This is a genomic window from Pseudohalocynthiibacter aestuariivivens (genome assembly GCF_018457175.1).
In the GTDB taxonomy this organism is placed as follows: domain Bacteria; phylum Pseudomonadota; class Alphaproteobacteria; order Rhodobacterales; family Rhodobacteraceae; genus Pseudohalocynthiibacter; species Pseudohalocynthiibacter aestuariivivens.
This window is the reverse complement of record NZ_JAGFNU010000010.1, coordinates 55,697-111,963: the sequence shown is the minus strand read 5'-3', so window position 1 is coordinate 111,963 and position 56,267 is coordinate 55,697. Positions and strand designations below refer to the sequence as shown.

The window sequence follows — 56,267 nt, the reverse complement described above, 5'->3', positions numbered from 1 at the left end:
AAAGCCGAACAGGACCGATCCGTGCGCCACCTCGCACAGTCTAAGCCAGCTTAACGCGTGGCTTTTCGCTTAACTGTGCTTAGCCGTCTTGCCACTTCCGGCGGCGGTTGGTGCATTCCTAGACTGGATTTCTAGAGAGGTTGGACAAATGTCGAAACCCCAATTCATGCGCCTTGGCGCGACCGCCATTCTGCTGTCTTCGCTTTCCACCACGGCTTTGGCCCAAGCGGCCGACTTACCGGAAGCCGAATTAATACTGCAACTCGATCCGATCATTGTTCAGAACACGACAGCTCCCTCCGGACCTTCGCGACTTGTATTCAACCACCGCGATAGAACCTTAAATCTGGCTGCTGACGGGGGTGAACTGCTGCGTTCCGTACCCGGCATCACCTCTGGGCGCATGGGTGGCCACGGATTGGAACCGGTGATCCGGGGCCAGCAGCAAAACCAGCTAAATATTATTGACGCGGGCGCCTTCACATTCGGGGCTTGCCCTAACCGAATGGATCCGCCAGCGACTACCGCCGCCTTTAATCGTGCGGACCGCGTGATCATCGAACGCGGCTATCATACCGTCACCAATGGGCCCGGCGGTTCGGGCGGTGCCATCGTGCTTGAACGCGAGGCACCTGTTTTTGATCCCGGCAAACCCTGGACCCTGTCAACCCAAGCCGGTGCAGCGTCAAACTCTGATCTGCGCGAAGGAGCGTTGTCCGGTGCGCTGGATTTGGGTTCAGGTTTCTACCTCGAAGGTTTTACCGAACATCATGAGGCCGACAACTACGTGGATGGCGATGGCGCCACGGTACGCAGTGCGTACCAGCAGCAAACCGCTGGCGTTACCCTTGGTTATGTAGGTGAAAGGCTATCGCTCGCCTTTGACATTGAAAGAGACGAAGCCGAGGATGTCTTGTTTCCGGGTGCTAGTATGGACAGCCCGTCGTCAGAAACGACAGTAATGCGTCTACGCGGTGGTCTGGAGATGAACCAAGACGTGTTGCAGCGGGTAGAGGTGAACGCCTACCTCGGCACCGTTGACCACGTGATGGACAATTTCTCGCTAAGGCCAGTGGGTATGATGGCAGCCCGCACGCCTTCAACCTCGGACACCTATGGTGGTAAACTAGAGGCTCATCTTGATTTCGGGCGTACCACGGCAAAAATTGGGGCGGACCTCCAATCCAACAACAGAATGGCGACATTCTATTCCGCGCCAGCCGCCATGCAGGCACAAGTGGCGGCTGAAAACCCAGCGCTGGCGCGTTTTCTGATGTGGCCTGATGTGACCATTGCCCAATATGGTCTCTATGGTGAAACCGAGACAATGCTCACATCTAAAACCACGCTGACACTCGGCGGCAGGTATGACTATGTCAGCGCGTCTGCAGATGCCGCCAACATCGTACCGGGCGGATCAGCCCTTTCACCCAACGATTTCTATACTGCGCAATACGGCACGACCTTCGACAACAACCGCGAGGAACATAATTTTGGCGCCCTCGCCCGGGTTGAACAAAAGCTTAACGACAATGCGACGCTCTTTGTCGGCGTGTCTCGTTCAGTCCGCACATCCGACGCCACGGAACGGGCAATGGCGCGCAACAATTGGGTTGGCAACCCTGACATCGCGCCTGAAAAACACCACCAGTTTGACGTCGGCGTCGAGGTCACCCGCGCAAATTGGCAGGTCGGGGCAGCGGCCTATCTCGATCAGGTCGATGACTACATTCTGCGAGATGCTTTCAGCGTGCCCGGCGTGACCACTTATCGCAACATTGGTGCTCGGCTTGTCGGGCTCGAACTTGATGGAAGTTGGCAACGAGGGGGCTTGGAACTCTCGGGTGACATGGCATGGACATATGGTATAAATCTGATCGATGATCGACCGCTTGCACAGATCCCTCCGCTTAGCGGTTCGGTGTCTCTTTCCTATGGTGAGACGGACTGGCGTGCAGGGGCACGGGTGAACTGGGCAGATAGTCAGTCACGGATTGACCCGTCGCGTGACGCAAACGCGACGACGGGTTATGCAACTCTGGATGTTTTCGCCAGATACACGCTGAGCGACAATGCGATCCTTCATGCAGGGGTCACAAACCTGACCGATCAGACCTATGCAAATCACCTGAACCGCCCGAACGTCTTTGACCCGACAATGGTACAGGTGAATGAGCCAGGGCGCAGTGTTTACCTGAGTGTGTCAGCCGAATTCTGAATGGTGCCGCTCCTCCCTATCGAGTGAACTGTATAGGTAGTGAGAACACATAACTGGGCCGTGTCAGGCCCCTTGGCGCGGCGGGAAACCGGCGCGCCGACCGCACAGCTTCCAAGGCAGCCTGATCAAGCAAGCTATTACCTGACGAGCGGGCAACTGAAACACCCTGCAACCGGCCATTCCGACCCATTGAAAGTCTGACCGTGACCGTACCTGACACCCCGCGCGCGCCTGCGGGATAGCGCTTGCGACGTTCGATAGTGGCGCGTAATTCTCCCCCCCAACTGGCCAGCAGGCTACGCTCTTGGTTTTGGCTTAGGGTGGCGGAACTATCGGATGCGCTTGTGCCTGCTGCGGCCCCACCACCCTGACCAGCAGCGCGTTGCGCAGTGCTGGCCGGAGCTTGCACCTGCACCTGTTGTGCTCGCGTATCGACAGGTTGGGTGTTGGGACGCGCGACGGGAGCAGTATCTGAAGGCGTCGCAGCCTGTGGCGCCTGTGGTTCGGGCGGCTGCGGCGATGTGGTGACAACCTGATAAGCAGTGTTCTCAGTGGGCATTGGCAAAACCTGAGACATACTAGGTAGCATCGGCTGTGCCGGGTTGCTGGTTTGCCTGTTCGACATAGTAGGCGGCACGTTTGGTGTCGCGAATTGTTGAGGAGAGACCTCGGGTGGCATCACAATCTCAGTAGGCTGCTCCCATTTCGCCACCATATTCGCAACCGAAGAACTTGAGGCTTGCAACGAGACCAGCGCCGTTCCGTCCTCACCTGACGAGCTTGCACCACCGGCCTTCTCACTTGTGGCAAAAGCCGCCATGTGCACCGCCACCGCTATGGTGAGGAAAATAGTGAATTCAACAGCGCGACTCATGGAGCAATCGTGATCAGCTGAAGTTGTGCAATCCCTGCCGCTTTGAAATGCGGCAAGAGTGATGCCAAACGCTCGGCAGGCATCGTTGCATCTGCCCTCAAGATAACTGGCGGTGGCCCATCCGGACATGGGGTCTTCTCGCAGTAAGTGGCGTGGTCCGCGCGCAAAGCAGCGAGCGCGTTTTGTAACCCGCTCGCATCGCGGTATGCCAACTGCTCATCGGCCCCAAGATAAAGTGTAAAGCTGCTTTCGGCAGGGTCTTGTGCGTCTACCTGCGGAGGGGTCACCTCAAAAGGTTCAGGCGGGGCGATTTGGGCTGTCATCAGAAAAAAGATTAGTAACAGAAACACCACGTTGATCATCGGAACGATGCTTTCACGTGGCGCGGCGAGGGAGGGGGCGGGAAATTTCATCGCGCTATTCCACCAGCACGAGCGCGGTATGGCCCGCCTCACGCAGTAGCTGCATCACCTCGACCAACCGTTGCAGTGAAGCCCCATCACGGCTGCGCAGAATGATCGTGTCTTCTTCTGCTTGGGTCAGACTTGCCATGCCTTCCAGCAGCGCATCAGCGGAGACCGGGTTTCCGTTCAGATGCAGCTTGTCTGGCAGAATATCAACGAGACGAGGCGGCCCTTGATAGGCCGTCTCTGCGTCGCCACCAGCCAATGTGAGCGGAAGTTGCATATCATTGCCGAAACGAGCAGCCAACATGAAGAAAACCAACAGTAGAAAGACCACGTCAATCATCGGTGTCAGGCTTGGTCGGCGTCTTTTGCTGGCTACATCGAAGGAAAACATCACTCGGCGGCCAATACTTTAGTGCCCGCCTTCGTTGACAAGGGGCGTAAAAAAATACGCGTGGCAGCATCTTCCATGTCATGGCGCAACCGGTCGACCACGCTGTCAAACCAAGTCAGAGCGACGGAGGCGGGAATTGCCACTGCCATGCCTGCTGCTGTTGTCAGAAGCGCCTCCCAGATGCCGCCGGCCAAGGCTGCCGGGTCGGCGCGGCTGCCAGCCTCCTGAAGGGCCTGAAACGCCGCGATCATGCCCAGTACTGTCCCCAACAAGCCCAGCAGCGGCGCAATCGTCGCGATCAGTTCGAGCGGACGCAAACCACTGCGCGCCTGCATCAGGAGGCTTTGAGCAACACGACCTGTTTCCGCTTGAGCGGAACTGTCGTCAAGCGACGGATCACAACGGGCGAGCATGGCAGCACGTGCCAGTCGCGCGCGGATCGTGCACCGCCCTTTCAGCAACTCCAGCGCATCATCCTGATGACCTTCGGCCCAGAGAGTCACGGCTCGTCGAAAACACGGCCCACCGTTCCACGCACCCAGAACGGCCAGCCGCCAAGTCTTCCAGAGGATCAACGCAAGTGCCACAACTGACAGTAGTGCAATTGCAGCGATAGCCGGGCCACCAAGCCCCAATAATTCATAAATACGGGCAAGCGGATCGGCTGTGCTGGGCACTGTTACAATTTCGATAGCATCCATCGGAACACCCTTTTCCAGCAGTTTGGCTTAAATTTTCCCAAAGAAATTTTCTGAGTATTTATAATGTGCTGGTAGGTTTGGAAGAGTGTCCAAGGGTCGCACCCCCTCCCCGTGTTTCCGGGACTATGCCTGATAGGCCCTATCGAGGATGGCGAGGACCTCGGTTCCGCCACGCACAGCCTGGGTGTAATGTCCAAGGGACATAACCTTTTCCACCAGAACCAGACCGCTTCATGGCTGATATTAATCCCTTATTCGTGCAGCATGTCCACGACTTTCTGAAGCGAATATGGAAAGCGAACGTAGAGCATGACTGCTAGGCGGATAATCTCGGGGCGCGTCTTGGAATAGCGAAAAGGGCTGGTTTTTGTCATTCAGCCAAGTTAGGCACCGCCCTGCCCACCTCAAGCCAGTTTTTTCTGACAGAGCCCTCTTGACGGCTGTGTCAGACAAATTCGAACCAGTCTCAGCATGCTGCCAAATACCAGAACCTATGCTGAACAAAGTTGGCGCCACTCGGCGAGAGCGGCGGTTCGGTTAATCTTGAAATTGCCGCGTGAGTAGAGATGGCGCTCTAGGTTGAAATGGTTGTGAACGGAAGCATGCACAGCGGCGAGTTTCTGTAACCTGGACAGACATCCGGAACACGTAAGAGCCACGGCGACAAAGTCGTTAAAGACATCCATCGTGCCACACGCAAACAGTATTCAGCCGAAGAGAAGATCAGGATCGTGCTGGACGGCCTTAAAGGCGAGGACAGCATTGCTGAGCTTTGCCGCCGTGAGGGGATTGCGCTGCATTTTTTGAGGAAGGCGCGGGTGCAAAACGGGGCTTCACTGTTATTTTATGCTGCGCCTCGAAGGACTGAACCCGGATTCTCTGCGTCGTTTGGCGCAGAACAGATCTCGACCAAGCACATTGCTCGCCCTTGCCGGGAAGACAAAGTGAAACGAAGTGGCCTCGAATATTTGATGCAAGATCTGGAACAGCCTCACCGACCATGATGCATCATATCCATGGGCCGGTGCGAATGCGCTTGTGGATTCTGATCAATGGTTGGCGGCCGGGTAGCTTTTCCAGAGCCAGCGAGGGATTTGTCCAGTTGGTTGGATCGAAAACACGCTACAAGCTGCCGGCACAGTTCATGACATCCGGCAACTCGCGGCGCAGAAACGCGGCAAGGGCGTCGACCTGTGGCGGGTGTCCTCTCCGCCCGTGCATCAGAAGGCTGATCTCCGGCAACCCGGCAGTCCATTCCGGCAAGAGGCGGCTCAGCCGCCCTGCGGCGACATCCTCGGTGCAGGTGTAGACCGGCAGGGCCACCACACCGAGCCCGGCCGCAGCCGCCTGTTTCAAGGTGACCATGTCATCGCTGCGCATGCGCGTTGCAAAGGGAACCGACGCATTGGCCCCGTCGGACCCTTGCAACGACCAACTGTTACCGCCGGGCCGCCAGCCAAGCGTAAGTCCGGGCAGACCGTCGAGATCAGCAGGTGAAGCCGATGGACCGATTTGGTGCGCAATGCCGGGAGAGCCGAACAGGTGCCAGGGAACCTCGGTAAGCCGCCGCTGGATCAGCCCGGAGTCGGGTAGCAACTTGAAATGCCCCCGAATGGCCAGATCAATGCCATCGCTGATCAGGTCGGAAAAGTCGTTGGACGCCTGGATTTGCAGAACGATACGAGGGTTCTCAGCCAAGAAACGTGGCAGAATCCGGCCAAGCGCGAACTGCGCAACCCCGACCGAACAGGACAGTGTGACGGTGCCCTCCAGCGTGTCCTTGTCCCTGCGCACCGCCGTTTCGGCCGCGACCATGCATTCAAGCGCCATCTTGGCGTGACGATAGTAGGCCTCTCCGGCCTCCGTCAAAGACATTCGTCTTGAATCCCGGTTCAGGAGCCGCGTGCCCAGAGCCTCTTCGAGGTTTTTCACCTGCCGGCTGATCCGTGATTTTGGAATGCCCAGCGTCCGCGCTGCTGCCGAGAACCCCTGTTTCTCAACTACATGCACCAGGTAATAGGCTTGATTGAGGTCCATAGTCTCTGCCTTCTCAATATAGTTGTCGTTCCAAATACAGAACAAAGGGTTCCGAAATCAACGGATTTTCCGAACAACGTCTCGACTGTAGGTCCATATTCAGCACAGGAGGCGAATATGACCGTTCAACACACAGAACCAACCTACACGTCCCAAGCCGCGATCATCAGGTCCCAGCAAGGCGAGAAAATAACCCGGGGCGACGACTTTGAAGCGATCAGCTTCATCCACCGCCAGCTTGACGGGTTGATGGACCCGCTGATCATGGTTGATCACTTCACCATGACAGCACCGACCTTCGGACCCCATGCCCATGCCGGTCTCTCGGCGGTGAGCGTACTCTTTGAGGACAGCACCGGAAGCTTCCGCAACAAGGATTCGCTGGGCAACGACATCGAACTGGCACCGGGCGATCTCTACTGGCTGAAGGCCGCCCGCGGCGCGGTGCATGACGAGGCGCCCACCCCCGGTTCGCGCACCCATGCGCTGCAGATCTTTGTCAACCAGCCGGCAGCACAGAAACAGGACGAACCCAGTGCGCGGCATGTGCCCGCTGATGAGATGCCGGTGATCAAAGGTCCGGGCCATCGGGTGCGGGTGATGACCGGCAAAAGCAATGGTGTTGTCGGCGTAATCCCGCCCGCGATGCCCTTCACCATCCTCGATATTGCCCTGCAGGCAAACGGCAGCTTCACCCATCGCCCCGATCCCGGCGACGCCACGTGGCTGCACCTCATCCGTGGTGAGATCGGGGTCGACCTCGACGGAACCCGCCATCGGCTCAGCAGCGACACAGCGCTGGCCGCCCACGGCGCCGACGAGATTCGGTTGCTGAGCAGTGAGGGCGGACAGGCCGTGCTCCTCGGCGGTGCCCCCTTGCGCGAACCTTTTGTGCAAAAGGGTCCCTTCGCGATGCGTGACGTCCACCAACTGGCCGCGGTGATTGCCGCCCAGGAGGCCGGCGAATTTGGCACCATCGACTGAGCCGTCCGCGTCTCTTTTTGGTCCGAAATGCCAACCAAGCCGGTTCGGGCAGGGAAACAAGACGTGGCCTGTATCAATCCCGAAGCGATGCCGATGCGGCCCAGGGCCGGTGAAATTTACGAAAACCTGTGAAACGGAAACTGGAGAATACCCATGAAAATCCTGACTTTCGGTGCAAGCAACACCAAGAACTCCATCAACAAAGCGCTGGCGCGGTTTACCGCGACGCTGGTCCCGGGGGCCGAGATTGAGGTCCTGGACCTGAGTGACTACGACCTGCCGATCTTTAGCGAAGATCTTGAGAAAGAGATCGGTCAACCTCCGGCGGCAAAGACGTTCTTCGAGAAGATCGGCTCCGCCGATGGGGTGATCGTATCCTTCGCGGAACACAATGGATCCTATACCGCCGCCTACAAGAACCTCTTCGACTGGGCGAGCCGGATCGATCAGAAAGTGTTCCAGGACAAGCCAACGGTCTACCTTTCGACCTCTCCGGGGCCCGGGGGCGCGGGGAGCGTGCTGGCTTCAGCGAAGGGCTCGGCCCAGTTTTTCGGGGTGGACCTAAAGGCGGCTGTTTCCGTTCCCAACTTTTACGATGCCTTTGATGCGGAGACCGCGCGCATCAATGAGCCGAACGCCTTGGCTGACCTGATCGCTGCGGCCGAGACTTTGGCCCTGCGAGAGATCGCTTGATATGACACATCGTGGGCGCCTACAGCGGCTCTCAGGATCATTGGTCATGTCGTCTTTCATGTCCATGGCTCTATCAGGGGTGTTCAGCCTCTTGGAGTTCGGAATCTCGTGGACGTGGCTGCAAGCCTGGGGGCAAAGCATTCTGATCGCACTGCCGATCGCGTTCTCGCTGGATATGATTTTCGGAGACAAACTCCGCTTTCTGTCAGGCAAACTGGCAGACAAGGCCGCAAGCGTTTGGCCATGAAAACTGAAGCTCGGGAGGGCGAGAAAGCTTTCCCGAACTTGGCGAAATGAATGCTTAGGACCAATGTCCCCCAACATTTCAATGCACGAAGGGTAAACCCATGAAACGCATTTTCTCCCTGACTACAGCAGCCTTCTTCGCACTGCCGGTTGGCGCGCTTGCTGAAGAAGGCTCCTTCCTCTCTGACGGCGTTGCCCTGCATTACACCGACGAGGGCACCAGCCCGGCAGTAGTGATGCTGCACGCCTTCGCCGGCACCTCGGCGCTGTGGAACTCGAACGGGCTGATACCTCTGGACGGTTTCCGCACGCTTGCCTTCGATGCCCGTGGCCACGGGCAAAGCGACAAATCGGCCGATCCAAGTGCCTATGGCGAGCATTTGGTCGGCGACGTGATCCGGATGATGGTTGCGCGCGGTATCGAAGAGGTACACATCGTCGGCTATTCGATGGGCGCTGAAACCGCGCTCAAGCTTGCCACTGACCATCCCGATCGTATCCTGTCGCTGGTTGTTGCCGGGTCTGGCTGGTCCGGCGAGAAGGAAGCACAAGTCTACAGCTTCGTCTCCGACGCGCTTGGCTCAAGCGACGCGTTCGGTGATTTCATGGCCGCGATGCCTGCCGACAAGATGACCGAAGACGAACAGATGGCCGCTTTCGCCATGCTGATATCGCACGGCACCACTCCCGATCAGGCAGCGGCCCTGCTGTCCGGAGCGTCGGCGACGATGAATGAGGTGATTCACCTTACCGCAAAGGAGCTTGCTGCGATCACGGTCCCCGTGCTGGGCATTGCGGGTGAAGCGGATGAGGAGCGCGCCAATGTCTAACGCCTGTCCGACGCGATCCGGATTTCACTTGCGTGATGACCCCCAAGGCCGATCACCTCGCCACCCCTCTTTTGCCGCTTTTCTCCGAAGCCGTCACCGGGTTCCTGCACAACTGACCAAATCCATGAGACGCCACCTTTCTCAATCCGAGCTTTCAATCGCGCGTTTCGCCGGGCTGCTCTATCTTGCCATCATCGTCTTCGGCATCAGTTCCGAAGTCGCCCTGCGCGGCCCGTTGATCGACCTGACGAACGCAGAAAGCACCGCAAAGGCAATCCTTACCGCTCTCGGCAGATTCCGCCTGTCCATCGCCTTCGACTTGATCATGGCGTTGGCCGATACCGGGCTCGCAGTGCTGCTCTTCATATTGTTCAGGCCGGTCGCACCCACGCTGGCCCTGGCTGCAATGATCTTTCGCCTCGTGCAATCGGTCATCATTGCCTCCAACCTGATGAACCTGCAGTCAGCGGTCCTGTTGATCTCCGCCGGGCAGGACATCACCGTGCTGGCCCCTGGGCAAGCCGAGGCAATGGCGACGCTGTTTCTTAACCTGCATGGGCATGGCTATGACTTGGGATTGGTGTTCTTCGGGCTCAACAGTCTGATGACCGGCGCCCTGATCTGGCGCTCTGGTTTTGTGCCGAAGGTCCTTGGTGCGGGAATTGCCGCGGCCGGGATCGTCTACCTGATCGGTTCTGCCTTACGTTTTTTTGTGCCCGAATTCTCTGTGGTGTTCGCGCCGGCCTATGGCGTGCCGGCAATCACCGAGACGGCTTTCTGCCTGTGGCTGCTGGCGGCAGGTTGGGCATCGCGGCGACCGCACCTCGCATCGGCCTGAACCCGCAACCGCGGTGGCAGAACCTGACCAAGGGGACGCCACCGCGGCAACTTTCACCTATTGAAGAAAGGAAACGGGCCATGAAAGTCCTTGTCCTTGGCGCAACCGGCATGATCGGAACCGCCGTTACCAAAGAACTGCTGCGGGCCGGGCACAAGGTCACAGGATTGTGCCAATCAGATCGCTCGGCGAGGCAGCTCGAACGCATTGGGGCAACGCCGCTTCCCGGCGATCTGCAAAACCCGGGGGCCTGGGCAGGTGTGGTGCCGGTTACTGACGGTATCATCCAGGCCGCCGCGACCTTCAAGGACGATATGGGCGCGGTGGACAGATGCGTTCTGACGTCGGTGGCACAGGCAGCGGAAACCGCAGGAACCCGACCGAGGTTCATCTACACCGGTGGTTGCTGGCTATACGGTGAAACCGGTGATGAGATCGCAACGGAAGAAAGCCCGTTCAACCCGTTACCTGCCTTCTCCTGGATGGTGAAAAACGGCGCGCGGCTGGCGGCCTCTTCTGTCTTTTCGACGGCGATCATCCATCCGGCGATGGTCTACCATGCCAGCGGTGGCGCGTTTGCCCAATTCATGTCGAATGCGCGCAGGAACGAACCGATTGAGATTTGGCGTGACGCCGGGATCCGCTGGCCGCTTGTCCATCGCGACGACCTGGCCCGCGCCTATCGGCTGCTGCTGGAGCGCCCGGACCTCACCGGCCATTTCAATGCCTCAGCGCAGGCCGGGGTGAAAGTTGGTGACATTGCCACCTGGTTTGCCGGCGCATCAGGTATCGTCGTGAAGAGCGCGGAAATGGCAGTTGCAGATCATGGCAGGCTGGCAGACGGGCCGATGCTCGATCAACAAATGTCAGCGACGAAATTGCAGAATATTTGCAACTGGATACCGCAACACGTAGATTTCCGGGCATCCGGTATCTCCAGGCCTTAACGTTAAAGAAAGCGAGGAGACGTATGTCTGAGCGAAATTTCAAAGCCCGCGCCATTGGCGAGATCGCCATCAGGTGCATTGATCTTGACGCTATGGTTGCATTCTATCGTGACGTGATCGGGCTTGAGCCACTCAATGATCCGGACAATGGCCGTATCGTGTTTCTCCGTATTGCCGAAGGTTTTGCCGGGCATACCGCCATACTGGCCCTGTTTAACCATGACGTCGAGGGAGCGGGCCGGACCCGCGCAAGCGTGACGCCGCCGAAAACTGGTCCATCCTCATCGCTTCACCATTTTGCACTCAGCCTGCCCTGGGACGAACAGGACGCGGTAATTGCCTGGTACGAAAAGCTGGGGCGCGACTATAATGTCGAGTATTTTGACTGGGTCGGCTGGCGCGGTGTTTTTACTTTCGATCCTGACGGCAACACCGTTGAACTTGTCGCCAAAGACCCAGATTGGGTCGGCCCTTCAGATACTTCGTCCGAGACATCAGATTAGTGCGCCTGTTATGAAAGCGGCCTTTGATTGAGAACTCTGCAGTGTCTGCTTCGTCTCGCTGAGCCGCCATTCGCAGCAACTTATGTCGATGACTGCTTTGCGGGGCGGTTTCAACGGATCGACGCAACACATGCATTGAAACGCTCGGCAGGTGTTTCGTAGTTGAGCGTCTTACGAGGTCGTTCGTTGAGCTGCCTTGCGACAGCGCTCAGCTTTGCTGGACAATTTATCGTCAAATCCGTGCCCTTTGGAAAGTACTGTCGCAGCAGGCGGTTGGTGTTTTCGTTTGTACCGCGTTGCCACGGCGAATGTGGTTCGCACAAGAAGACGTAGATATCCGTCGCCAAGGTGAAGGTCTTATGTCCTGCCATCTCTGTCCCGCGATCCCAAGTCAGAAAGCGATACAGCTCTTTCGGCAACTTGCGTGACTGTTTGATCAATGCCTGAATGACGCTGTTGCTGTCTTTGTTGCCAACCCTTGCCAGCATCACAAAACGGCTGTGGCGTTCGACCAATGTCGCAATAAAGCTGTTGCCAGTGCCTGCAATCAAGTCGCCTTCCCAATGTCCTGGCACTGCCCGATCTTCGATCTCTGCAGGCCTGTTACGGATCGATATTGCATCATTGAACTCACCCAATCCGCTGCGCTTCAAGGTAGCGTGACGAGACCGTTGAATGGATCGCGTGGCTCGCAGATGCGCCAGCAACTCCTTTTTAAGTACACCGCGTGCTTGGATAAACAGGCTTCGATAGATCGTCTCGTGTGAAACGCGCTTGTTCGCATCACCTGGATGTTCGCGCATCAGCCAGCCTGCGATTTGTTGCGGGGACCACTTGCGGATCAGTTTGGTTGATATTGCGCGGCAGAGATAGGCATTACCATTCAGTTTGCAGAGCTTTGGGCGGTGGGCACGGTCCCACGCGGCTGCATCTGACGGTGCTGCTCGGTATTGTTTAGCGCCACCATTGCGCCTGACTTCACGGCTGATGGTCGATGCAGGTCGCTTCAAATTGCGGGCAATGGATCGTAAAGACTGAGAGGCAATAAGACCGCGTGATATCTCTTCGCGATCTGCAAGTGTTAAAGCTAAACGCGGTCTGGTGGACGAATGCCGCCAGTACAGGCAAGGAGCGGATAAATCGATGAGGACGCGCGATCAAACCCACGTCCAATCGAACTCATCGACTCTCCGCCTTGCCAGCGATCCCAAATCTCTGACTTCTGCTTGTCCGTGTAAAATGTACGTTGACGATACTTCATCCTGCTCACTCCATCTTTCCTAAAAGATTAAAGTGTTGCATTGACCAGTTGAAACCGCAGCTCGAAAAAAAACGACGCGAACACTTCGAACGGAGGATGACCGAGAGCAACGAGGGCTGAGTGTGCGAACGAACTCAAGTGTGGGTTTTAGGCGAAGACCTGAGCCGCTGGGTGGTGTGTGGTGGTGAGGTGTGGGTGGTGAGCGGAGAGAAACCGAAGGCAGCCCATTGCAGCGGCGCATTTATTTCTTTTTGGACTTGCGGTCTTTCTTGTCTTTCTTCCGCGCCTTGCCCTTCTTGACCGCGGCCTTCTTTGACTTTTTGGCGGCTGCTTTCTTGGCCGCAGCGGCTTTTTCCTTGGACTTCTTTTTCGAGGCCTGTTTTTTCTCCTTCGACTTGTTTTTGGCTTTCGCCTTCTTCGAGGCTTTTCCTTTGTCCGCTTTCTTCTTGTTGGTTTTTTTAGCGGCTTTCTTCGGTACGGCTGGCGTCATGGCCTCGTCGGCGATGGCGGTGTCTTCGGCCTTGGCACGGGCATCCCCCGACACCTTGGACGCCGCAGCCCGCACAGAGGCTTTGTGCGATTTTGGATATACTTTCGGAGCATCGGTGATGACCTGCCGCGCCGCTTTAAGGAGGATTTCAACGCGGCGCGCGCCGATGCCCGGAACCTCAAGCAAAGCTGTGGGCGATATCGCCGCAAATTCTTCCGCTGTTGAAATGCCTTTTTCGGTCAACTTCGAAGCTAGGTGTGGTCCGATTCCCGGTACGTCAAGGATGAATGTCATTGAAAAATTCCTTATTACCCAAAGTGACGGGATGTAAAAGGGACCGGCCCGGTGGCCGATCCTGTCGATTGATTTGCGCTGTTCAGGATACTTTCTTCAGCGCCTTTTTTGCGGATTTCAGCTTTTTGCTCTGACGCGCGACTTTGGATTTGCGCGCTTTGACTTCTTTCTTAAGTGCTTTGATCTTGGCTTTCTTGGCCATTGGGGTTTCTCCTATGTTAAAAGGGTTATTGCCTTTAGGACTGATCCTCATGTTCCTTGAGAAAATCGCGGATAAAGCGGCGGATCTCGCGCGCGGCACTCGTGTCGAGTGAATCGCACAACGAAACGAACCGGTCCCTGTCCGACGCTTTGATTCTGATGATCAACTGACTGTCTTTCAGGTGCTTTTTCCTCGGTTTTTTCTTTTCGGGCATCGTCCAGTTCCATATTAGCTTATAGTTTGCTATTCTATTGTAGATCGTTTGTATATACTTTTTTTAGTTTCCACTTTGAAATGGTTTGCCCCATGTGAACGTAATCGGATGGTCAAAGATCACCATCAAGCAACCGGAGTCAGAGGCGATTGTCGCGAAGTTACGACAGGTTGCAGTTCTGGTGGCGGTGTCAGACTATTTCGAACCAGTCTCAGTTTGCCGCCAAATGCCAGAACCTATGCGGAACAAAGCTGGCGCCATTCGGATAGGGCGGCGCTTCAGATTATCTTGAAATTATCTCTGCTGCAGAGCGCGCGTTCCTGATTGAAGTGGTTATGGACGGAGGAGTGAACGGCGACGAATTTCTGCAAACTCCGCATCTGCCGGAAGCGCTGCATGGCACGATCCTGATCTTCTCTTCGGCTGAATACTGTTTGCGTGTGGCACGACGGATGTCTTTAACGACTTTGTCGCCGTGGCTCTTACGTGTTCCGGATGTCTGTCTCATCTCCACTCCTTGGTGGTTACGATGAGCCAGAAATCCTCTCTTATCAAATCGTCCTAATCTGTCCCATAAGCCCTGAAGTCAGACATGCCCGTAGACGCCGCAAGAATTCTTATGCCAAATCGCTTTCGTTTTTGGGTGCAGATTCATATGCCCTTGATGATGCGCACATGCATTGCCGCTTCGCTGCTGATGTTTGTACTGGCGCTGGGAGAGCTCCCAGCATCACTGCTAACCATTCCACCGGGAACCGGCACGATAACGATCCGTATTTACAATTACATGCACTACGGTGCCACCGAAACGGTTGCAGGCCTGTGCCTTGTTATTCCGCTGCTAACGATAATTTATGCAATTTTTCTGTTTGGAGTGGCCGGAAGCTGGCGCTTTTTTCTACCAAAAGTACCAGGGAAAAAGACATGATTTCGCTTAATTGCATCACCAAATCCTTGGCAAGAAAAACCATATTCGATGACGTATCCCTGACAATCGAAACTGGGACCCACGTCGCCATAACAGGGCCTTCCGGCTGCGGGAAAACCACCTTTCTGCGTCTGATTGCTGGTCTTGATACGCCTGATCGCGGCGACATCCGCATTGAAAGCAAACTGACAAGTCAATCTGGCCGGACCCTTGTTCCACCGCATCAGCGGCAAGTTGGTTTTGTGTTTCAGGCCTCGGCTCTTTGGCCACACATGAATGTTGTGCAAAACATTTTGTTTGGGCTTCAGCAGTTGCCAAAATCTGACGCTGCTGAGCACCTGAACCGAATTTTATCCGAAACCGGAACAACGCATCTGGCTAAACGCATGCCCGGCACGCTGTCTGGTGGTGAACAGCGGCGCGTCGCAGTCGCGCGCACGCTCGCACCAGAGCCAAGAATTCTACTGATGGATGAACCACTCACCGATCTTGACAGTGTTGCAAAAACTGAGTTGGCGGAGTTGATAAAGAGCATCGTGCAGAACAGCAAAATGACGCTGATCTTTGTTACGCACGACTTGAAGGAAGTTAGCCATTTTTGTGACAGAAATTACGTGATCAAAGGCGCTAAAGTGATTGCATTAAATGGGTAATATTTGGGGAAATAAAAAACTCCACAACACACTCAGATCGGGCCTCCAGTTTTTCATTGGTGCAGTGGTGGTCTTGGTTGGTGTTGCTTTGATTGTCTCGCTTATTGACCTCAGGAAAATCAATTCGCTTCCCCCTGGTTGGGTGGTTTTACGAGAACCTGGAGAAGTCTCAGCCCTGCTTACGGTTGGCGACGAAGTTTGGGCGGGAGGACGTGACGGTTTGACCATTGTTGACAGGGACACATTGACCATTCTGGCTACGCCAACTGAGGTGAAGGGGTTAAGGTACATACGCGCGCTACAGAATTCTGTGGGCGGTAGCCTTTGGGTGGCACACGATGCAGGTGTTTCACAGTTTGACTACGGGCAGTGGCATCACTTTTCATCAGGTGAAATTGGGCTAACGGGCCCAGTGTATATGGTTCTGGCAGAACCTTCGGGAAACATCTGGGTCGGTGGTGAGGGCGGGCTGGTACGCTTTAAGGACGGTACTTTTGAGCCTGTCATGTTGCCTGAAGAAACGAAGATTACAGCCATCAGTACAATTTTTCTGGATAGTTCGAATACCCTTTGGTTGGGTTCAGATTCCAACACAAACGGCGGGCTTCTATCCTTTAGCGAAAGTTCTGGTTGGCAAAGCTACTCTGCTGGACAAGATCTAAATCATAGCTCGGTTACAGACATTATCGAGGATCAGACCGGAGTATTGTGGGTCACAACCGGCTTTGCCGGGCGTGGAGGTGTCAGCCTTTTTTTCGCAAAATAAGTGGGAGAAGCTTGAACGAGAGTCAGAACTTGAAAGCAGAAAGGTGCGGTCTGTCTTTGAGGATTTAGAGGGGCGTATTTGACAGTGGTATGAATATGACGGCCTCAGCATTTTTGATGGGGACCACTGGACCGATATCAGCGCGGCCGACGGCCTCGCCGGAGATGAGGTTAAAGCCGTACTGCAAGACCAAAACGGGTCTTGCTGGATCGCCACACCTGAAGGTCTGTCTGTTATCGAAGAAAACGCCTGGCGATTGCGCATTAGTAACTAGCTTGCTAACAACTAAGTTCTTTCTATCCGTGCGGCTCTATGATGGCGATGCTGCACAAACTCTTGCGGGGCCATCATAATCCAGGGAGTGGCAGCGACATCCGCGTTCTGGACGCTGGATTGGGAGCCGGAACACTTTCGTAAGCCCTGAGCAAGGCGGTTCGTTCCGGTATCAGCCTTTCTGGAATCGACGTTGCGCCTGATATGATCGCGCGTGCGCAAAAGAACTTACAGAAATCAGGATTGAATGTCGCTCCGTCACAAGCAGACATCACTGCGCTACCCTTCCAAAATGAATTGTTCGATATCGTCATGGCTGGACATGTGCTTGAGCATCTACCGCAACCCAGCCTTGCTTTAGAGGAGGTGGTCCGGGTTTCTTAAACCCGGCGGCCTGCTTATTGCCTGTATGCCGCGCTGGTCACTGCTCGGAACCTATGTTCAAATAAAATGGCAAACCCATGAGGTCCCAGTTTATGTTGGGCGAAGATGGCTCCGCGATTACGGTCTAAGCGCCGTGCGCAATTCCATTCGACAAAGGCACGAACTGCAGAAAACTCAGCGTCACCTACACCGGGAAAAGCTGGCCTGAGCAATGCGTTCAAAGCAAGCTTTCGGCCAGCAGATCGAAAACAAGGCGTATTCGGCGACTCGTATGCAATTCACGGTGGGTCACAAGCCAAACAGGGATCGCAATCGGATTGATTTCGGGGAGAACCGGCGTCAGCTCCGACATCGTCGCAGCTATTTCCTTTGACAAAAGGCCGATTCCAAGCCCTTCGCCCACCATTGCCAGATACGCGGGGCCGCTGTTGGTAGACAACTTGAAGTTTCGATCTGTCAGCGACAGTCCCCGAGCCGCCAACGCTGAAAGCAAGTGCTCAGGGTTTTCAAAACCGATGAACTCCGCCCCTGAGACATCGGCGACCGTTTCGGGATATCCATACGATTGAAGATATCGACTGGATGCATAGAGGTGGGCAGACACCTCACCAATCTTTTTGCCAACGAGGTCTGGCTGCTCAGGTCTTGCGTGCCGGATAGAAATATCCGCCTCTCGGCGCATTAAGTCACGCACTTCATTCGATGTGATTACACTAATATTGATACTAGGTGCGACGTCTCTTATCCGCCGCAGAACTTGAGGTAAAAGGTGCGTCGCCAAGACATCGGTGGCTGTAATGGAAACCTTGCCTTCAACGGTCTGAGATTGACCTGATGCAACCAGTGACACGAGATCAGCAGCCGCCCCCATCGTCTTGAAATGCTCTAGTAATTCAACGCCAGGCTCGGTTAACACTAACCTGCGGCCAACGCGCTCAAACAGCATGACACCAAGATCCTGTTCCAAGTTGGCGACCTGCCGGCTTAATGTCGGCTGCCTCTGGCCAAGCAAACGCGCGGCTGCAGAAAGCGAACCCTCCTCGGCAGTTGCAAGGAATGCCCTTGCCTGATTCCAGTCGAATGATTTTGATATTTGAGTCATCGATTCACGTATATAGCAGAGACACAATTTGGCAATATACAAGCATTTTTTTATATGTATTTTGCGGTCAAACACGACGCTTGTCGAAATTTCCGAATGGAGAATACCCAAAATGTGGAACCAGAAACTCAGCAACAACACACTGCTTTCAGCACTATGGATTTTCTACATGCTCAACTTGTTCGCACGCGACATGCATGAATTGGGCCGACCGGGAATGCTTGAACAAGTGATGTCGGGCACGATCAATGGTGTCGAAGTCACCGAAGGGCTGATGTTGTTGGGCGGAATCATGGCCGAATTTCCGATCCTGATGGCACTGCTATCGCTTGTTCTTCGCAAAGGGATCAATCGCGGGTTGAACCTAGTCGCTGCGCCGCTCGCCATTGCCATGACCGTGATGACCAATCTGAATCCGGACCTCGACAACGTGTTCTTTATGATCATTCAGATCGTGGCCCTGCTCGTGGCCGTTCGAATTGCCTGGAAGTGGAAGGAAGAAAGCAGAGCTTTCCGGCTGCGCCAAGCCGAATCCACCATAGCGGTTAGCCTGACATGATCCGACGATAATCTAACCAAGGATCCCATGCCCTATTTCAATGTACTCGTTCCCGCTTTGTTGATGGCGCTCGCTGCAGTTCCAAGTCTTTGGAAAGTATTTCGTTTGACACAAATGTCTGGAGCGTCGATCAACTTTTTGCCCGATAGCGATCACAACTTGGCAGCGCATCCACGAACTTGTTCTCCTCATCGTCAGCGCCGGATTTTATTGCATCGTGGTCATCATGCGAAAGCTGTCGAAACCGTAAACGCACTGGTCAAGGCAGGCCTTTTCTGGGTCGGAAAAAGCCCTTACGCATGACGGACACTCTGGGCTCGTTCGAAAATATGGAAATGGACTGCGTTTTATCATGCAAAAAAGCTAGAAGGCCGCACTGCCCGCTTCAAGCCGGTTTTCTCTGACAAGACCCTTTTGGGGCTCTGGCGTGTAGTGATAGTAGATGTAGCGCTGGGTTTTTCCGATTTCTCTATAATTTTTAATAGTCTCGGACCACTCGGGGTCCTGCGCCATGAAAGTTTCCCACGAGAAGCCGGGCTCATCGAAGTAACCTGCGTTCAGATCGAAGACCAGCAAATCAGGGTGGGAGGTGGCGATATCGGCCAGGTTGTCTGCGCGGTTCCTTTCGGCAATAGCTTCAAGGTGGGCGCAGGTTGTGGGCTCGTTCGCGCAGTTCGTTTTTTCCAGGCGATTCAGCGCACCGGGCACCAGCCAGTTTGCAGGATAGCGACTGACCCATCTGGCACCGCTTGCAATCGCTGCGGATGGCCCGGCATCGACATGTGAACTCAGCACCATCAGGCTGTCCACCCTGCCCAAATCTTGCGCCACATGAGCAATTTGCTGTGCAGAGTAATTATGGTAGAAACCACGCTCGATGTTGATCGCCATCAGGATCGCGGCAGCTATACTGGTGGTGATCAACACACTTTTGGGCTGAGAACTTCGGATAATCACGAAGAAAAAGGCTATGAGCGCAAAAACGCGAAATGGGATCGCGTGATACGCAAACCCTGTTCCCTGCAAGAAATAGGAACCAAGTCCAGCAAGAGCCATAGCTGCGAACAGGTCAACATCGGGATACCGCGGACACCGGGACAAAACCACAGGTGCGAGGACCAGCGCCAGCAGGATCTCTATTGCGATTCTGTTAAACATGATTTCAACCGACGAACCATAGGCTCCATAGACCTCTCGTGCCATTGGAACGATCTGTGAAAGATAGGCGGGATGGACGACCAAAACATAGCCGATATAGCCTAGCCCGACCGCCAAAAAAGTGAGATTCGCGACCGAAAAGAACGGTCTTGGTGACCTTTGGCGCAGGACCTGAAGCATCGTCAAGGCCAATGGAAACAGAACGAAATATGGCTTTAGGCAGATGCCCAGCGCTGCGACAGCGGCGCGCGTCATCTGTCGTCTGAGAGGAGCCGGGGTCGATGCCAGTTCGCCCAGCAACCACGGCATCGCCAGGATCACCATGACTTGTTCACGCTGGCCGAAGTTTTGGAGCGCTGGCAGCACCAACGCCACAGCAATCCCACCCAGCATAAATGCGTGACGATTGTTGGAGAAGCCAAGCTCCTCGCGGGTGATCGTGCTGCACCAGCACAGGATCAGGAAAAACAGAAGTGCCAGTGTCAAATACGCGCCATTGGTGTCGCTGAACCCGAACAGATCAGCGAGCCCGATTGCAGGCAATGTAAAATAAAAATTGAGAGGCGGATTAACCTCAATGAGATCGACATAAAGCGCCGCCCCGTCCAGCCATTCCCGGGTTGCGATCAGATACCAGGCGGTATCATGATTGACCGTTCGTCCCCAGAACAGCGCCAGAACCGCCAGTGCAAGCGCACCCGACAGACCCAACCCGAGCCAGTCCGTATCCTCCCTCGGGGAGGTGGTTTCGAAAACCCAGAAGCGCAGCGCGAGGTACGTTGCTGTTGGCACCAAAACGGCGACGGCCAGCATCGCGATTCCGAAATCCAGACCCAGCCCCACATCAAGAAGCAAGACTGCGCCACTGCTGATCACCAATCCAACCAGCGCAACAAAGAGAAAACGCAGAAATTGGGCCTCTCGGCTCAGGCCTTTCCCAAAAGTCCAGTACGCATGACCGAGATATGAAAACAGAAGCGCGCTGGCAAAGCCTGTGAAATTGGCCTGCAGCGGGGAGAACCCAAAGGTCCCTCGCATCATCATCGCGACGATGACATGAACAAGCGTGGCCATACCTCCAACGCCACCGAATCGGATGAGTTGCCCAACCATGGCGGAATCAGGCCTTTTCGAGAACGGCGGCGAGCGAGAGGCCGAATGGCAGGTGCATACGCCCAAGCAGGTACCGTTCGACACCGAAGACGCGGGTGAGTACCCCATTGATCCATGCCGGAGGCAGTTGATCATCAGGCGTCTCGCTACCCATCAGTTTCTTGATCGCGCGCGATGCCACGGCGAACGGGAAGAGGAACGTGTTGAAATAGCTGCTGTGGCTGACTTTCAAACCAGCCTTTTCTGCCACCTCGGCAAGGCTTGCGCGGGTATAGCGGCGGAAATGGTGGTGAGTTTCATCATGTTTCGACCACAAGAAGGGGAAGGCCGGAACTGTAACGAGTATCTTGCCACGTTCAGAAAGGCGCTCGGCCAGTATGGCAAGCGACGACTCGTCGGCCTCGACATGTTCGAGCACATCGAAAAGACCGATCAGATCATAGCGATTGTCTTCGAAGGGTACCTCGTCAGGCAATGCACCAAAACGGATGTCGAGCCCCGATTTCTCCTCGGCCGCCTGGAGAGCGACGCTGTCGAATTCAAAAGCATCAACCTTGCCAAAATGACGCAGCATCGACAGATTTCCACCGCTGCCACAACCGGCTTCGAGGATCGCCGCATCGGGATTTTCCTTCAGAAGCGGTTGGATCAACGAGGCGATAATCTCGCGACGTGCGGAAAACCACCAATGCCGGGCTTCGAGTTCATCCATGCGCTCATAGACACAGCGTTCCATGTCAGTCTTCCTTGTCGGAGCAGCGGTGATGAGAACGGATTATATAGACTGGCCTTTGACGCACTTCTGTATAGATGCGGCCGACATATTCGCCGATGATGCCCAATGCGAACATATTCATGCCGCCGAAAACGAGGATCAGTATCAACGTGGAGGCATAGCCCGGGACATCGACACCAAAAAACAGGACTCTGGCAAACATAAATGCGGAATAGGCCAAAGACGCCAGTGCCAGTACCATGCCGATATAAGTCCATATCCGCAAAGGCACGGTGGAGGACGCGAATATACCGTCGAGTGCCAGTTTCCAGAGCTTCCAGTACGACCAGCAGGTTTCGCCGGCAGCCCGGGCCGGACGTTTAAAGGTGACCTCCTCGGCCTCGAACCCAACCCAGGAGAACAGCGCTTTGTTGAAACGCGACCGTTCACCAAGTTGGCAAATCGCACTCACCACCTCGCGGTCGAACAGGCGAAAATCACCCACGTCGCGCGGGATTGGCTGTTCTGCCATCGCGTTAAAGACGCGGTAGAAGGCGTTGGCGGTAAGGTTCTTGAAACGGCTGTCGCCATCGCGGCGAGCCCGGCGTGCATTCACAACCTTGGCTCCTGCAAGCCAGCGTGCGATCATCTCCGAGATCACTTCGGGGGGATCTTGCAAATCGACATCAAGCGGGATCACCGCCGCGCCCTCAGCATGGCACAGGCCAGCAAACAACGCCGCCTCCTTGCCGAAATTGCGTGATAGATTGAGCAATCCGATATCGCCGCGCTCGGCGGCGGCGGACATGATCAGCCGTTCAGTGGCATCACGGCTACCGTCATTGACGAAAAGGATTTCGAAACGGACCTGCGACCTGATGCCTTCAAGGACCGGGGTTACCGTGTCGAGGAAGGCCTGAATGCTCCCTTCTTCGTTATAAACAGGAACAATCAAGGTGACAGACCGGGCACCGGTTTTATCCGGGGCGGGTTTGTTGTCTTTTCGAAACGGGACAATGCTGATGGCGTTCATTGAAGCGTGCATTCTCATTTGGATCGGATTTGCCGGATCGGGCTCACACGCACCATTGAAGGTTTCAGCAATGGCAAAAGTATGGCGAAGGCGAGACAAAATTCAGCTGAATTCGGTTCTAAACCTGCCTCCTCCTGATCCCGCCGCTGAAGTGGTTCGCCCCAATTGTCAGGAAACGGACGATCAAAGTTGGGAATCCGGCGACACAAAGAGGAAGCGGATTTGTCGCGCAAGATCGTCGATTTAACGTGTCAATGCCCTGACAATGCCGGTTAGGGTTATGGCTGGAGCGTCATTGAGCGAAGTGGTGCTGCCGCATATGTCTGAAGTCGGAAACAGAACCCTGAAGATTTGATTTTCAATAGCTTGACACGCAACTGCCTATCCGGAAGACTGGCCAATAATTGCAAAAAAGCCGGGGGGCAAATTCGTAATTCGGCTCTTGGGTTAATGCTTTTTTGCAGCGTCTCTTTTTGTTTCATTGGATGAAGCTCGAGCGGGGCGGAATGCCTCTATCTTGATAGAATAGATGGCTTGGAGACAGCGACTCTGGAATATTACGAAAAGCGGTTTCAGCGCTACAAGCCAATTGGGTTGTTTTTTCCGTATCAAGTAATGATAGGCTTAAAAGAAGCGGGATGCGCAGACAATGGCAAATATCGAAGATTATTCATTCCCTTCTGGCCTGCACCTTTGGATGCGATGGCAGTCGGATGACGCGCAGGCAAAACAGGAAATAACCGATTTTTCGATGCTGCCATTGCCGGGGTTTTTGACGAAGACTTCACGATTCCAGTCCCCGCCAACGAGGTGCACGCAACCACCTCGGTACATATGCTGACGCTTGCGCTTTTGAATGATCTCTACGGCATTGAATCTTGGGATTATTACAACACTGACCCATACCGATATGTCCGGGCCAATCTTGCCGTCAGCCGCCTGTTGGGGTTTAGGAAATTCTATATGACATGGGCCCTCTATGCTTTTACCTGTGAGCCTCTTGGCCAGAAGACGATGTACCCTGATAGGTTCCCAGCGGGGGCCGATCCAGATGAAACATTAATCAACAAAGCCAACTTGCACGAACTTGGCACACCCGATTTCACAACCAACGTGCCTGCAGTAATCGATGCCATTATGCGCGTGACGCAAGAGCCGACGGGTGTTGCTCCAACCCTGCAAATCTCGACCCCTTACAGCCTTGCGGCGGATATCAATGGGCAGGAACCCTTGCTGGCAGATGTCGTGAATGACCCCGAGACTGTTAACGCTTTGCTTGACCACCTTGGTGACGCCGTTCTGGCCCCGTGGATGGACCATTTTTTTGAACAATTCCCTGATGGTTGGACTGAGCTTTCGGATGCTTCTGGATCGCCTTTTTTCATTGGGCCCGAAAACTGCCAGAACATGTCCATTCGCTCGATCCGTCATATGCTCCGGGACAAGCTTTACGCCGACCGTGTGTTCGACAATAACTACCGCGGCGATTTCGTGACCGAAGTCCAGAAAAAGGTTCGCGCCTCACGCCCCCGTGGCGCAGTAGTTGCTGAAGATGCCCCCGGAGGCAAAAGCAAGCTGCTGAAGTTGACGGACGCCAAGGTCAGTGTGAACCCGATCTTCATTATGCGGCTGGAATCCGACAAGGTGGATATCTCGTTCTACGAGGAACAGGTGATCCAGCGGAATATGCCCCTGACGGTCGGCATCGGATCACCTGAGATTGATCGCAATAGTATCGAAGATTTGGCGGCGACCAAGGCCGAAACGGCTGAGAAGACCCGCGGATACGTGGCCGCCATCAAGCGCGTATGCGAAACGGTCAATTTGCCCGAAGATAACCATGTGGGTCAATCCTGGCCCAGCCATATCTATTTCGAAGACATCAACGGGCAATCACAGTTCGAACTGGTCGAAAACATCCTGAACGAAATCCGTAAATGCGCGCCATTTGTACGGCGGGTGTGACAAACGATCAGCCGCTAAAGTTACCGGCTAAAACCGGTTCACCCACTGCAGTTGGAAGCGTTCTGGCAGTATTTTCGGGGATAGATACAGGGCATCGCGATCAACCAGATACGTCGGACCATCTTCGGTTTGATGATGAATCAAAAATCCTCCTGATGCTAATTTCTCAAATCTGCCCCACGACTGCTGATTTCAGACAGAGTATTTATGGACAACAAAGACCTTGATCAATTTTCGAAAATGACGCTACCTGACGAGCCTGTTTTTCTAGGCTATATGAGGTTTCGATGCTCAAACTTATAAAAAACGCGAATGTTTTCAACCCTGATCCTCTAGGGCTATGTCATATTTTACTGGCAGGCGAAAAAATTGTTTATATTGGCTCAGATCTGCCGGATTTGGATTCTCGTCTAGGCGTCGAAATTCTCGACGTTACCGGTGAATCTGTAATTCCCGGTTTGATAGATGCGCACGCCCATATTACTGGCGGAGGAGGCGAAACAGGCCCCGCAAGCCGGGTGCCGCCTGTATTTTTGTCAGAGTTTACTTTAGCTGGTGTGACAAGCGTCGTTGGAGTTCTTGGAACCGATGATCTGACCCGCAACACCCAAACGCTTGTCACGCAGGCTTATGGTTTGCGCGAAGAGGGTCTTTCTGCTTGGTGCCACACAGGAGGGTACCATCTTCCTTTGACCACACTCACAGGCAGCACACGCGGAGACATCGTGTTTATCGACCCCATCATTGGTGTCGGTGAGCTTGCTGTAAGCGACCACCGCTCGAGCCAGCCCACGCTTGATGAATTTTTGCGCGTGGCAAGCGACGCTTATGTTGCCGGTCTCATGACGGGTAAGGCCGGTATCGTGCATTGTCATATGGGTGATGGCGAACGGGGATTAACCTTGCTAAGGGCTGCACTAGACAAGTCTGAAATCCCAGCACGGGTCTTCAATCCAACACATGTGAACCGCAACTTACCGCTCTTCTGCGAAGCCAAAGATCTGACCCGCAGGGGCTGTTACATTGATTTGACAGCTTTCCCGGAGGGCCATTCTGAGCCCGGCATCTCGGCGGCAGACGCTTTTCTGGAATATCGTGCAGGAGGATTTCCAGCAGATCGCCTGACAATCAGCTCAGACGGCGGCGGTTGCCTGCCCGCGTTTGACGCCGAGGGGCGCTTGACCCGGTTCGGCGTAGGATTATCGGGAACATTGCCAGACACATTGAAAGAACTTGTCCACCAAAATATCACTTTGGACGAAGCGCTGCCGCCGCTAACGTCAAATGTTGCCAATTTGCTTAAACTCAAGCACAAAGGGCGACTTAAAGTGGGGATGGACGCAGATCTTGTCGTGCTCGACGCAGAAACCAAAGTGCGGGATGTTATGGCCCGCGGGCTTTGGCATGTACGCGATGGAACGGCGGTCGTATTAGGAACCTACGAAAGCAACTGAGCCGCATTGGTTGCCTAACTGTGAAGTAGCAAGAAAGAATAAATCTGAAATGTGTCCAGCACCAGTTGTTCCCACGGCGGATCGTGGATTTATCATTCCCATTGGTGGAGGCGAAGACCGTGTCAAGGAAATGCAGATCCACCGCAGGTTTGTTGAATTGGCCGGTGGCGAAAACGCCGATATAGTGGTTATTCCCACGGCCTCTCAGCTCGAAGAAACCGGACCGGATTACTATCGAATTTTTTCGGATCTTGGAGCGGGGAATGTGGAGTTTCTGCCCATATCCCGGCGCGTTGATTGCGAAAACCCAGAGTTTTCTGAAATGCTCGACCGCGCCACAGGCATATTTATGACGGGCGGCAACCAGTTGCGCCTGTCGACAATTCTTGGCGGCACATTGGTCGCTCAGAAAATTCGTCGGCAGAATGCGATAGGCGTACCAGTTGCAGGCACCTCTGCCGGAGCGTCGATCATGTCCGAGCACATGGTCGCAGGAGGCGACAGCAACAGCGCACCTGCTGTCGGGAATGTCAGCCTTGCCCCTGGGATGGGATTGACCAATGCGGTTATCATTGATCAACATTTTACCCAGCGCAATCGACTGGGGCGTTTGCTGACGGGTACGTCTTACAACCCATTTCTGATCGGACTTGGCATTGACGAAGATACTGCCGCGTTTATTGGCCCGGATAATGTTTTCGAAGTTGTTGGCAGCGGCACCGTTACAACCGTTGACGCGAGCCACCTTACCCATTCATCAATGTGGGACGCGCGTGAGGGCGAGGCAATCAGCCTTCTGGGATTGCGCATTGACGTTATGGGTGAAGGATGCCGTTATGATCTGACCAACCGTCAGGCATACGCACCGGACGATCACGCCAGTTTTTGCAGCCTCGCTGCAGCGGAAATCAAGGTAGACTGACAAAACAAAAAACCAACCGGAGAATGCATCAATGAAAATAGTCTCGACCAATGTTTTTGTGGGGCCCAATGTCTGGGCCAGTTTTCCGGTCATTCGTCACGTTGTCGATCTGGGTGTTCTTGAAGAATGGCCATCCGTAAAGTTAGGTACAGAGTTTATTGATGGTCTGATAAATGCACTGCCGGGGCTTGAAGAACATGGCTGTTCTTATCGTGAACCCGGTGGTTTCATTCGGCGCCTGCGCGAAGACGAAGGCACTTGGATGGGCCATATTATGGAACATTGCGCTCTGGAGATTCAGGGTGTCGCGGGCACCGACGTTTCTTTTGGACGCACCCGTGGCACTGGTGACCCCGGACAGTACAATATGGTCTATGCTTATGGGCAGCGCGATGTTGGGCTTGCTGCAGGTCAATTGGCGATGCGCCTATTGATGCATTTGCTGCCTGCGCCTGTGAAATCGCAGGTCGACTATGAATTTGACGATGCATTTGATTGGGAAGATGAACTGCGCTCGTATGTTCTTAGCGCGCAACGCCGCGAATTTGGCCCTTCGACCGGCTCATTGGTCAAGGCCGCCGAAGAACGTGATATTCCCTGGATCAGGCTAAACAACTATTCTCTGGTTCAGTTTGGCCACGGAAAGTACCAACAGCGTATTCAGGCGACGATCACCTCGGAAACACGTCACATCGCGGTTGAACTGTCTTGCGACAAAGAAGACACCCACAACCTTCTGAACGATTTGGGCTTACCTGTACCGCACCAGCGTATGGTTTATAGCGCGCAGGAAGCAGTGAGAGCTGCAAAAAGCATTGGGCACCCGGTCGTTGTCAAACCGCTGGATGCCAACCACGGGCGTGGCGTCTCGATCGATCTCAACACTGACGAAGAAGTAAGTACCGCTTTTGATGAGGCGAAAGCGCATAGCAAAAGCCGCTCGATTCTGGTTGAAAGCTTCGTAACTGGGTTTGATCACCGAATGTTGGTTGTAAACAATGAACTTGTTGCCGTAGCCAAACGGGTCCCCGGTCATGTGATAGGCGATGGCAAGCAGACAATTGCCGAGTTGGTCGAAGAGGTTAACACCGACCCGCGTCGTGGTATTGGCCACGAAAAGGTCCTGACCAATCTTGAACTCGACAATCAGGCGATGCGCCTTATGGCAGATGCCGGCGTCACAAGCGAGACTGTGTTGCCAAAGGACGAACAACTGTTTCTGCGGGACACCGCCAATCTTTCAACCGGTGGTACAGCGATTGACATGACAGATGTCGTACACCCCGACAACCGAGATATGGCCGAACGCGCAATTAAGGCGTTGGGTCTGGATGTGGGAGGGGTCGATTTCCTTATTGACGATATCACCCAATCATACAAAGACATTGGTGGCGCTATTGTCGAGGTCAACGCAGCCCCCGGTTTCCGTATGCATGTCGCCCCAAGTGAAGGCACTCCACGCGATGTGTCTGGAAAAGTAATCGACATGCTGTTCCCTATAGGAACAGAGGCGCGCATTCCGATCGCAGCAATCACTGGAACCAACGGTAAAACAACAACCTCACGCATGCTTGCGCATATTATGAAAACCAGTGGTAAACATGTCGGCATGACGTCGACCGATGGCGTCTACGTAGATGGAAAACTAAGCGTCAAGGGGGACATGACTGGCCCCAAATCAGCACAGATCGTTTTGCGTGACCCTTCCGTTGACTTTGCGGTCATGGAAACCGCACGAGGAGGTTTGGTACGAAGCGGCCTCGGGTATCAACGATCAAATGTGGCTGCCTGTTTGAATGTAACAGCAGATCACCTTGGACTGCGCGGCATCAACACTGTTGAAGAACTTGCTGTGGTAAAACGTGTCGTGGTCGAAACAGCAACCGAAACAGCGGTTCTGAATGCTGACGACATCAACTGCCTGCGCATGGCCGATTTTTGCCAAGCAAAATCAATTTGTTATATCACGATGAATTCCGAACACGCTCTGGTCAAGGAACATATCCGTTCCGGTGGTATGGCAGTCGCCTTGGAAAAAGGCATGAACGGCGATATGATCACAATATACCACCACGGGCTGCACATGCCTGTGTTGTGGTCTCATCTGATCCCCGCTGCGATGGAAGGCAAGGCGTTGTTTAACGTGCAAAATGCCATGTTTGCAGCAGCTATGGCGTATTGTTTTGGCGTTGATTTGGACAACATTCGCCATGGTCTGCGAACGTTTGACACCAGTTTCTTTCAAGCGCCCGGCCGCACCAATGTTTTTGAAGAACACCCCTTCAAAGTTATTCTGGACTATGCCCACAACCCCGCCGCCGTGAACGCGATAACCGATCTAGCATCTCGCATGGATGTCGCAGGACGCCGGCTGTTGGTCGTGGCGGTTCCGGGAGATCGGCGTGACGAAGATGTTGCTGAAATCGCACGCACTATCGCTGGCAAATTTGATCACTTTGTCTGTCGTGCAGATGACAACCGTCGTGGGCGCGGCGACGATGAAATACCGCAAATGCTGCGTCAGAACCTCTTGGATAACGGTGTGCCAGATGACGCTATCACTGTTATCCCCGGCGAGACACAAGCAGTGGACCACGCGCTGAATATGGCGGCGGAAGGTGACTTGTTGATTATTTTGGGCGACGACAGCGCGCGCTGCTGGAAACAAATCATATATTTCCACAATGACGCAAAGCCAGAGCAGACAGTTTCGGCTCGTGTTGAAGAACCTGAAGCCTTTGAGCTGAGCGCCGTTATGGGCGAAGGAGAAACATTGATCCGCGACGAACGCGGTGTGCGCCTCGCGAGAAACACTGACGAAGACGGTGATTGAGGGGCTGCATAATGGATTCGATTGAAGACATCGAAGATGCCCTGTCGATCACGATTCCGACCTCAGATAGTCTGCAAGTCGAAGACTGTCGGCGCCTGACGGGACCTGGATTTCTCTGGGATCATCCGGGTGCTGTGGTGCAGCTTGAACTCCGGAATGTTAGTGCAGAAAAGGTCGTAGACCTATGGAAAAAGAATGCGCGCCGGGTGATGGATGTCATCGCATGGCATGACCAGCAGATTACAGCGCGCGCCTACGATGGCGGCGTTAACTTGGCGATATCTGCGCCCATCGATCAGCTGTATTCAGCGGTCTTTGTAGCGCAAACCGCATTGCATTTTTCTTCCGCTGAGTTGCTGGGAAAAGCTTCTGGTGATTTTGACAGTATGATCAAAGATCTTCAGAATGTTATGCAGCGCGAGGCAAATCCGGTGTTGATAGCGCTTGTGAACGCTGCTGAAGACCGCGGCATTGATGCCCTGAGCGATGATGAAACACTGTCATTGGGACATGGTGCCGGCGCAAAAATTTGGCCCATGACATCCCTGCCTAGCCCAGAAAACGTCGATTGGAAAAAGTTGCATAATGTTCCATTGGCGATGATTACAGGCACCAATGGCAAAACGACAACCACTCGCCTCTGCGCTGCAATAGCCAGGGCGGCAGGCAAAGTGTCGGGCCTCACGTCTACAGATTTTGTCCGTGTCGGCGACATAGTTCTGGACCGGGGCGACTACTCCGGACCCGGTGGGGCACGTCTTTTGTTGCGTGACAAACGATTGGAACTTGGCTTTCTCGAAGTCGCGCGCGGCGGTATTCTTCGTCGTGGATTGCCAACTCGCAAAGTGCGTGCCGCTGTCGTGACAAATGTTGCTGCCGATCATTTAGGCCAATACGGCGTTAACACTGTTCCTGAATTGGCGCGCGCCAAGTTTGCGGTGCATCGCGCGTTAACAGAGGATGGAGTTTTGGTTCTGAACGCTGATGACGCCTATATCGTCGATGAAGCAAATCAGACTGACGCCAATATCTGGTGGTTTTCACTCAACCCTGCTTCACCGCAGCTGAAAAAAGCGATTTCGGCATCGACTCCCTGCGCGTGGCTTGATGCAGAACAGATCGTTTTCTTTGACGGACAAAGAACAAAGCCCGTTGTCAACGTTCATGACATCCCAATCACAATGCGTGGGGCCGCGAGGTACAACATCCAAAATGCTCTGGCTGCAACATGCATTTCTCGCGCACTCGGACTAAGCGATGATGCCATTTCTGACGGCTTGACACGTTTTGGAAACGACCCAAAAGACAACCCTGGGCGGTTAAATGAATTCGAAAGCAATGGCGCTCGAATATTCGTTGATTTTGCTCACAATCCACATTCGATCGCTGCGGTATCTGAAACGGTTTCAAAAATTCCTGCTAACAGACGTTTTGTTATGTTGAGCCACGCGGGTGATCGGTCTGACCAAGATATCAGAGATGTCACTGAAACGGCGTTAAAAATGAATCCCGATTTTGTGGTCGCCGTTGAGCTTGCTGACTATCTGCGAGGGCGAACACTCGGTGAAGTTACACAGCTGATAAAAGAAACATGCAAGAAGCATGGATTACAACCGGACCAGATCATTTCTGCGGAATCTCCCAATGCTGGTGCCGAAGAAATTCTGCAGAATCTTCAGCCTGGGGATCTTGCTTTGTTATTGGTTCTTTCCGAGCGAGACCAAGTTTTAGAGCTTCTTTCTAACTAAAAAACTGGGCCACTGTGGGTTGTCTTCCGGCGAGGTTACGCAACCGCTCAGGCGGGCTCAAGCTAGGTTACTCTGACAAAACAATCTGGCGTTTTTTCGGGGTAATTAATATCTAGCTATACTTAACCAATGCTTCGCTCTACCGCGTTAAGTCATTGGACCTGCAGTGGATAATCTTTGCGTAATTGCCAAAAGTTCCCGTCAATTCTTGTCAGGGGGCGCTCCGAAGACCCCGGCAATGCCCCCGTCCGTAAGGCAAGCGCAATGTCAGACAGCACCGCAGGGTTCTCGCGAAAATAGGCGTGTCCGGACTGTCCCCGAACCTGCTCAACCTCAATAAAATTTACGTTCTGGATTCTTTTAAAAATCACGCGTTCGCTTTCCCCGAGATTTTCGGAGGAAATCCGGCCGAATCTCAACCCTGCCATTAAGGTTTGCGACAAGCCCAGTGCCCCATCTTTCGAGTTCATATATACAATAATCTGGCCAAAAGCCGGGCCAAACTGCTCTGCGATCAGTCGCTGACGCACTACACCAAAATCAAGGTCGGGGGCTGCTAGAATCAAGGTGTCGAGCTTCAGGGAACGGCGCGGATCGCGCCCGGCTGCACGCTCAGCAATCACCAGTTCCCTCAGCGCGCTGGTCGCGACATCCGTACCACGGCTATGCGCAATCAGATGAATTCTTTCAAGTTCCGTAACCGAAGACAGCGCCCGCAAAAACTCTTTAAGGTGAAAGATCGAAAACTCCCCCGACTCCCGGTCGGTAAAATAACCAAATAGACCTGAACTATCCGCTGGCCAGGAATATACAATCGGTACACCGATCCGGCCCGTGGAATGCCAAATATTGGCTAACGTTGTTACCCCATCATCAAACCCATTATTGAACCCGTGTATGAAAATCACAACGTCGCGCCGGTTAGCCCGCTTCAGTTCAGCCGAAACGCGCCGTTGAAACGCCCTTTTTTGTTCTTGATAAGGCGCCAAAGCACTTGGCAAAGGTCTTGCCACCCCGTTTTTCAATTCAAAGGGCAGCGGAGTGGGTGAAAACTGAACCAGCGTTTCAGCGTCGCCTGTCACAATCGCTGGCATTCTGTTCCGATTTGCCGACTGCTCTTGCAACAAATCTGACCAACTCCATCCGGGGGCAAGATTAACTTCTATTCGCCCAAATGCCATTGCCGGGGACCGTTCGTGTGAAAAGTTCATTTTTCCTTCGCGCGTTGTGACTGCGCGTCGATCTGTTACAAACAGTATATCAGGCGAGACTGTACGAAGGTACTCTGGCACCTCGCTTTCGGGATAGCTCCCTTTTTCCACATAGATTGTAGGTGCCTGAGCAAGTCGATTTACCTTTTCGCAGGCCCCCAGAAGCAGCAAAGTGAAGACCACTGCTAACATCGGCAAAAGGCTGCTCCAACATATTGGAACAATTACCGAAAACACCTTTGAAATCTGGTTCATCGTTTTCCGTGCAGCCTAGATGTCTTCCGCACCTCCAGCCTACAGGGTTGAGGGTCTATTGCAATCGCGCTGTGTTCACAGTTTCGGGTTTGAAACTTTCATTTTACAAGCGCCGCAAATGCAGTTTTTGTTAGCAATTCCGTCAACGCGCCTTCGCAGAGTTTCGGCGGTGAATATCAGTCAAATCTGTTCCACCAGAGCCAGGCTAATTCATGGCTGATACCAATGCCGCGCTCGTGCGGCAGATTCTCAACATTGCAAAGCGAAAAACGGAAGCAAACATACATCATCATTCATGAACACCATCGGAGTATTCCGCCGCCGACGAAGTACCAAATCACGCCGCAGCCGAGTCAAGCGCCCGGCGACACAAACCTTTAAGTCTTTCGACACCCACTGGCTCGACTGCCTGAATTGGTACAACCGCGTAGCGTTTTGACAACGTGTCTCGCACTTTTGCGATCTGCTCATGTTCCGACTGGGCGCGTTTGCGCAACAACGGCTGGCTTGTTTCGGCAGCGGCAAGGCTGGAATTGATGATCCAGCCCCACGGCTCGATCCCGGCGCGGCGCAGGTCGTTCTGCAGATGGGCCGCCTCCAGAACCGGTGTGGTTTCCGGTAAGGTCACGATCATGATTTTCGTCTGTTGCGGGTCCTGCAGGCGCATCATCGGGGTGACCAGACGGGCGCGGCTTACCTTGTCCTGATGGCGTAGAATATCCTTGTGATAAGACCCCGTCGCATCAAGCAACAACAACGTATGCCCGGTCGGAGCTGTGTCCATGATGACGAATTTCCGGCCGCTTTCACGGATCACCCGGGAAAACGCTTGAAACACAGCGATTTCTTCGGTGCAAGGTGAACGTAGGTCCTCTTCCAGCATCGCGCGGGCCTGATCGTCTAGGTCCTTGCCTTTAGTCGCCATCACATGGGCATGGTAGTTCGCGGTTTCCACGGCTGGGTCAATACGGCTGACCGTCAGGCCGGGCTGATCACCTGCCAGTGTTTCAGAAATATGGGCCGCCGGATCAGTGGTGGTCAACAAGACCTCGTGGCCCCGGGCCGACAATTCGCTGGCCACAGCTGCCGCCATGGTCGTTTTCCCAACACCGCCTTTACCCATGAACATGATCAAACCCTTGCCTGGGCCTTCGATATCATCGACCAGCTTTCCAAGCGTGGGGAAACCCGACTTCTCGTTCGTGGTGGATTGCGAGTCGACAACGACATCCTCCTCGCCGGCTGCAAATCGTTTCAACGCCGCAAGGCCGACGAGGTTTTCTGAACGCAACGCGAAAACCGTACGCGGCAGGGCCGCAACCTCCGGCGTCATCCCCGCCAATGCATCCTGATCTCGTTTCAGAAGGGCAGACGCCAGCAGATCACCGCCCGTTTCCTCGGGCATCATACCGTTAATTGCCAGATGCTGGTTCCTGATGCCGATGGCAGCCAGTTCAGATGAGGTACGGGCCACCTCCGCCAGTGCCGAATGCCGGGGCCGCGCCACCAGAACCAACCGTGTGGCATCGCGGTCAGACAACCGGTCAACTGCAGCCGCGTAACGGTCGCGCTGTTTTTCCAGCCCGGCCAGCGGGCCCAGGCACGAGGCGTCGCCTTTGCCAGCTTCGAGAAAACCCGACCAGGCGCCAGGCAGTTTTAGCATCCGTATCGTGTGACCGGTCGGCGCCGTATCGAAAATGACGTGATCATAACGATCCACCAGATCATTATCAGTCAGCAGGGCCGTAAATTCGTCAAAAGCGGCAATTTCAATGGTACAGGCGCCGGAAAGCTGTTCTTCGATGCTTTTCAGCGCCACTTCAGGCAAAACACCCCGCATCGGCCCCACGATGCGTTCGCGGTAATCTGCTGCTGCTTCCTCGGGGTTGATTTCGATCGCATCAACACCGGGGGCGGTAGCGATTTTCGTAATTCGGTTGCCGATTTCTCTTTCAAATACCTGCCCGACATTTGACGCAGGATCCGTACTGACGAGCAGGATCATCTTGCCCTTGCTGGCAAGATCAAGCGTTGTCGCACAGGCCAGCGAGGTTTTGCCAACGCCGCCTTTGCCGGTGAAAAATACGAATTTAGGCAGGCTCTTGAACATGGAAGTACTCGCTTTTGTTTCAAAATGGTTGAGGCCGGGTCAGCAACATCCGGAGGAGGTTTCTTCGGCACTTTTCTTGCTACCACAGCAGCCGCTTATGCTGCCGTCCTGGCCCGACGTTCCGGTTTCAGATGTATACGCGACGCCCGCCATTTCAGCGAGTTCACCCCGCGCTGGATAGCGGCCAGACGAGTTCAGCGTATCGCCGAGCATGATGACCGGTAACCCCTCGACGCCGGAGCTTTCCAGCACCGCCTTAACCTTGTTGTTCTCTGCGAATTTGGCAGGTTCCTGAGACAGGTTGATGCGCGTAACCGCGATGCCTTTCGATTTTAGCCAGTCAAGATCGGCGGCAAATGTAACTAGCTGCTGTTCAACTTCCGCACCACAAATGCCGGTGGAACAGCACATAGCCGGATCATAGACGGTTACGTTGGTCATTGGGGAACTCCTGTTTTCTGGGTGTTAGAATGTTCAGTGATAGCGTTTGACAGCTGCTGCAAGGCATCGCTCAGTGTGGCACGGGTGCAGGCTATATTCAGGCGGGCAAACCCTTCGCCCTCGACCCCGAAAGCCTGCCCGCGGGTGACGGCCCAGCCAGCACGCTGGCGCAGAAAGGCGGTCAGGTCGCTCGGAGACAATCCGAGCGCGCGAAAATCAAGCCATAGCAGAAAGGTCCCGTCAGGTTCGATCAGCTTCACGTTGGGAATGTTTTCCAGATGCGTGCGTACCAGCGCCAGATTGCCTTCGATATAGCTTAGGGCATCGTCCAGCCATTCGCCGCCCCGTGAATACGCGGCGACCATCGCCGCACTGGAAAACGCGTTATTCTTGTTGACGGTCAGACGGCTGTTTTCAACTTGAAACGCCTTGCGTCGCGCTACGTTCGCAATCACCGTGAAGGCCGAACAACAGGCGGCGATGTTGAAACTTTTGGCAGGCGACAGACAGATGATCGAATTGTCCGCATAAGCCGGCCCAAGCGCGGCAAAGGGGGTGTAACGATGGCCCGAAAACGTGACATCGCCGTGAATTTCATCCGACACCACCAGCACATTATACCGCGCGCAAATTTCACCCAACTGCTGCAACTCGGCCTTAGTCCAGACCCTCCCGACCGGGTTATGCGGGTTGCACAGGTAGATCATTCTGGTGCGCGGCTCGGCTGCCAGCCGCTCCAGCCCGTCGAAATCCATCTCGTACCGGCCGTCGTTCAGGATCAGCGGGTTTAAGACCAGTTCACGGTTGTTTTCGCGCAGGATATCATAAAAGTCGAAAAACACGGGCGACTGCACAATGACGCCATCACCGGGTTCCGTGAACAGCGAGGCGGCAATTGCCAGGCTGTTCAGCACATTCGGTGCGCGCAGGATATGCGCGGGGTCCACCTGCCAGCTATGCCGGGATTGCAGCCATGCGGTGAGCGCGGGCATCAATCCGGCCGGCACCGCCTCATAGCCAAAAATGCCGTGGGCCAGGCGCTGTTGCAGGGCTTCGAGCACAACGGGCGGGGCCATGAAATCCATATCAGCCACCCCTGCTGCAAACAGGTTTTCACCATCCTGACCTAATACCATCGGGTGGACTTTGAGCGCCGGAACTTCACGCCGGTCGATCCGCCGGTCAAATAGGTTTTCTGTCTGCGTTTCCACCATTTAGAAATCTTTCATGTTCGGTTCAAGCCCCGGTCAAAGGCGGTTCTTCTGCCAGCAGCCAATTGAAAAAACCGTTGCAGGCAATGCCCCAACAAGCAGCGCCGTGACAAAGGTGGCGATGTTCCCATCTGCCAGCCGTTTGGCCATGATCCCCGAACCATGCTGCAAAAAAACCTGTTTGGCATGTCAGCGTTCCCTGTTCATGAGTTTTTAGCCGCCGCCAATGCGTCAGCAAACCTGCCTCTGTCCACATTGCCGCCCGTTATGACAACAGCAATGGTTTTGCCGGTGATACCGATCTTTCCGCTCAAAACGGCTGCAAGGCCAACCGCCCCACCGGGTTCCGCCACGATTTTAAAATTTTGGAATGCAAACAGCATGGCGTCCCGGACTTCATCGTCTGTGACAGTCAGCACACCTGCCAGCAGTTCCTTGTTGATGGAAAACGTAAGGGAATTGGGAGTCGGCGTCATGATCGCGTCGCAAATGGTTTTACGGCCTACCGGGTTCTCGACCCGTCGACCAAGGGCAAGCGATCTGCGCGTGTCGTCAAACAACGCGGGCTCCACCCCGAAAACCTGCGTTTCCGGTGACATCGCTTTCATAACAAGCGCGGTGACAGCAGACAGACCTCCGCCGCCACAGGGAACCAGAACCACATCAGGAGGTGTCTCTGCCTGCTGAAGGATCTCAAGTGGCACGGTCCCGCCGCCTGCCAGAATACGCCGGTCCTCGCTGGGCGGCACTATGATGCGCCCGGTATGACCCCGCAGGCGTGCAACCACGTCATCGCTGGAATCCTTTTCACGCTCAAATGTGACGACCTCTGCGCCCAGCGCGCGCGTATGATCCATCTTTGCCTGTGGAACATCGCTTGGCATGACAATCAACGCCGTGGTGCCCAGCAGTTTTGCCGCCAAGGCAACCCCCTGCGCATGGTTGCCCGAGGAATAGGTGATGACGCCACGGGCTTTCTGGGTCGGGCTCATTTGGCTGATGCGATTATACGCCCCGCGGAACTTGAATGCCCCAGTCCGTTGCATGGCCTCATTCTTGATCAAAAGCCGGCCTTTAAGCCGCGCGTTCACTTCCGGGCTTTGCAGCAACGGCGTCAGCGTGATGGCAGCAGCCAGCGTCCCTGCAGCGGTGCGCACTTCATCCAGTGTTGGCGCGCTCAGTATCTGGTCAGGGTTCGCCTGCATCGGATTGTTGGCTTTGTTCACTGGCGGTTTCTCTCTGGCAGATTGAACTGGTTGTCTTATCGGATGAGTCTTCTTAATAAATCGTCATCTGCCGAATTATCAATTTGGCTATCCGATCCCAGCAGCCTTGTCAAGATTCGTTACTTCGGGTATTGCCGTAATATGGATCAGATCAAAGCAATAGAGGCCTTTGCAGCCCTTGCCCAGGACAGCCGCATGTCGATTTATCGGATGCTGGTGCGCGAAGCACCCAATAGTCTGAATGTCGGCGAGATTTCCAGCCGTCTGAACATTGTTCCGTCAACCCTGTCAGGTCATCTGGCCGTGCTGAAACGGGCCGGATTGCTGAAATCGACGCGCCACCAACGCGAAATCCACTATTCCGCCGATATCGGAGCCATGAATGACCTAGTCAGCTTCATGCTGCAGGATTGCTGCAACGGACAGGTCCAAAACTGCGCTGAAATCCTGACTCTGCTGGATCAGCCCTAAGGCTGGCCATACGGGCCGTTAAAGATCACTGCCGACCTGGAAAAGGCAATCTCCGCGCTCAACCCGGCCCGGTACACGCTTGCACAGAACCATGCCGCCATGCTGGAAATCCAGTACCTTCGGTTCACGCCAAGGTTCTTCCGGAAAATGAATCTGACCGGCTGAATCGCCCTTTTTCACTACATCCTCCACGTCGTAAAACGGTTCAAACAAGCCATTGTCATAGGCGATGACGCTATCTGTAATCGTCAGTTCGCGCGTTCCATTCATGGCATCTGCTTCATACCCAGGCAACATGCCGATGCTATGGAGCATCCGCCGGATCCCCCGTTCCGTCAGCGCCAGAATTTCCTTGGAGACGGTACCACCGCCTCCAAGCTCTGCCATCAGGGTTATGACCCCTTTGCGCCCTGCCCCGCCCATGGCCGTGCGCGCCTTTGTCTCGCGCCCGCCGCCGCTCGTGAACACCCACGCGTAAGGCGCATCAAAGGCGTCTTGCAGTTTGATCAGTTCTTCGCGCTCATGGGCCGAATTCCCCATACCGCGCAACAGCGTCGGCGGGTAGTAAAGCGACGAACCCCCTGAATGAAAGTCAAAGAAATAGTCACACTTCGGCAGAAGAACCTCTTCGATGTAGTGCGCAATCATCTGGGTGGGCGTGCCTAGCGGATCGCCGGGAAAGGTCCGGTTGAGATTGCCGTCGTCAATCGGCGACGTTCGTGTCCCTGCCTGTGCCGCCGGAAAATTCGCCATCGTCAGAATAATCAAACGGCCGCGAATGTCACCCTTATCCACCTCACGGCAAAGCTTGCTCAATGCGATCTGCGCCTCGTATTCATCCCCATGATTGCCCGCAATGAGCAGCGCAGTCGGCCCATTGCCGCTCCTGACCATCACGGCGGGAATAAGGATCTGGCCGTTTGCACTGCGGTGAACCGAATGCGGCAGACGAAGATACCCAGTTTGCTTCCCATCAACCTCCAAATCGATATCCGAACGGATGAGGGACTCTGACATGATGGGCGTTCCTTTGAAATTTGCAGGCCCCGGCTGTGAGCCGAAACTTGCGCAAGTTGATGCTGCCAACTTAAGCAAGCATTGTCAAAAATGCCAAGGGATGCCTGAAGGTCTGTCGCTGGCTTCAATGCATCCAGAGTTTTGCGTGAGAGTGGTTCCTCCATTGGAAAACAGGACAAGATAGCGACCTGCCGCTTGTCTGTTTATGATCTGGGAAAGATCATGGCTGGATGCGCCGCTCGTACGGCCAGCCAACCGGTCACGCAACCAAACGGTCAGGTATGTTGAATCTCAGGCAATTTTGACATAGCCGCATAGCACCATGCGCGGATTGTCTCCTGATCAGCTGGTAACGCCTCGGCCAATCCGTCGACAAATTTGTCAAAGTCTTGGCGGCAGGCGCCTCCAACACCAACGAGCACTGGAATACCAAGTTCCAGGGCAGACCCAATGACGGTGCAAAAGCCCCTACCCGCCGCTTCCTCTGGACCGAATTTATTAAGGATAAAGAGATCGGCCCCCTCTATAGAGCTATGCTCTACTGCGGAAACCGTGTTGGCGATCGCTCCCGGGTCCAACCGGCAACTGTCCGAGCCCTTCCCCAAAGCTTGGGTGATCTTGATCTCGGGGCCATCTGGTAGAACTTTTACTTTCATGTCGCAGCCGTTTTCGAAGGCACTCTCGTGTTGCATAACCTTGACGATCCCGACTAGGGCTGCACCTTCGATCTGAAACTGAGTAGCGATCTCGGTCAGCAAACGGTCCGTTTCCCCCCGCAATTCTGAACTAACCCGGGCAATTTTCATGTTAACCTCCTTGCGTCCTTTTGGGCGCGATGGATCGCTTGGCGTGTCTGTCCCTTAAAACAGACAGAAGATCGCCCTATAAGCAACCGCATTCATATGGTTAAGCCGCGCTACTTCCGCTTGGTAGCCGTTGAAATATCACGCGGCATCCTGCCACAAAGCAAAACCAGAGAAGACGCAGTCCGTGATACCTCGCACCCTGTCGCTCCAGCTCCCTTTGAAAAGAAGGTTTTGGATTTCCAGCGAATGACAATCAACCATCACACCCAAGCCCAAACATTCTACGTTCCAGACTGCAGAGGCATTTGAGTACCGGTAGCCTGGATTCGCTGTTATTACGCCAGTGTGTGAGACAATCGATTCAGCCTTTTTGCGTTAGAGGGTGGAAACATGGGTTTAGAACTTAGATCCCTGCTCTACGTCAGCTTAGAAAAGGCCATCGTCACCGGTTCGGTTTTCTATCACCTCATCGGCGATCACGGCACCAGCAGCGCCAATAGCCAACTGGACGCATCCTGAAAAACTTACCCAAATTGTTGCAAACCCCAAAATCATCCAAAATTTGTTTCGCATGCGCTGTACTCCTGCCATCAAGCTCGTGAGACTATCGCCAAAACTACAGAGAATGTAAGGGGTTTACCAACGCGCCAATCCGGCGCTAGTCCAAATTCCGCCAGGAATGTCTCTACAGTTCGAACCGCGCCACGTTTCGTCATCGTCAGACATCACCAGAATGGGCTATTTTCCGCCAACCTTTAAGCCTCAGTTTACGTTGGACAAAATCGAGTTATACACTACATTTACACATTAAATTCAACAGGTTATCCACAGCTCAGCAACGCAACTGCGAAGAATTTTTCTTGCGCGACTCGCCCCGGTCTGAGAAAGTTCATCCAATGCGAAGGTTCTTAGGAAGCGGAGCAGAGCAAAGGCTTCTCAAAGCTAGAGCTGAAAGAAAACCGGTCTTCGGAAACGGGTCATGATGCAAAGGCTTCAAGGAAACAGATCAGGCCATATGGGTTCTTCGGAGCTTGAATGGGATGGTAATGTCAGCAAGCTAGAGCGGGTTACAATTTGTTTTCGGACATTTTGTGACAGCGAGGTTTCTTCGGAATCCGAGCAACTGGGCCCGTAGCCCTCTGGGGGGAAAGGTTCAGGATGGCGTCAGGGTGTGTCTTTCAGACACGAAGCAAGGGTTCGCCCAAGCACCTGACGCCTTCTCTAATTTCACCACCCCTCCTTTCATTTCACCGCCAAAAGTCTATTGATAGGCTTTATAGCTGTGCTTTAGGTATTCAACCTTGTTGTGCCGAGGGTGGCATCATTATGCACTCTATGCATGAGGGTGAATCCTGCGGCCAATAAGGTCTCAGGGTGTTTGCACTTCGTTTGACACGTCAATTTAGCTTGCCACGGCCAAGCTAAGCTTGGACACTGTGGCTAATGAATCGGAAGGTCGATATGCTTGAAATCAGCACAGGAAAAATTGTTCGTGTCATCATGTTATCGCGCGAGTACGGACCCGACAGCAGACAACTATTCAACTACATCTCCGGCATGAATGATGACGAGAAAGTCAGCCTGGTCGCTTTGATGTGGATTGGCCGTGATAGTTTCGACGCCGAAGAGCTTGAAGAGGCTAAGGAGGAGGCAACGCGTGAAGCTACTGCACCAACTGAGCAGTATCTTTCGGGCATTCCGAGCCTCGCGGAGCATTTGGAGAATGGGTTGGATGCACTGGGCATAGACGTCGCCGATGTGGAGGATCACATGTAGCGCTTTAGGGCGTTACGTGCCTAAATTTTAAAGATTTTTGCCAACTTCTTCCATGGGTTTAACGCGATGCGCCGTCGCTCTAAAATTCATGTCCCTGACGATCTACGGTTTCGCTGTCAAACTTGAAAACAGCGCCTAATTCGGCCTCCATGCAGCCGCTCATGATAGCTAAAGTGAGTAAGACAAGAAAACGCAAATCAACCCCTAAAATTTTCATACATGCGGGCCGCCGACCTTGAACAACAAACGAACCAAAAGAAGATCGTTCGAAATGTGAAAGCAGCCACTTCAGCTTACCAAGATGCTGGCATCAACAGCATGATATTCATCAAGCGACACCTCCCACGCTTCAGATGAAAGATGGCTGTACGATCTGTTTCGTTTTCTAAAATGTAAAAATAATGTTTATAACCAGCGATTTAAGCGTTCGAGATGAGGCTCAACATCGCCAATGCATTTTGTGACCCATTGCTTGTCATAATATGTGTCCAGATAACGCTGCCCGCTGTCGCACATCAGTGTGACAATCGACCCCTGGCGCCGCTCGGCCATCATCTGTTCGGCGGCCTGTAACGCACCCCAAAGGTTTGTACCGGTGGAGGCCCCGGCCTTACGCCCTGTCAGTTTTTCCAACCAAAGTATTGTGGCGACACTCGCCGCATCAGGCACCTGAACCATCTTGTCGATGACATCGGGTTGAAATGAATGCTCCACCTTGGGCCGCCCGATACCTTCAATCCGACTGGATTTGTCCGAAGTCAGGCTCCTGTCTTTTTTGACATAGCTGTCATAAAAAACCGAATTTTCAGGATCAACAACAACAAGCTGCGTCGAATACCCTTTGTACAAGATGTATCGCCCGAGCGTTGCAGAGGTACCGCCTGTTCCGGCACTCATGACCAATGTATCGGGAATCGGGTATTCTTCCCGCTCCATCTGCATAAAAATGCTTTCTGCGATGTTGTTGTTTCCACGCCAATCGGTTGCCCGTTCTGCATATGTAAACTGATCCATGAAATAGCCGCTTGTTTCCGAGGCAAGTTTCACAGCTTCGCTATGCATCTGCGGTGACGAGTCAACAAAATGGCAACGTCCTTCATATAGCTCGATTTGCCTGATTTTGGTCTGCGCGGTGCTTCGCGGCATAATGGCGACAAAGGGCAAGCCAATCATCTGCGCAAAATATGCCTCTGATACCGCAGTACTGCCGGAAGAGGCCTCTATGACAGTCATACCTTCCCTGAGCTTGCCATTACAAAGCGCATAAAGAAAAAGGGAGCGGGCAAGCCGGTGTTTCAGGCTTCCTGTAGGATGCGTACTTTCGTCCTTAAGATAAATGTCCACGCCCTGAAGTTTGGGGACATTCAGCTTGAAAAGATGCGTATCAGCGGAGCGCTGGTAGTCAGCTTCGATCTTGTTGATTGCAGCGGTGACCCATTGGTTCATTCTATATGACTTTCGTTTCGCGAACCCGCCCAGAATTACAAAGAACAGTGCAGCTTACCAGCGGTTTCGGCGCGTTAAATCTCTGGCACTGAAAGCCTAACAATGGGTGCTATTGTTGCACGACCCTTGGACGCCCCTGTTCGTCAATAGCCACAAAGGTAAAGACCGCCTCGGTTACTTTCTCACGTTCACCGATCCGGTCACGCAAGACCCATGCTTCTATTCCGATACCCAGCGAGGTGCGCCCAACGCGCTCTACCTGCGCATAAATGCAAAGAACATCGCCAACCTTTACCGGTCGAATGAACTTCATTGCATCAATGGCTACCGTCGCAACTCGGCCTTCCGCACTTTTGCCGGCGACAATACCTCCGGCGATGTCCATCTGGGACAATACCCAACCGCCAAATATATCACCGTTAACATTTACGTCCGCAGGCATGGCCAAGGTGCGTAAGGTAAGTTCACCCTCTGGAAGCTCAGTTTCGCTCATCTTTTTCTCCTTGATGCGGCAAATACAAACGATAGCTGTCTTTGATCGTGAAGCAACCTTCCTTACATCTTTCTCCCCGTTGGATCGCAGCGGGGTCTGGGGTTTCGAAAATTACATAATCCTGCAATATGTTAAAACCCTACGCTGCAGTTTTTGAAAGACGCAGTAAATTACGCGTTTGCCTACATCTTCTGATCAAGCAATAACTGACGTTAGCGGACTATTTCTTTTCGAGTTCTGCCTGAATCTGAATCTGTGTATAGCCTACACAAAATTGGGGGAAAGATGCGCGTTTTTCTAGCGATTGACCTCCCTGAACAGGTTGTGGATACGCTTTCGACGATCCAGAGTTTCTTGCCCGTCGGCCGCCCCGTCGATGCCCTAAACTTTCATCTAACCCTAGCTTTCCTGGGCGAGCAGCACGATGAACTGGTTGAAGAAATACATCACAGCCTTCAACTGCTTAGTGCCCGGCCGTTCGAACTCGAACTTGCCGGGCTCGATATTTTCGGAAGTAATGAGCCAAAAATACTCTACGCAGGTGTCACCAAGAACGAAGCGTTGGCCAGTCTGCACAAAAAAATCAGAGGCGCTTTGCACGCTTCAGGATTGCAGCTGAGCAGGGAGCGGTTCCACCCGCATGTAACGCTGGCACGTTTCAAACGAGGGATATCTCACAAGGAGTTGGAAAGATTACGCAGTTATGTATTCGAACATTTAAATTTCAAACTCGATGCTTTTACCGTAAGTCATTTTTCGCTCTATCGCTCCACGCTACATCGGGACGGCGCCATACATGAAAAACTGTCGCGATATCCGCTTATTTGAGAACGTTTTCGAGCAGTAAAGAAGAAAGCGCCCTTAGGGGAATGAGCGATCGACTGTCGAAATGACGAGCCTTAAACAAAGGTTTACGCGCAATATTGCCAGCATCAGATGGCGTCTCGGCTGTTTTAGGCCGATTCTTGTTAAAGATTAATCTGGTTGTTGTCACGGTCAAATTGCGCAAATAGCGTCCAGTTTAGCACTTAAGGAGGGGGCTGCCTTAAGTGTGTCGCGGGCTGTAAACTCATGTTTTTGCAGCACTATAAAGCCTCGATCTTCTTCATTGGGATACGAGGAATCGCTCTGGTCAGGTGCTTGGCCAGATCCGGGAAAAGTGCGCCATTTCGCAGGCGTTATTACCCCGGGGGAACGTTGGAAACCAATCGGGCACTCAAAAAACGAGAGTCCAATAAAAGGAAGTGACATATGTCAAAAGCGAACAATCTTGAAATTCTGATGCTTGGACTGATCAACGCTGAGCGCGCGGCTGCCGGAGTTGCCCCCCTCACCTTTGACGATAATTTGAATGATGCAAGCGAAGATCACAGCACCTGGATGCTTGATGCAGATGTTTTTTCCCACACAGGGAGTGGCGGCTCCAACCCAACCCAACGCATGGAGCGTTCTGGGTTTCAATTTGAGGGTGCATGGCGAAGCGGCGAGAATATTGGTTTTCAAAGCGAACGTGGCGACCCTGGTTTAGAAGACGACGTAGAGGCCATTCACCAAAGCCTGATGAATAGTCCGGGACACCGCGCAAATATTCTGAACTCCAATTTTGAAGAAATTGGAATTGGCATCGAACGTGGTGATTTTTCTTCCGGTGGGCGTGGGTTTGACTCTGTGATGATCACCCAAAACTTTGGAACCACTGATGCTGTCAACCTCGGCGTGCCTGTACCTGATGTACCGGATACCCAAGGAGACCAGTCAGACATTGTAGGGGAGATGACAACAGAAATTCCACAGCCGCCAGCCGAAGAAAACGACGAGGTTGTCGTAGACGAAGACGAAGTCGTAGACGTTGTAGAGAACGAAGACCCTGTTGCTGAAGACACCGAAGACGCAGATGAAGTCGTCACGGATACAGACGAGACTGTAGCAGCAGAAGAGGAAGGCGACACAGACAACGAGCCAGAAGACATCGTCAACGCCGAGGACCCTGAGGACGAGGAGGAAGCTGACACGGAAACTGAGGAGGAAGAAGAAACTGTCGACGCCGCTGATCCAGATGACAGCGAAGATGTCGCTGAAGAGGATATGGTCGATCCCGTTGGAGAAGACGACGATATGCTTGTCGCATTTGGTTGCGGTCAGGATGACAGATTTGCCGAAGATGCAGAGTTTTCTATCAGTTTCGGAGGTGACATCTATTTCCCAAATGCAGGGAAATTCAACTTTCAGTTCGTCTTCAATATTGATCTGCCGGACGATGATGGAATGTCCGACATGGTAGAGCTTGAGGCCCAGCAAAATGATGACCCGTTTCGTGGTTCAATTACGGTTGAATTCGACGCGGGAGATTTTGGCGACTTCTTCTCAGATTTCACGACATGTCAGCCAGACTGCATGGAACTGGCGTAAAACATTGACCCTGGGTGGGCTAAACGCTCGCCCCGGGCAAAAAATGCTCCAGTAAGATACACTTAGTATTTTGTGGTTCACCGGCTCCACAAGTTTTCGTTCTGCTACGAACGCAAACTAATCTTCAACATCCGCATAGAAACACGCTACGGAATGCTGATTGCCGTCCAGAACGGGGCGTTCGGTATGGCAATTGTCATGCGCGCGCCAGCAGCGAGGCGCGAACGGACATCCGGCGGGCATATCAAGTGGCGATGGCAATTCACCCTCAAGCTTGATCCGCTCTTTCTTGGCAAGCGGGTCCGCAGTTGGCGTGGCCGACAGCAGCGCACGCGTATAAGGATGACGCGGATTTGCGAAAACCTCTTCCTTTGGACCGGTTTCCACTGGTCGGCCCAGATACATAACAATCAGGTCATCCGCCATATGTCGAACAACAGAAAGGTCATGACTGATGAAGAGATACGCAAGCTGAAATTTTTCCTGAAGATCTATCAATAAGTTGAGAATCTGACTTTGAATCGACAGATCAAGTGCCGATACAGGTTCATCCAATACCAGCACCTTTGGGTTCAGCATCAGCGCGCGCGCAACGGCAATGCGCTGACGCTGACCACCGGAAAACATGTGGGGGTAGCGGTCAAAATGTTCCTCGCGAAGACCCACGAGCGATAACATCTCACGCGCCTTTGCCGTACGTTCGGACGCCGACATTTCAGGACGACTGATCTTGAGCGGTTCCTCCAGTATTGCACCAATGCGCTGACGCGGGTTGAGTGACCCATAGGGGTCCTGAAACACGATTTGTACAGAAGAGCGCAGGCTGGCCCAATTCTCGGGCACAGCAGAAATACCATCAATTTCCAACGACCCTGTAGTGGGTGGCTCAATAAGAGTAACAAGCCGCGCAAGCGTTGACTTACCACAGCCAGATTCACCAACGACGGCTAAGGTCTTGCCGGGGCTTAGTTTAAAGCTTGCATCCGATAGCGCACGTACGGTCTGACGCTCTGCGAATAGCCCGTCCTTGACCTCATAGTGACGAGACAATTCTTTCGCGATAACAACGGGCGCAGTCATGCGGTTTCCTCCGTTTTGGCGGAAATGGGATAGTGGCAACGCGCATAGCCCAATGATGCCGGTTGCACAGCTGGTGGCGTTGATTTGCAAGTCTCATCGGCAAAGGTACAACGCGGCGAGAACAGGCACCCCGAAGGCCGGTCAAACTGGCCCGGAACGACGCCCTTGATTGTGGGCAAGTGCTTTTCCGTCGCCCGCTCTGGCAACGCTGCCAAAAGCGCAAAAGTATAAGGATGGTGAGGTGTCGCAAAAAGATCTGTAACAGGTTGTTCTTCGACTTTCTGGCCCGCGTATTGCACGCTGACCCGCTCAGCCGTTTCCGCAACCACGCCCATATCATGTGTGATCAGGATCATGGCCATTCCAGTATCCCGTTGCAGCCCCGTCAGCAGATCCAGAACCTGCGCCTGAATAGTCACGTCTAGCGCTGTTGTCGGTTCATCCGCAATTAACAATCTGGGAGAACAGGCAATCGCCATGGCGATCATTACACGCTGGTTCATCCCGCCTGAAAGTTGGTGGGGAAAGACATTCAGCCGCTTTTCCGGCGACGGAATACCAACCTGTTCCAGCAATTCTATTGCACGATTGTGTCGCTCCTTGCGGTCAAGCCCAAGATGCTGACGCAGGGCTTCCTTGATTTGGTAGCCGACATTGAAGCAAGGGTTGAGCGATGACATCGGCTCCTGAAAAATCATGGCGATGTCTTTGCCCATAAGGCGTCTGCGTTCGCGCGTGGAAAGGTCTGCCAGATCCTGCCCGTCAAACCGCATCACATCGGAGGTGACAGTTGCGGTCCAGGGCAAAAGCCCCATCATCGCCATCATCATCACAGATTTGCCAGAGCCGCTTTCGCCTACAATGGCAAGAATATCGCCGGACTCAACAACAATATCAGCGCCATCCACAGCACGGAATGGTCCGGAAGCCGTGGCAAACTCGACAGTGAGATTTCTTATTTCCAGAAGCGGCATGTCAGCTTCTCTTCAGTTTGGGATCAAGCGCATCACGAAGACCGTCGCCCATCAGGTTAATGGCCAGCACAGTCACGAGAATGGCAAGACCGGGAAAAGTTACGACCCACCAGGCGCGCAGAATGAATTCACGCGCATCTGCCAGCATGGTTCCCCATTCAGGCGTTGGAGGTTGCGCGCCCATGCCAAGAAAGCCCAGCGCGGCTGCATCAAGGATTGCCGTTGAAAACGACAGGGCCGCCTGCACGATAATGGGGGCAAGGCAGTTCGGAAGGACGGTAATAAACATAAGGCGCGGCAGACCTGCCCCGACAACCCGGGCGGATGTGACATAATCCTTGCCCCGCTCTGACATAACAGAGGCGCGTGTTAGCCGAACGTAGTGAGGTTGCAAAACAATCGCGATCGCGATCATCGCATTCGTAAGCGAGGGACCAAGGATCGCAACCAAAACGAGGGCGAGCAACAGCGACGGGAACGCCAGGATGATATCCATGATCCGCATGATAATTGTGTCGACCCACTTCGGCGCAAAGCCAGCGAGCAAGCCGATGAGAATACCACCAAACGCAGCGACTGACACAACAACAATCCCAACAAAGAAAGAATATCGCGCGCCGTGCAAAAGCCGTGAAAGCATATCGCGGCCAAGCGGGTCTGTTCCGAGCGGAAAGGCAAAATTTCCGCCGTCGGCCCAGAACGGTGGGACCAGCGTGAATTCGCGAAACTGTTCTGTCGGATCATAGGGTGCCAGCAAGTTCGCCCCTGCCGCAACGATCACAAAAGCCGCAAAAATCCAGAGCCCGATCACCGCACCACGGTTTTCTCGGAAATAGTACCAAAACTCGCTCAGGCGGCCTGGGCGCGCCGGTGCTTGTGATTTGATTTCATCGGTGGATGCGTGGTCCATCAGCGTTTCCTGATTTTCGGGTTGATGAAGCCGTAAAGCACATCGACTGTTAAATTGACGATCATAACCATGACGGCGATCAGCATGAGGCCACCTTGCACCACCGGGTAGTCGCGGCGGAAAATACTATCGACCATCCATTTGCCGATCCCCGGCCAGCTAAAGATAGTCTCTGTCAGGATTGCACCCGCCAGCAGGGTTCCCACCATCAGGCCAATAACGGTTATGACCGGGATCAATGCATTGCGCAGCGCATGAATGCCATTGACCCGCGCAGGGGTAAGACCCTTGGCGCGTGCGGTGCGAATATAGTCTTCGCTCAACACCTCAAGCATTGCAGAACGGGTCTGGCGTGCAATCACCGCAAGCGGGATTGTTCCAAGAACGATCACAGGCAGGATTAGGTGACGAACCGCTGAGCGAAAGGCCCCTTCCTGCCCCGACAAGAGGCTGTCGATCAGCATGAAGCCCGTTGTGCTGTCAAAATAGTATAATAGGTCGATCCGTCCGGAGACCGGCGTCATACCGAGGTTTCCGCTGAAAACGATGATCAACAGCAATGCCCACCAGAAGATCGGCATGGAATACCCGACCAAAGCAATCGACATGAACAACCGGTCCGGCAGTTTTCCGCGATTGACTGCTGCTATCACGCCTGCGGGAAGACCCAGCATCACGGCAAAGATCATCGCGCAGATTGAAAGCTCCAACGTCGCAGGGAACAGCGCGAAAAACTCGTCCCAGACAGGCCTCTTGGTCACAAAACTTTGCCCCAAGTCCCCCTGCACAACACCAAGAAGGTAGTCCCAGTATTGAACCAATATCGGCTGGTCAAACCCGAATTCCTGCATCAGAGCATTGTATCTCTCTTCGCTCATCCCGCGTTCGCCCGCCATTACGATGATAGGGTCTCCTGGCAGCAAACGAATGAAAGAAAACGAAATTAAAGTAACGCCAACAAAGGTTGGCAGAAACGTAAGCAACCGGGCCAAAAAGTACTTAAGCATCAATTGGCCCCCACTATTGTCAGTTCTTTTGGAAAGGATGTCAGGCACCGGCACCCGTCTGCTGTAACCAGAACATCATCTTCGATGCGCACACCGAAATTACCGATTTCGTAGAGCCCGGGTTCATTGGTAAAAACCATGCCGGCCTGCATGACCTGATGATTGCCCCGCATGATGTAGGGGGCTTCATGAACGTCGCGGCCCAATCCGTGGCCCGTTTTGGTACGGATGCGGTCGGAGTAAGGAGAAGCCTCCATAACAGAAGTCACGGCGTCGTCTATGTCATGTGCTGTGATACCAGGGCGGGTTATCGCGTTTCCAACCTCGTTGGCTGCCAAAACTGTTTGATAAACCTCTCGGCCTTCGTCTGTTGCGTGCCCGACAAAAACAGTTCGCGTGATGTCTGCAGCAAAACCATGTTTGCGAGCGCCAAAGTCAAACAACAACGGGTCCCCTGCCTTGACGCGGTAATCTGGTCTTGCATGCGCGTGCGGGCGTGCCGAGCCATCGCCGGCGGCGACAATCGGGCCAAATGCCATTTCATCGGCACCTTCTGCAAACAAAGCTTGAACAAGGTTTTGTTCGATCTCTGTCTCTGTCTGGCCAATTCGTATGGCTTTCAGCACCCGTTCCAGCGCGCGTTCGGAAATATCTATTGCGGCTTGCAGGGATTTAATATCATCAGTCGTTTTGAGGAGGCGTAAACCGGAAATTTCCTTTTCGGCATCGACAATCGTCAGATCGGGCATCGCAGCCTTCAACGCGTGATGCACAAACACCCGCATGACCTGTCCCTCAACCGCCAGTGATTTCAGCGGCATATGTTTTGCAAACGCCTCAAACGCATGCTGGTAGCCATCTTGATCACGCCAATCAAAAACAGCGCCTTCAAAGTTCACCAGTTCCCAGGACCCGAGCTCGAGATTTGGGACAATTGCGGCTGGCTCGCCCTTTGCCGGGATCACGACCAAAAAGGGCCGCTCATGACTCATAAAAGCCTGACCCATCGACCGGGTAAAGTTTGGCCCGGGCACCAGGGCGACTGCGTCAACATTCAGGCTGTCCGCAACCTGTCGGACATCGTCATAGCGGTTTGTCATGGAAATTTCGCTCCGAATAAAAAATCCGGGGCCACGAAGGCCCCGGAAAAGCCAGCCTTACTCGGCCAGATCAACACCATAGAAGATGTGTCCACCGAGCGGGTGAACGATGTAGTTTTCGACCTCTGGCCGCATCGGCATGTAAACAACCGAGTGTGCGATTGTGGCCCAAGGTGCTTGCTCTTTGAAGACAACCTGTGCTTCTTCATATAGACGCGTACGCTCTGCCTGATCCGTCACTGTTTTGGCTTGTTGAATCAGGTTGTCGAAAGGCTCGTGACACCATTGTGCCCGGTTCGAAGCTTCTTGTCCGTCACATCCCAGAAGAACAGCAAGGAAGTTGTCGGGATCACCATTGTCACCGGTCCAACCCAGCAGCACGGCACCATCGCGGTCCAGTTCTTTTGAGCGGGACAAATATTCACCCCATTCATAAGAAACGACCTCAACCGTTACGCCAACCTTTGCAAAATCTTCCTGCATCAGCTCTGCCATACGGCGAGCATTGGGGTTGTACGGGCGCTGGACAGGCATTGCCCAGATTTTCATGCTGAGATCTGAAACACCTTCGGCTTCCAGCATTGCACGGGCTGCATCGGGATCATATGCATCATCCTCGATCGCATCGTTGTAACCCCACATGGTTGGTGGGATCGGGTTTTTCGCAATTTGGCCAGACCCCTGGAATACCACGTCAATAATCGCCTGTTTGTCGATTGCCATATTTAGCGCACGACGCACATTTGGATTATCGAAAGGCGCAACAGTAGTGTTATAGGCGAGGTAGCCAACGTTCAGACCTTCCTGCTCCAGGACGTTGACATTTTCATCGGCTTTCATAGCCTCAATGTCAGCTGGGTTCGGATACGGCATTACATGACATTCGCCTGCCAGAAGTTTCTGGTAACGCACTGATGCGTCAGGTGTAATTGCGAAAATCAGGTTGTCGAGCGTTGAAGGTGCTTTCCAGTAGTCCTGGTTCGCAGCGTAGCGGATCACCGCATCTTTCTGGTAAGCAACAAAACTGAACGGACCAGTACCAACAGGTGCTTGATTTAGCATCTCTGGTGTTCCAGCATCCGACATTGCCTGACCGTATTCAGCCGACAGGATCGACGCAAAGTCCATTGCCAGGTTCGCAATGAACGGGGCTTCCGGGCGGTTCAGTACAAATTTGACAGTATTTTCGTCGACCTTCTCAATCGATTTAATCAGGTCAGGCATCGACATACCGTCGAAATATTCCCAGGTACCGCCAGAAACGCTGTGGTAAGGGTGATCATCCAGGCGTTGACGCTCAAAGCTGAAGATAACGTCGTCAGCGTTGAAATCGCGGCTTGGCGTGAAACCATCGTTAGAATGGAATTTTACGCCCTGACGCAGGGTGAATGTGTACTCAAGCCCGTCATCCGACGCTTCCCAGCTTTCAGCAAGGCCAGCAATGACATTGGTTGTGCCGGTTTCAAACTCGACCAGGCGGTTGTAGATCGGGTGCGAAGCAGCATCAAAAGTAGTGCCCGAGGTGTAAAGCGCCGGGTCGAACCCTTCTGGTGAGCCTTCCGAACAGTAGACCAGTGTCTTGGCTGATGCGCTTCCCGCCATCAGCACAAGAAGGGTCGCCCCTGTTGCTAGAAACGATGTTATTTTCATAGTAGTCTCCCTTGGTTTGGTATTTTTGGGTTTTCAGTTGAATTCTGAACTTTAAGCTGACCCCGTCTCAGACACTTACGTTTCCGGGCCACCTCCTTTGCTGCCAGAATCTATGAACTTGAGCGTACGCTCTAACCCCTGTCGCAAATGCGCATCAAGATGATCAATCATTGCATCAAGATCATCACCAAGCGCCAAAGCCACATAGGCATCGTGCGGATTGTGCGTTAACCCACCCGGCTGATGCGCGCGTTCGTTCAAGGCAAAATAGAGCTGAATATTCGGCAGCATTTTGTGCCAGAATTGTTGCAGCAATCTGTTACTACTCACTTCATAGCACCAACTGTGAATGCAAAGCTCAAGCTCTATCCCGACGAGCGGGTCATTTTCCTTGGTATGACAATCGAGCAACCATTCGTTACGTTGTCGAAGGTCGTCACGCGCGCCAGCAGTTCGTTTATCCCAGCATTCGCGAAAAGCAAATTTTTCAAGGACAAAGCGCATCGAGTAAAGCTCTTTGATATCCTGAATTGTGAACGTCCGAACGCTGATCCCTTTATAGGGTCGGCTAATAAGCAACCCGCTGTCGACAAGTTCTTGCATCGCCTCGCGCAGTGGCGCGCGGCTTACACCCAGGCGATCCGCCAAATCCTGTTCCGTTAAACGCTGTCCTTCCTCGACACTTCCGCTCACGATTAATCTGCGCAAGCTACGTACGATCTGACTGCGTCGTGTCTCTTCGCTGAGCGGAGGCAAATCCATACTCATAGGCATAACCGAAAATAACAGCGCTTGATAAAGGTCTGGTTCCACCCGCCAAATTCTATGTGTCCGGTCTTGGTTGACCTGTCTAAATAGCACATAGTTCCATTAGAAAAGAATGGCTTGATCATTGAACCCCCAGAGTCGCCGCAGAATTGTCGACAATCTACAAAATTGCAAGCCCCTCACGATTACAAATTTCAGATTGCGGGACGCAAGTCCAAATTCAGCTTACTGGCAAAGGGTTAGCCATTCTAACAGGTTGTCTGAAAGAGTTGGGGTTCGGAATACAGAACAAAAACAAAAAGGCGTTAATAGATTGTTAATATCTGAGCTTCTCAAAGAATTGCGTACACTCTGTAACACTATCCTTGCCTCCGATTTATGAATGAGTAGTGTTTGATGTGGAGGAGATGCCCCAATGCGCCCAACATCTTGTTTACAACAAATTTCCGCGACCATCACGCTGTGTATTTTTTCGGCTACGGCTTCTGCCGAAACTTATTCCTGTGGCGAATGGAGCGAGGCGAGCTTGTTACACCGGGGTGTCATCAGCGTTGAGCTAAGAGAAAACACGCTGACGTGGAGCAACGACAGACAAACATACGGCGCTGAGTTAATAAATTCAGCAGTTGGCCACAACGTCTATTCTGATGATGCCTCTATCTACATGGTTTACGGATTACCACCAATGGACGAAGGCAATGTGTTTGACGGCAGACGCCTTACCATTCGTCGGATATTCTTTAGCTCCATGGCGCTACAGGTTTCAGAACTAATGTGTTAGATTCCGGAAGTTTGAATAGTTTCAATATTTTAAATAAAGACGCCAGGCGACAATCGAGGTGAAATGACATCAAACGCGATCAATCACCGCGAAAATGCCATCGCGCTCGCCACGCGCTATTTTGATGAAGGTCAGTTCAAATCTGATCTGGGCGCGCTTGTTGCTTTTGAAACCGAAAGCCAGGAACCCGGGAAAAAGCCAGAGTTGCTGCGCTATCTCTCCGAAGCATTACAACCTCGGCTCAACGCGTCAGGTTTCACATGCAAAATCTTTAACAATGACGACCCGCAAGGCGGGCCATTTTTGGTTGGGGAACGCATCGAGAATGTGAAGCTGCCGACAGTTTTGACCTACGGGCACGCTGATGTGATCCGTGCACAAACCAGCCAGTGGAGCGATGGATTGCAGCCATTCAAATTGATTGAAGAGAACGGGCGATACTACGGCCGCGGTACGGCCGACAATAAAGGCCAGCATCTGATCAACATCATCGCGATCGAAAGCATTCTAGCCGAGCAAGGGTCACTGGGGTTCAACGCTAAAGTCGTGATCGAAACCTCCGAAGAAACAGGTTCCGCTGGGCTAGCCGCCTTTTTTGAGGCCGAAAAGGAGCGGCTCAAAGCAGATGTTCTGATTGCGTCCGACGGTCCGCGATTGCAACCTGAAACCCCAACGATTTTTCTGGGCTCACGTGGCGGGTTGGGGTTTGATCTGGTCGTTAAACTGCGCGACGGTGCGCATCACTCCGGCAATTGGGGCGGGTTGCTTGCCGACCCCGCGATGATACTGGCGCATGCGCTGACAACAATCTGTGACCGTCGCGGACAAATAAAGGTGCCGGAATGGCGCCCGGACAGTCTAACGGAAAAGGTTCGCGCTGCGCTAAAAGACCTGCCGGTTGACGATACTCAAAACAGCGGCGAACCTAAAATTGACACCGAATGGGGAGAAGCGAGCCTGTCGCCCGCAGAACGTGCTTTTGGGTGGAACTCCTTCGCAGTGCTGGCAATGACAAGCGGAGTTCCCGACGCCCCGGTAAACGCCATTTCACCGAGCGCCCGCGCAACCTGCCAATTGCGTTATGTCGTGGGAACCGACCCGTCAGAGATTTTACCGGCCCTCCGCCGCCATCTCGATTTGCACGGATATGAAATGGTGAAAATAAAACCCCATGATGATGGCTTGTTTAGAGCAACACGCCTTGAGCCGGACCACCCATGGGTCATGTTCACCGAAAAATCGCTAAGCGAAACAACGAGCAAGAACGTGCATGTTCTGCCAAATCTGGCGGGCTCGCTGCCGAATGACTGCTTCACAGACATCCTGGGTTTGCCGACGATATGGGTCCCTCATTCGTACAGGGGTTGCTCGCAACACGCTCCTGAC

Annotated in this window: 54 protein-coding genes and 5 pseudogenes (2 of these 59 running past the window's edge); 27 read left to right on the top strand and 32 right to left on the bottom strand. The window is 53.6% G+C overall.

Annotation, left to right across the window (positions count from 1 at the left end; genetic code table 11):
* Together J4E70_RS14795 and J4E70_RS14790 are read left to right on the top strand one after the other, a co-directional pair.
* Positions 1-44 carry the final stretch of a DUF2946 family protein gene (locus J4E70_RS14795; RefSeq protein WP_213890417.1) on the top strand. 352 nt of this gene lie to the left of the window's left edge, so only the last 44 of its 396 coding nucleotides appear in the window; its start codon lies beyond the left edge, outside the window; its stop codon occupies positions 42-44.
* Positions 45-148: 104 nt separating this feature from the next.
* Complete coding sequence (locus tag J4E70_RS14790) at positions 149-2,218, top strand: TonB-dependent receptor domain-containing protein (RefSeq protein ID WP_213890416.1); 2,070 nt, start codon at positions 149-151, stop codon at positions 2,216-2,218.
* Positions 2,219-2,234: 16 nt separating this feature from the next.
* Here J4E70_RS14790 and J4E70_RS14785 read toward each other — a convergent pair whose 3' ends face one another.
* The 6 genes and pseudogenes from J4E70_RS14785 to J4E70_RS19390 all read right to left on the bottom strand — a co-directional run.
* On the bottom strand, positions 2,235-3,092 hold the full coding sequence (locus J4E70_RS14785; RefSeq protein WP_213890415.1) for a TonB family protein: 858 nt from the start codon (positions 3,090-3,092) through the stop codon (positions 2,235-2,237).
* Positions 3,089-3,505 carry an ExbD/TolR family protein gene (locus J4E70_RS14780; RefSeq protein WP_213890414.1) on the bottom strand — a complete coding sequence of 139 codons (417 nt, stop codon included), beginning with the start codon at positions 3,503-3,505 and terminating at the stop codon, positions 3,089-3,091. Before J4E70_RS14780 ends, J4E70_RS14785 begins: the two co-directional genes overlap by 4 nt.
* A gap of 4 nt (positions 3,506-3,509) precedes the next feature.
* Positions 3,510-3,893, bottom strand: coding sequence for an ExbD/TolR family protein (locus tag J4E70_RS14775; RefSeq protein WP_213890413.1), 384 nt, complete (start codon positions 3,891-3,893; stop codon positions 3,510-3,512).
* Positions 3,893-4,594, bottom strand: a complete 702-nt coding sequence (locus J4E70_RS14770) for a MotA/TolQ/ExbB proton channel family protein (RefSeq protein WP_213890412.1) — start codon at positions 4,592-4,594, stop codon at positions 3,893-3,895. Before J4E70_RS14770 ends, J4E70_RS14775 begins: the two co-directional genes overlap by 1 nt.
* 254 nt (positions 4,595-4,848) lie before the next feature.
* Positions 4,849-4,968 (bottom strand): annotated as a pseudogene (locus J4E70_RS19395) (IS6 family transposase); the annotation flags it as partial.
* 117 nt (positions 4,969-5,085) lie between these two features.
* Positions 5,086-5,220 (bottom strand): annotated as a pseudogene (locus J4E70_RS19390) (IS6 family transposase); the annotation flags it as partial.
* A gap of 54 nt (positions 5,221-5,274) precedes the next feature.
* Between J4E70_RS19390 and J4E70_RS19765 the strand changes: the two are divergent.
* Positions 5,275-5,388: pseudogene (locus tag J4E70_RS19765) on the top strand (transposase); the annotation flags it as partial.
* A 328-nt stretch (positions 5,389-5,716) separates the two neighbouring features.
* Here the strand turns inward: J4E70_RS19765 and J4E70_RS14760 are convergent.
* On the bottom strand, positions 5,717-6,676 hold the full coding sequence (locus J4E70_RS14760) for a LysR substrate-binding domain-containing protein (protein ID WP_213890411.1): 960 nt from the start codon (positions 6,674-6,676) through the stop codon (positions 5,717-5,719).
* 72 nt (positions 6,677-6,748) lie between these two features.
* Between J4E70_RS14760 and J4E70_RS14755 the strand changes: the two genes are divergently transcribed.
* From J4E70_RS14755 to J4E70_RS14725, 7 genes are all read left to right on the top strand, one after another.
* On the top strand, positions 6,749-7,615 hold the full coding sequence (locus J4E70_RS14755; RefSeq protein ID WP_213890410.1) for a pirin family protein: 867 nt from the start codon (positions 6,749-6,751) through the stop codon (positions 7,613-7,615).
* A gap of 153 nt (positions 7,616-7,768) precedes the next feature.
* On the top strand, positions 7,769-8,308 hold the full coding sequence (locus J4E70_RS14750) for an NADPH-dependent FMN reductase (RefSeq protein WP_213890409.1): 540 nt from the start codon (positions 7,769-7,771) through the stop codon (positions 8,306-8,308).
* A 1-nt stretch (position 8,309) separates the two neighbouring features.
* Positions 8,310-8,555: a DUF2798 domain-containing protein gene (locus tag J4E70_RS14745; protein WP_213890408.1), complete on the top strand. Its 246-nt coding sequence runs from the start codon at positions 8,310-8,312 to the stop codon at positions 8,553-8,555.
* A 100-nt stretch (positions 8,556-8,655) separates the two neighbouring features.
* Entirely contained in the window at positions 8,656-9,384 is a 729-nt protein-coding gene (locus tag J4E70_RS14740) for an alpha/beta fold hydrolase (protein ID WP_213890407.1), read from the top strand.
* Between the two features lie 124 nt (positions 9,385-9,508).
* Positions 9,509-10,222, top strand: coding sequence for a DUF4386 domain-containing protein (locus tag J4E70_RS14735; RefSeq protein WP_213890406.1), 714 nt, complete (start codon positions 9,509-9,511; stop codon positions 10,220-10,222).
* An 80-nt stretch (positions 10,223-10,302) separates the two neighbouring features.
* Positions 10,303-11,169: an NAD-dependent epimerase/dehydratase family protein gene (locus tag J4E70_RS14730; protein WP_213890405.1), complete on the top strand. Its 867-nt coding sequence runs from the start codon at positions 10,303-10,305 to the stop codon at positions 11,167-11,169.
* A 23-nt stretch (positions 11,170-11,192) separates the two neighbouring features.
* Positions 11,193-11,672 carry a VOC family protein gene (locus J4E70_RS14725; protein ID WP_213890404.1) on the top strand — a complete coding sequence of 160 codons (480 nt, stop codon included), beginning with the start codon at positions 11,193-11,195 and terminating at the stop codon, positions 11,670-11,672.
* A 110-nt stretch (positions 11,673-11,782) separates the two neighbouring features.
* Here the strand turns inward: J4E70_RS14725 and J4E70_RS14720 are convergent.
* The 4 genes and pseudogenes from J4E70_RS14720 to J4E70_RS19385 form a co-directional block, all read right to left on the bottom strand.
* Positions 11,783-12,933, bottom strand: a pseudogene (locus J4E70_RS14720) (IS30 family transposase).
* A gap of 241 nt (positions 12,934-13,174) precedes the next feature.
* On the bottom strand, positions 13,175-13,717 hold the full coding sequence (locus tag J4E70_RS14715) for a helix-hairpin-helix domain-containing protein (RefSeq protein ID WP_213890403.1): 543 nt from the start codon (positions 13,715-13,717) through the stop codon (positions 13,175-13,177).
* 236 nt (positions 13,718-13,953) lie between these two features.
* Complete coding sequence (locus J4E70_RS14710; RefSeq protein ID WP_213890402.1) at positions 13,954-14,133, bottom strand: hypothetical protein; 180 nt, start codon at positions 14,131-14,133, stop codon at positions 13,954-13,956.
* 278 nt (positions 14,134-14,411) lie between these two features.
* Positions 14,412-14,561 (bottom strand): annotated as a pseudogene (locus J4E70_RS19385) (IS6 family transposase); the annotation flags it as partial.
* A 191-nt stretch (positions 14,562-14,752) separates the two neighbouring features.
* On the opposite strand from J4E70_RS19385, the gene J4E70_RS14705 reads away from it, so the two are divergent.
* From J4E70_RS14705 to J4E70_RS19715, 4 genes are all read left to right on the top strand, one after another.
* Positions 14,753-15,061: a hypothetical protein gene (locus J4E70_RS14705; RefSeq protein WP_213890401.1), complete on the top strand. Its 309-nt coding sequence runs from the start codon at positions 14,753-14,755 to the stop codon at positions 15,059-15,061.
* Positions 15,058-15,714, top strand: a complete 657-nt coding sequence (locus tag J4E70_RS14700; RefSeq protein ID WP_213890400.1) for an ABC transporter ATP-binding protein — start codon at positions 15,058-15,060, stop codon at positions 15,712-15,714. The genes J4E70_RS14705 and J4E70_RS14700 overlap by 4 nt, the downstream gene beginning before the upstream one ends.
* Positions 15,707-16,480, top strand: coding sequence for a two-component regulator propeller domain-containing protein (locus tag J4E70_RS14695; protein ID WP_213890399.1), 774 nt, complete (start codon positions 15,707-15,709; stop codon positions 16,478-16,480). The genes J4E70_RS14700 and J4E70_RS14695 overlap by 8 nt, the downstream gene beginning before the upstream one ends.
* A 420-nt stretch (positions 16,481-16,900) precedes the next feature.
* The gene (locus J4E70_RS19715; protein WP_213890430.1) at positions 16,901-17,137 is read left to right on the top strand and encodes a class I SAM-dependent methyltransferase; all 237 of its coding nucleotides are present in this window, start codon (positions 16,901-16,903) and stop codon (positions 17,135-17,137) included.
* A gap of 217 nt (positions 17,138-17,354) precedes the next feature.
* Here the strand turns inward: J4E70_RS19715 and J4E70_RS14685 are convergent, their stop codons facing one another.
* Complete coding sequence (locus J4E70_RS14685) at positions 17,355-18,239, bottom strand: LysR family transcriptional regulator (protein WP_213890398.1); 885 nt, start codon at positions 18,237-18,239, stop codon at positions 17,355-17,357.
* Between the two features lie 112 nt (positions 18,240-18,351).
* On the opposite strand from J4E70_RS14685, the gene J4E70_RS14680 reads away from it, so the two are divergent.
* Positions 18,352-18,798: a DUF6326 family protein gene (locus tag J4E70_RS14680; protein ID WP_213890397.1), complete on the top strand. Its 447-nt coding sequence runs from the start codon at positions 18,352-18,354 to the stop codon at positions 18,796-18,798.
* 27 nt (positions 18,799-18,825) lie between these two features.
* On the top strand, positions 18,826-19,101 hold the full coding sequence (locus J4E70_RS14675) for a hypothetical protein (protein WP_213890396.1): 276 nt from the start codon (positions 18,826-18,828) through the stop codon (positions 19,099-19,101).
* Positions 19,102-19,161: 60 nt separating this feature from the next.
* On the opposite strand, the gene J4E70_RS14670 is transcribed toward J4E70_RS14675, so the two are convergent.
* The 3 genes from J4E70_RS14670 to J4E70_RS14660 are packed head-to-tail and all read right to left on the bottom strand — an operon-like array spanning position 19,162 to position 22,817.
* Positions 19,162-21,069 (bottom strand): GtrA family protein, encoded by a 1,908-nt coding sequence (locus J4E70_RS14670; RefSeq protein WP_281414308.1) that lies wholly within the window; start codon positions 21,067-21,069, stop codon positions 19,162-19,164.
* A 7-nt stretch (positions 21,070-21,076) separates the two neighbouring features.
* Complete coding sequence (locus J4E70_RS14665; RefSeq protein ID WP_213890394.1) at positions 21,077-21,805, bottom strand: class I SAM-dependent methyltransferase; 729 nt, start codon at positions 21,803-21,805, stop codon at positions 21,077-21,079.
* Between the two features lies 1 nt (position 21,806).
* Positions 21,807-22,817, bottom strand: a complete 1,011-nt coding sequence (locus J4E70_RS14660) for a glycosyltransferase family 2 protein (RefSeq protein ID WP_213890393.1) — start codon at positions 22,815-22,817, stop codon at positions 21,807-21,809.
* 834 nt (positions 22,818-23,651) lie between these two features.
* Here J4E70_RS14660 and J4E70_RS14655 point away from each other — a divergent pair.
* From J4E70_RS14655 to J4E70_RS14635, 5 genes are all read left to right on the top strand, one after another.
* Positions 23,652-24,782, top strand: a complete 1,131-nt coding sequence (locus tag J4E70_RS14655; protein WP_213890392.1) for a uroporphyrinogen decarboxylase family protein — start codon at positions 23,652-23,654, stop codon at positions 24,780-24,782.
* A 287-nt stretch (positions 24,783-25,069) separates the two neighbouring features.
* Complete coding sequence (gene iadA / locus J4E70_RS14650) at positions 25,070-26,236, top strand: beta-aspartyl-peptidase (RefSeq protein WP_213890391.1); 1,167 nt, start codon at positions 25,070-25,072, stop codon at positions 26,234-26,236.
* Positions 26,237-26,285: 49 nt separating this feature from the next.
* A complete protein-coding gene (locus tag J4E70_RS14645) occupies positions 26,286-27,158 on the top strand; it encodes a cyanophycinase (RefSeq protein WP_213890390.1) in 873 nt (290 codons plus the stop codon).
* A gap of 31 nt (positions 27,159-27,189) precedes the next feature.
* Positions 27,190-29,991, top strand: a complete 2,802-nt coding sequence (cphA, locus tag J4E70_RS14640; protein ID WP_213890389.1) for a cyanophycin synthetase — start codon at positions 27,190-27,192, stop codon at positions 29,989-29,991.
* 11 nt (positions 29,992-30,002) lie between these two features.
* Complete coding sequence (locus tag J4E70_RS14635; RefSeq protein WP_213890388.1) at positions 30,003-31,739, top strand: Mur ligase family protein; 1,737 nt, start codon at positions 30,003-30,005, stop codon at positions 31,737-31,739.
* 152 nt (positions 31,740-31,891) lie between these two features.
* Here the strand turns inward: J4E70_RS14635 and J4E70_RS14630 are convergent, their stop codons facing one another.
* The 5 genes from J4E70_RS14630 to J4E70_RS14610 form a co-directional block, all read right to left on the bottom strand.
* A complete protein-coding gene (locus J4E70_RS14630) occupies positions 31,892-33,142 on the bottom strand; it encodes an alpha/beta hydrolase (RefSeq protein ID WP_246531779.1) in 1,251 nt (416 codons plus the stop codon).
* A 400-nt stretch (positions 33,143-33,542) separates the two neighbouring features.
* Positions 33,543-35,315: an arsenical pump-driving ATPase gene (arsA, locus tag J4E70_RS14625; RefSeq protein WP_213890386.1), complete on the bottom strand. Its 1,773-nt coding sequence runs from the start codon at positions 35,313-35,315 to the stop codon at positions 33,543-33,545.
* A 39-nt stretch (positions 35,316-35,354) separates the two neighbouring features.
* Positions 35,355-35,756 carry an arsenite efflux transporter metallochaperone ArsD gene (gene arsD, locus J4E70_RS14620; RefSeq protein WP_213890385.1) on the bottom strand — a complete coding sequence of 134 codons (402 nt, stop codon included), beginning with the start codon at positions 35,754-35,756 and terminating at the stop codon, positions 35,355-35,357.
* Positions 35,753-36,970, bottom strand: a complete 1,218-nt coding sequence (locus J4E70_RS14615) for a MalY/PatB family protein (RefSeq protein ID WP_213890384.1) — start codon at positions 36,968-36,970, stop codon at positions 35,753-35,755. Before J4E70_RS14615 ends, arsD begins: the two co-directional genes overlap by 4 nt.
* A 200-nt stretch (positions 36,971-37,170) precedes the next feature.
* A complete protein-coding gene (locus tag J4E70_RS14610) occupies positions 37,171-38,193 on the bottom strand; it encodes a threonine ammonia-lyase (protein ID WP_247078681.1) in 1,023 nt (340 codons plus the stop codon).
* Positions 38,194-38,334: 141 nt separating this feature from the next.
* On the opposite strand from J4E70_RS14610, the gene J4E70_RS14605 reads away from it, so the two are divergent.
* Complete coding sequence (locus J4E70_RS14605) at positions 38,335-38,664, top strand: ArsR/SmtB family transcription factor (protein WP_213890383.1); 330 nt, start codon at positions 38,335-38,337, stop codon at positions 38,662-38,664.
* Between the two features lie 18 nt (positions 38,665-38,682).
* On the opposite strand, the gene J4E70_RS14600 is transcribed toward J4E70_RS14605, so the two are convergent.
* The 3 genes from J4E70_RS14600 to J4E70_RS14590 form a co-directional block, all read right to left on the bottom strand.
* Positions 38,683-39,681, bottom strand: a complete 999-nt coding sequence (locus J4E70_RS14600; RefSeq protein ID WP_213890382.1) for a succinylglutamate desuccinylase/aspartoacylase family protein — start codon at positions 39,679-39,681, stop codon at positions 38,683-38,685.
* Between the two features lie 275 nt (positions 39,682-39,956).
* Positions 39,957-40,487: a DUF2478 domain-containing protein gene (locus J4E70_RS14595; protein ID WP_213890381.1), complete on the bottom strand. Its 531-nt coding sequence runs from the start codon at positions 40,485-40,487 to the stop codon at positions 39,957-39,959.
* 426 nt (positions 40,488-40,913) lie between these two features.
* On the bottom strand, positions 40,914-41,060 hold the full coding sequence (locus J4E70_RS14590) for a hypothetical protein (RefSeq protein ID WP_213890380.1): 147 nt from the start codon (positions 41,058-41,060) through the stop codon (positions 40,914-40,916).
* 888 nt (positions 41,061-41,948) lie between these two features.
* Here J4E70_RS14590 and J4E70_RS14585 point away from each other — a divergent pair.
* Complete coding sequence (locus tag J4E70_RS14585) at positions 41,949-42,263, top strand: DUF3775 domain-containing protein (RefSeq protein WP_213890428.1); 315 nt, start codon at positions 41,949-41,951, stop codon at positions 42,261-42,263.
* 405 nt (positions 42,264-42,668) lie between these two features.
* On the opposite strand, the gene J4E70_RS14580 is transcribed toward J4E70_RS14585, so the two are convergent.
* Both J4E70_RS14580 and yciA read right to left on the bottom strand, forming a co-directional pair.
* The gene (locus J4E70_RS14580) at positions 42,669-43,709 is read right to left on the bottom strand and encodes a PLP-dependent cysteine synthase family protein (protein ID WP_213890379.1); all 1,041 of its coding nucleotides are present in this window, start codon (positions 43,707-43,709) and stop codon (positions 42,669-42,671) included.
* Positions 43,710-43,818: 109 nt separating this feature from the next.
* Complete coding sequence (yciA, locus tag J4E70_RS14575; RefSeq protein ID WP_213890378.1) at positions 43,819-44,202, bottom strand: acyl-CoA thioester hydrolase YciA; 384 nt, start codon at positions 44,200-44,202, stop codon at positions 43,819-43,821.
* 285 nt (positions 44,203-44,487) lie between these two features.
* Here yciA and thpR point away from each other — a divergent pair, with 285 nt between their 5' ends.
* Both thpR and J4E70_RS14565 read left to right on the top strand, forming a co-directional pair.
* Positions 44,488-45,030, top strand: a complete 543-nt coding sequence (gene thpR / locus J4E70_RS14570) for an RNA 2',3'-cyclic phosphodiesterase (protein WP_246531776.1) — start codon at positions 44,488-44,490, stop codon at positions 45,028-45,030.
* Between the two features lie 423 nt (positions 45,031-45,453).
* A complete protein-coding gene (locus J4E70_RS14565; protein WP_213890376.1) occupies positions 45,454-46,611 on the top strand; it encodes a CAP domain-containing protein in 1,158 nt (385 codons plus the stop codon).
* A gap of 117 nt (positions 46,612-46,728) precedes the next feature.
* Here the strand turns inward: J4E70_RS14565 and J4E70_RS14560 are convergent, their stop codons facing one another.
* From J4E70_RS14560 to J4E70_RS14530, 7 genes are all read right to left on the bottom strand, one after another.
* Entirely contained in the window at positions 46,729-47,691 is a 963-nt protein-coding gene (locus tag J4E70_RS14560; protein ID WP_213890375.1) for a dipeptide ABC transporter ATP-binding protein, read from the bottom strand.
* On the bottom strand, positions 47,688-48,665 hold the full coding sequence (locus J4E70_RS14555; protein WP_213890374.1) for an ABC transporter ATP-binding protein: 978 nt from the start codon (positions 48,663-48,665) through the stop codon (positions 47,688-47,690). Before J4E70_RS14555 ends, J4E70_RS14560 begins: the two co-directional genes overlap by 4 nt.
* A 1-nt stretch (position 48,666) precedes the next feature.
* Positions 48,667-49,575, bottom strand: a complete 909-nt coding sequence (locus J4E70_RS14550; protein ID WP_213890373.1) for an ABC transporter permease subunit — start codon at positions 49,573-49,575, stop codon at positions 48,667-48,669.
* Complete coding sequence (locus J4E70_RS14545) at positions 49,575-50,582, bottom strand: ABC transporter permease subunit (protein ID WP_213890372.1); 1,008 nt, start codon at positions 50,580-50,582, stop codon at positions 49,575-49,577. Before J4E70_RS14545 ends, J4E70_RS14550 begins: the two co-directional genes overlap by 1 nt.
* Positions 50,582-51,682 carry a M24 family metallopeptidase gene (locus J4E70_RS14540; protein WP_213890371.1) on the bottom strand — a complete coding sequence of 367 codons (1,101 nt, stop codon included), beginning with the start codon at positions 51,680-51,682 and terminating at the stop codon, positions 50,582-50,584. The genes J4E70_RS14545 and J4E70_RS14540 overlap by 1 nt, the downstream gene beginning before the upstream one ends.
* 57 nt (positions 51,683-51,739) lie before the next feature.
* Positions 51,740-53,332 (bottom strand): ABC transporter substrate-binding protein, encoded by a 1,593-nt coding sequence (locus J4E70_RS14535; protein WP_213890370.1) that lies wholly within the window; start codon positions 53,330-53,332, stop codon positions 51,740-51,742.
* 75 nt (positions 53,333-53,407) lie between these two features.
* Positions 53,408-54,100 (bottom strand): GntR family transcriptional regulator, encoded by a 693-nt coding sequence (locus J4E70_RS14530; protein ID WP_213890369.1) that lies wholly within the window; start codon positions 54,098-54,100, stop codon positions 53,408-53,410.
* A 415-nt stretch (positions 54,101-54,515) separates the two neighbouring features.
* Between J4E70_RS14530 and J4E70_RS14525 the strand changes: the two genes are divergently transcribed.
* Positions 54,516-54,881: a hypothetical protein gene (locus J4E70_RS14525; protein WP_213890368.1), complete on the top strand. Its 366-nt coding sequence runs from the start codon at positions 54,516-54,518 to the stop codon at positions 54,879-54,881.
* 63 nt (positions 54,882-54,944) lie between these two features.
* Positions 54,945-56,267: the 5' portion of a M20 family metallopeptidase gene (locus J4E70_RS14520; protein ID WP_213890367.1), read on the top strand. Its footprint extends 93 nt past the window's final position; 1,323 of the gene's 1,416 nt are visible here — the first part of the coding sequence; the start codon lies at positions 54,945-54,947; its stop codon lies beyond the right edge, outside the window.

What these genes read in the sequence shown, in the direction of transcription:
- J4E70_RS14700 (WP_213890400.1), top strand. Translation starts at nt 15,058, where the DNA reads ATGATTTCGCTTAATTGCATCACCAAATCCTTGGCAAGAAAAACCATA.
- J4E70_RS14560 (WP_213890375.1), bottom strand. Translation starts at nt 47,691, where the DNA reads ATGACTGCGCCCGTTGTTATCGCGAAAGAATTGTCTCGTCACTATGAG.
- J4E70_RS14600 (WP_213890382.1), bottom strand. Translation starts at nt 39,681, where the DNA reads ATGTCAGAGTCCCTCATCCGTTCGGATATCGATTTGGAGGTTGATGGG.
- J4E70_RS14785 (WP_213890415.1), bottom strand. Translation starts at nt 3,092, where the DNA reads ATGAGTCGCGCTGTTGAATTCACTATTTTCCTCACCATAGCGGTGGCG.
- J4E70_RS14525 (WP_213890368.1), top strand. Translation starts at nt 54,516, where the DNA reads ATGCGCCCAACATCTTGTTTACAACAAATTTCCGCGACCATCACGCTG.
- arsA (WP_213890386.1), bottom strand. Translation starts at nt 35,315, where the DNA reads ATGTTCAAGAGCCTGCCTAAATTCGTATTTTTCACCGGCAAAGGCGGC.
- J4E70_RS14550 (WP_213890373.1), bottom strand. Translation starts at nt 49,575, where the DNA reads ATGGACCACGCATCCACCGATGAAATCAAATCACAAGCACCGGCGCGC.
- J4E70_RS14580 (WP_213890379.1), bottom strand. Translation starts at nt 43,709, where the DNA reads ATGAACCAATGGGTCACCGCTGCAATCAACAAGATCGAAGCTGACTAC.
- J4E70_RS14595 (WP_213890381.1), bottom strand. Translation starts at nt 40,487, where the DNA reads ATGAAAATTGCCCGGGTTAGTTCAGAATTGCGGGGGGAAACGGACCGT.
- J4E70_RS14645 (WP_213890390.1), top strand. Translation starts at nt 26,286, where the DNA reads ATGTGTCCAGCACCAGTTGTTCCCACGGCGGATCGTGGATTTATCATT.
- J4E70_RS14770 (WP_213890412.1), bottom strand. Translation starts at nt 4,594, where the DNA reads ATGGATGCTATCGAAATTGTAACAGTGCCCAGCACAGCCGATCCGCTT.
- J4E70_RS14780 (WP_213890414.1), bottom strand. Translation starts at nt 3,505, where the DNA reads ATGAAATTTCCCGCCCCCTCCCTCGCCGCGCCACGTGAAAGCATCGTT.
- J4E70_RS14710 (WP_213890402.1), bottom strand. Translation starts at nt 14,133, where the DNA reads ATGCCCGAAAAGAAAAAACCGAGGAAAAAGCACCTGAAAGACAGTCAG.
- iadA (WP_213890391.1), top strand. Translation starts at nt 25,070, where the DNA reads ATGCTCAAACTTATAAAAAACGCGAATGTTTTCAACCCTGATCCTCTA.
- J4E70_RS14735 (WP_213890406.1), top strand. Translation starts at nt 9,509, where the DNA reads ATGAGACGCCACCTTTCTCAATCCGAGCTTTCAATCGCGCGTTTCGCC.
- J4E70_RS14775 (WP_213890413.1), bottom strand. Translation starts at nt 3,893, where the DNA reads ATGTTTTCCTTCGATGTAGCCAGCAAAAGACGCCGACCAAGCCTGACA.
- J4E70_RS14670 (WP_281414308.1), bottom strand. Translation starts at nt 21,069, where the DNA reads ATGGTTGGGCAACTCATCCGATTCGGTGGCGTTGGAGGTATGGCCACG.
- J4E70_RS14745 (WP_213890408.1), top strand. Translation starts at nt 8,310, where the DNA reads ATGACACATCGTGGGCGCCTACAGCGGCTCTCAGGATCATTGGTCATG.
- cphA (WP_213890389.1), top strand. Translation starts at nt 27,190, where the DNA reads ATGAAAATAGTCTCGACCAATGTTTTTGTGGGGCCCAATGTCTGGGCC.
- J4E70_RS14585 (WP_213890428.1), top strand. Translation starts at nt 41,949, where the DNA reads ATGCTTGAAATCAGCACAGGAAAAATTGTTCGTGTCATCATGTTATCG.
- yciA (WP_213890378.1), bottom strand. Translation starts at nt 44,202, where the DNA reads ATGAGCGAAACTGAGCTTCCAGAGGGTGAACTTACCTTACGCACCTTG.
- J4E70_RS14535 (WP_213890370.1), bottom strand. Translation starts at nt 53,332, where the DNA reads ATGAAAATAACATCGTTTCTAGCAACAGGGGCGACCCTTCTTGTGCTG.
- J4E70_RS14705 (WP_213890401.1), top strand. Translation starts at nt 14,753, where the DNA reads ATGCCAAATCGCTTTCGTTTTTGGGTGCAGATTCATATGCCCTTGATG.
- thpR (WP_246531776.1), top strand. Translation starts at nt 44,488, where the DNA reads ATGCGCGTTTTTCTAGCGATTGACCTCCCTGAACAGGTTGTGGATACG.
- J4E70_RS14715 (WP_213890403.1), bottom strand. Translation starts at nt 13,717, where the DNA reads ATGACATTCATCCTTGACGTACCGGGAATCGGACCACACCTAGCTTCG.
- J4E70_RS14665 (WP_213890394.1), bottom strand. Translation starts at nt 21,805, where the DNA reads ATGGAACGCTGTGTCTATGAGCGCATGGATGAACTCGAAGCCCGGCAT.
- J4E70_RS14605 (WP_213890383.1), top strand. Translation starts at nt 38,335, where the DNA reads ATGGATCAGATCAAAGCAATAGAGGCCTTTGCAGCCCTTGCCCAGGAC.
- J4E70_RS14635 (WP_213890388.1), top strand. Translation starts at nt 30,003, where the DNA reads ATGGATTCGATTGAAGACATCGAAGATGCCCTGTCGATCACGATTCCG.
- J4E70_RS14790 (WP_213890416.1), top strand. Translation starts at nt 149, where the DNA reads ATGTCGAAACCCCAATTCATGCGCCTTGGCGCGACCGCCATTCTGCTG.
- J4E70_RS14725 (WP_213890404.1), top strand. Translation starts at nt 11,193, where the DNA reads ATGTCTGAGCGAAATTTCAAAGCCCGCGCCATTGGCGAGATCGCCATC.
- J4E70_RS14540 (WP_213890371.1), bottom strand. Translation starts at nt 51,682, where the DNA reads ATGACAAACCGCTATGACGATGTCCGACAGGTTGCGGACAGCCTGAAT.
- J4E70_RS14545 (WP_213890372.1), bottom strand. Translation starts at nt 50,582, where the DNA reads ATGCTTAAGTACTTTTTGGCCCGGTTGCTTACGTTTCTGCCAACCTTT.
- J4E70_RS14615 (WP_213890384.1), bottom strand. Translation starts at nt 36,970, where the DNA reads ATGGTGGAAACGCAGACAGAAAACCTATTTGACCGGCGGATCGACCGG.
- J4E70_RS14750 (WP_213890409.1), top strand. Translation starts at nt 7,769, where the DNA reads ATGAAAATCCTGACTTTCGGTGCAAGCAACACCAAGAACTCCATCAAC.
- J4E70_RS14530 (WP_213890369.1), bottom strand. Translation starts at nt 54,100, where the DNA reads ATGAGTATGGATTTGCCTCCGCTCAGCGAAGAGACACGACGCAGTCAG.
- J4E70_RS14680 (WP_213890397.1), top strand. Translation starts at nt 18,352, where the DNA reads ATGTGGAACCAGAAACTCAGCAACAACACACTGCTTTCAGCACTATGG.
- J4E70_RS14740 (WP_213890407.1), top strand. Translation starts at nt 8,656, where the DNA reads ATGAAACGCATTTTCTCCCTGACTACAGCAGCCTTCTTCGCACTGCCG.
- J4E70_RS14660 (WP_213890393.1), bottom strand. Translation starts at nt 22,817, where the DNA reads ATGAACGCCATCAGCATTGTCCCGTTTCGAAAAGACAACAAACCCGCC.
- J4E70_RS14755 (WP_213890410.1), top strand. Translation starts at nt 6,749, where the DNA reads ATGACCGTTCAACACACAGAACCAACCTACACGTCCCAAGCCGCGATC.
- J4E70_RS14590 (WP_213890380.1), bottom strand. Translation starts at nt 41,060, where the DNA reads ATGCGAAACAAATTTTGGATGATTTTGGGGTTTGCAACAATTTGGGTA.
- J4E70_RS14630 (WP_246531779.1), bottom strand. Translation starts at nt 33,142, where the DNA reads ATGTTAGCAGTGGTCTTCACTTTGCTGCTTCTGGGGGCCTGCGAAAAG.
- J4E70_RS14695 (WP_213890399.1), top strand. Translation starts at nt 15,707, where the DNA reads ATGGGTAATATTTGGGGAAATAAAAAACTCCACAACACACTCAGATCG.
- arsD (WP_213890385.1), bottom strand. Translation starts at nt 35,756, where the DNA reads ATGACCAACGTAACCGTCTATGATCCGGCTATGTGCTGTTCCACCGGC.
- J4E70_RS14555 (WP_213890374.1), bottom strand. Translation starts at nt 48,665, where the DNA reads ATGCCGCTTCTGGAAATAAGAAATCTCACTGTCGAGTTTGCCACGGCT.
- J4E70_RS14730 (WP_213890405.1), top strand. Translation starts at nt 10,303, where the DNA reads ATGAAAGTCCTTGTCCTTGGCGCAACCGGCATGATCGGAACCGCCGTT.
- J4E70_RS14655 (WP_213890392.1), top strand. Translation starts at nt 23,652, where the DNA reads ATGCTGACGCTTGCGCTTTTGAATGATCTCTACGGCATTGAATCTTGG.
- J4E70_RS14675 (WP_213890396.1), top strand. Translation starts at nt 18,826, where the DNA reads ATGCCCTATTTCAATGTACTCGTTCCCGCTTTGTTGATGGCGCTCGCT.
- J4E70_RS14565 (WP_213890376.1), top strand. Translation starts at nt 45,454, where the DNA reads ATGTCAAAAGCGAACAATCTTGAAATTCTGATGCTTGGACTGATCAAC.
- J4E70_RS14685 (WP_213890398.1), bottom strand. Translation starts at nt 18,239, where the DNA reads ATGACTCAAATATCAAAATCATTCGACTGGAATCAGGCAAGGGCATTC.